The sequence below is a fragment of the Clostridium fallax genome (assembly GCF_900129365.1).
In the GTDB taxonomy this organism is placed as follows: Bacteria; Bacillota; Clostridia; order Clostridiales; family Clostridiaceae; genus Clostridium_AH; species Clostridium_AH fallax.
This window is the reverse complement of the sequence record NZ_FQVM01000017.1, coordinates 1-51,992: the sequence shown is the minus strand read 5'-3', so window position 1 is coordinate 51,992 and position 51,992 is coordinate 1. Positions and strand designations below refer to the sequence as shown.

Below are 51,992 nucleotides of genomic sequence, written 5' to 3'. Positions count from 1 at the left end.
GATACAAAATAAGTTGAGGTTGTTATAAAAATTATAATTATAAAGCAAATTAAGAAGGAAAAGTAAAAAAATTTATTTTCTATAGATTTAAATTTAGGAATAGACTTTAATTTAAAAATTAACTTTTTAAAATTAATAATAATTTTATTAAATAGTTTTTTTGATTTCATAAAACCTCCAAAAATAATACAATGATTCCAAATAAAATCCATTTAATGGTTATAATGGAAATGTTATCATAAAATTAACAAATTTAAAAGTGTAGGAGGTATTTATGAAGAAAAAATTATTAGCTAGTTTATTAGCAGTTGCTACAGTGGCTACTTTAAGTGGATGTGGGAATAAAGATAAAGCCTCGGAAAATGGTGGACAAGTAACCATAAACGTATTATCAAGATATAGTAGTGATCAAGGACCGGATGATAGAGTTATAAATCAAAGAATAGAAAAGTTTATGGAGGAAAATCCAGATATTAAAGTAGTTCATGAAGCTATAGGAGATGAATCTACATATAATAATATGTTTAAGACCGCTATAGCTACAGGAGATACTCCAGATGTATTTGTAAATTATGGAGGAGCACAATTTCAAGATTATGTTGAGAGTGGATTATTTTTAGATTTACAAAAGGTTATGGATGAAGATAAAGAATGGGGAGATAAATATATTCCTACAATGCTAGATGCTTGGAGATTTGAAGGAACAGAAGGAGTATATGGTGTTCCAATGGCTTGTTTTGCAACAGGATTATATTATAATAAAGAAATTTTTGAGAAAAATGGCCTTACACCACCAAAAACAGTAAAGGAATATGATGATGTTTCCAAGTCTTTAAAATCAAAGGGAATTATACCTATGGCTTTAGGAGATAAAGATAATTTTAAAGGGGCTCACTTATTTGCAAATTTAATACTAAAAAGAGCAGATTTTAAATATACAATGGATCTTGTAGAGGGAAAAACTAAATGGGATGATCCTATAGTTAAAGAAATATTTGAACTTATGTCAGATTGGCAAAAGAAAGGTTACTTTGGAGAAAATGTTACAACTATGGAAGGTACAGCAGAACAGTCAATGTTTTTAAATGGAGAAACTGCGATGCACTTAAATGGATCATGGTTTATGAATCAGATAAATGATAGTGATCTTGGTGAGAAAGCAGGATTTATACCATTCCCTTATTATGAAGATTATTCACAGTTTAAAGATAATTGGCATGCTGGTTCATCAGAAGGAATAAGTTTATCTGCCAATAATACTAAAGAGGAACAAGAAGCATCAATTAAACTATTAAAATATTTAACTGATGATGAGGCTTATAATGAGATTCAAGAATTAGCTAATGGTGGAATTTATCCAGTAACTTCAATGAAGCAATATGATAAATTAACTCCTGTAGGTAAAGACTTTAAAGCGGCTTTCGTAGACGTTAAAGATACTAAACTTGAACCAGGAGAATATGGAAGAAATCCTCAGTTAAGAGAAGAAATTAGAGATGCTATACAAGGTATGTTTGCAGGAACAAGTGTAGAAGATACTTTAAATAGAATTCAAAAGGTTGTTGATTCAGGCAATAAATAGGAAAGTATTAGATGGAAGGAAACTTCCATCTAATTACATAAATTTAAAGGGGGTATAGTATGGAGGTTTCAACAAAAAAAATAAAAAAGAATTCACCGAGGCTGAATTTTAATAAGAAGTTCTTTAAAGATAATGGAGGACCTATTCTTTTTATAATTCCAGCCTTTATTTTATACACATTTTTCTTTATAAATCCTGTTATAAAATCTGTTTATTTATCACTTGTAAAATGGAATGGAATACCTAATGTAGAAAAGAAATTTATTGGATTTGATAATTTTATTAAGTTTTTTAAAGATCCAGCTTTTTATAAAGCTTTATTCAATGTTAGTGTTTTTATTGTAGTTAGCTTTGTTATTATAATGCCAATTGCATACTTATTAGCATTATTAGTTAGTAGTAAAATTAGAGGAATAAGATTTTTTAAAACATCTTATTTTATTCCAGCAATATTACCAACTGCTGCTACAGGATTATTATGGACATTGATTTTATATAAATCTGGAGGAGCATTAAATGCTTTCTTAGAGGTTTTAGGGTTAGGATCTTTAACTCAAGATTGGCTTGGAGATCCTAAAATAGCTATTTTCACAGTAGCTTTAGTAAATGCATGGGTTTTTATAGGGTATAATATGTTAATTTTTGTTGCTGGACTAACTAATATTCCAGAAGAAATAGTAGAAGCTGCAAAGGTAGATGGAGCAACAGGATTCAAAGCGCAAATTTATATTGTATTACCATTAATGAAGGAAAGCTTTAAAATATTTGCCGTACTTGCTGTAGCAGGATCATTTAAAGTATTTGATATTATTTATGTAATGACTGGTGGAGGACCAGGTGGAGCTACAGATGTTCCAGCAACTATGCTTTATGATCAGGCCTTTAGATTTAATAATTTTGGATATGGTAGCTCTATAGGAATTTTTATATTAATGGCAGCATTAATATCAACAGTAATACTTAATAAAATATTAAATACTAAAGGAGAATAGAAAGGAGAGAATAAGTATATGAAAAAGAAAAAGTCACTTAAAATTTTTCTATATATTTGTGCTATAATTTGGGCAATAGTTAGTCTTGCACCTTTAGTGTTTTCTGTAATATCATCCTTTAAATCTACAAATGAAATATACGGACAAGCATTTGCCTTACCAAAAAGTTGGGAGTTTACAAATTATATAAATGCAATGGAAAAAGCAAATATAGGAAGAGCAGTAGCTAACTCTTTCTTCTTAGCTATAACATCAACATTATTAGTTATTTTACTAGCGTCCTTAGTTTCTTTTGCTATAACAAGAACAAAATATAGATTCAAAAATATAACTTTACTATATTTTTTAATGGGATTAACAATCCCAATGCACACTACGTTAATTCCATTGGCAGATCTTATAAATAGATATAATTTAAGAAATAAATTCATACCATTAATTTTCTTATATGCAACTTTTAATTTACCTTTTACAATTTTTATAATAACAGGATATATGAAAGGAATTAGCAAAGAAATAGATGAGGCAGCTACAATAGATGGATGTGGTCCTTTAAGATTGCTATTTCAAGTTTTATTTCCATTATGCAAACCAGCAGCAGCAACAGCAGCCATAGTAACATTTTTAGGCGTATATAATGAACTTATCTTTGCATTATTATTCTTAACTGATAAGAGTAAACACACTATATCAGTATCACTTATGAGTTTAACAGGAAGATATTCATCAGATAAAGGCGCTATATTTGCAGCAATATGTATGTTTATACTCCCAATAATTATAATTTATGTTTTATGTCAAGAGCATGTAGAAAAAGGTATTACAGCAGGTGCTACAAAGGGATAGAAAATTTTGCTTTTTAAGGAGGTAATTATGAAGTATAAAGTTAGAAGTAGACAAATTCATATGGATTTTCACACTAGTCCTTTAATAGATGGTATTGGGGAAAAATTTAATAAAGAAGAATTTGCAGAAACATTAAATAAGGCAAAGGTTAATTCTGTAACTTGCTTTGCAAGATGTCATCATGGATATTTATATTATGATTCTAAAATAAATAAAGAGAGAATCCATCCTAATCTTAAGAATATTAATTTATTAAAAGAACAAATAGAAGCTTGTCATAAAAGAGATATTAATGTTCCTGTTTATACTACAGTACAATGGGATAGATATACTTTTGATGAACATCCAGAATGGGCGTCAGTAGATATAGATGGGAATTTTATAAATGGACAAGGCGGTAAAGAAGGATTCTATGAATTTTTATGTGTGAATACTCCTTATAGAAAGTTTTTAAAAGAGCATATAAAGGAATTAATAGATACTTTTCAAAATATGGATGGATTATTTTTTGATATTTTAATTCCACATCCTTGTGCTTGCAAATACTGTGTAGAAAATATGAAAAATAGAGGAATAGATTATAAATCCGAAGGTGAAAGATTAAGATATTCGGTAATTATGTTAAATGAATTTAAAGAAGAAATGACTAAATTTATAAAGGAACTTAACCCTAAGATATCTATTTTTTATAATGGATCTCATATATCTCCAGACGTTAAAGATTCAGCAGAGGCTTACACCCATTTAGAGATTGAGTCTCTACCAAGTGGTGGATGGGGATATATGCACTTTCCTATAACTGTTAGGTATGCTAGAAACTTAGATAGAGATTGTCTCGGAATGACTGGTAAATTTCATACTTATTGGGGGGACTTTCATTCATTTAAGAATTTAGCTGCTCTCCAATATGAATGTTTTCATATGTTAGCACAAAATGCAAAATGTTCCATAGGAGATCAATTAGAACCAAATGGTAAAATTTCTAAAGAAGTATATGATTTAATTGGAAAAGTTTATAGCGAAGTAGAAGAAAAGGAACCTTGGTGTGAAGGTGGAAAAGCAGTTTGCGAAATAGGAGTATTTAATCCAGAAGAATTTATTGATTATAATAATGAAAATCCCTTTAAACTTCAGCCTTGTATTATAGGAGTAACAAGAATGCTTCAAGAGGCATCTTTACAGTTTGATATTATAGATAGTGAATTTGATTTTAAATCATATAAATTATTAATTTTACCAGAAAAAATATTAATTAATGATAAACTTAAAAGAAAATTAGAGGATTATGTAAATAATGGAGGAAAGGTAATCGCAGTATATGAATCTGGATTAGATGAGAATAAAAAAGATTTTAATCTTTCCTTCTTAAAGGTAAAATATGAAGGACTAGGAGAATATTCACCAACCTTTATAGTTCCAGAAGGCGAGATTTCAAAGGATTTATATAATACAGAATATACAATGTATTTAGATTCAACAAAAATTATAGAAAAAGAAGATGGAGAGATACTTAGTAGTTCAAAATCCCCATATTTTAATAGAACAAAAGAACATTATTGTTCTCATCAGCATGCTCCAAGTAGTGGGAATATTTATGGCCCAGCTATTGTGAAAGGTGAAAATGCAATTTATTTTTCTCATAAAATATTCTCTCAGTATCAAAGTTATGGATCTATATGGTGTAAAAAATTATTATTAAATGCTATAGATATGCTTTTAGATAAAAGATTAATTAGGCATAATGGTCCAAGCACCTTAATTACAACTTTAAATGAACAAAAACCATTAAAAAGATATGTGCTTCATATGCTTCACTATATTCCAGAGAGAAGATGTGAAAAAATTGATGTAATAGAGGATGTGATTCCTTTATACAATATAGATTTATCAGTAGCTTTAAATAAAGAACCTAAATCAATTAAACTAGTACCACAGAATGAAGAATTAAAATTTGATATAGAAAATAATACAATAAAATTTGTTGTTCCTAAGATAAATGGACATCAAATGGTTGAAATAGCTTATTAAAAAGTGAATATTATGGAGAATTTAATTGGAATTGATATAGGTGGTACTTATATTAAATATGGAATATTAGATAAATCAGGAAATATATTGAAAAAGGATAAGAAGGAAACTCCTAAAAAAGATATTAAAGATTTTATTGATTTTTTAACAAATATTATAAAAGAATATAAAAAAGAAGAAAATATTATAGGCGTTGGAATTAGTATCCCAGGGTTTATAGATTCTAAGAAAGGAATTCCTTTAGTATGCAGTAATCTAAGATTTATTGAGAATATAAGAATAAAGGATATATTAGAAGAAAAAATTAATTTGCCAGTAAAGTTGGAGAATGATGCTAATTGTGTTGCCTTAGCAGAGAAATTTAATGGAAATGCAATAAACTGTAGTGATTTTGTATGTATAACAGTTGGTACAGGAATAGGTGGAGGCATATATATAAATAATAAATTAGTTTCAGGAAAAACTTTTAAAGGTGGAGAATTCTGCTATATGATAACTAGAGAAGAAAAGGGATATGAAAGAGCAAATGAAAATTCATCTATGATGGCATTAATAAATATGTATAAAGATTATAAGGGTATAAATAAAGAGATTTCTGGATATGATATTTTTAAAGAAGCTGAATTTGATGAAAATGTAAGGTATATAATAGATAAATGGTATAGCAATTTAGCAAGATTAATATATAATATATCTTCAGTTTTAAATCCAGAAAAAGTTTTAATTGGTGGGGGAATTAGTGCAAGAGAAGATTTAGTATCTAATTTAGAAATCCAGTTAAATAAAATAGAATGTTGGCATTTTATAGAAGCTAAGATTGAAAAATGTAAGCATAGAAATGATTCTGGGTTAATAGGAGCTGCATATAATTTTTTAAATTCGTAAATATAAATTTATATAATAAAAAGGAGTAGTTTAGTGCTAAAAGCACTAAACTACTCCTTTTTTTAAGATTATATTACCATATAAAGCTTTTTCAGAGGTAGCTATAACTGCATAACATTTTTTTGCTTTTTCATAAAAATCAAATCTTTCTATTTCATAAAAATCTTTAAAACTAGGGAAGTTTTCTTTAATTATTTTTCTATAGTCATTCCAAATTATTGGATTTATAGAATCGTCATCTACAACTTTCATTAAAGTTACAGGACTATCACAGTAAGTATCTAAAGGCATTAAAGATAATATTGCATTTAAAAGATCTGGTATGTTATGCCCATCAGCACGAATTAAGTTTCTACTACAAGAAGCAGAGGGAAAGTTACCATCTCCAATAACTATCTCATCTCCATGTCCCATTTCCATTAAAATTTTTAAAAGTTCTGGTGAAATAATAGAAGGAATGTTTTTTAACATATATAACCTATCCTTTCTCTAAACAATACTTATATTAAAATATTAAAAATACATATAACAATATATTTTGTCTGATATAAAAAAATAACATAATTATTATAAATATAAAAAAATTTATAAATAAAACATAAATTTAATAAAATGAAAATAAAATAAAAATAATAAAAGAAAAATAGAAAAGAAAATATAAGCATATAAAGTGAGGGTAAGGAGATGAAAAATAAAATTCTATTAAGAATGGAAGGAATAAGTAAAAGTTTTTCTGGTGTTCAAGCTCTAAAGAATGTATCTCTTGAAGTTTTAAGTGGAGAAGTTCATGTTTTAATTGGAGAAAATGGAGCAGGCAAATCAACATTAATGAAGATATTAACCGGTGTTTATACAAAAGATAGTGGAAATATAGTATTAAAGGGTAAAAAGTTTTTAGCCTCTAATACTAAGGAAGCAGAGGATAAAGGAGTATGTATAATTCATCAAGAATTTAATTTAATTCCTCATTTAACAGTAGCCCAAAATATTTATATAGGTAGAGAACCTAAAAAATTAGGTGGATTATTGATAGATGATAAAAAGATGATAGAAGGTACAGAAAAATTATTAAAATTATTAAATTTAAAGGTTAATCCTAATACTTTAGTAAAAAACTTAACTGTTGCCCAACAGCAAATGGTTGAAATAGCCAAAGCTCTCTTAGTGAAATCAGAAATATTAGTTTTAGATGAACCAACTTCTGCCCTTACACAAAGTGAAATAGAAGATTTATTTAAAATAATTAAAAGATTAAGAAGTGAGGGAGTAGGAATAATCTATATATCTCATAGAATGGAAGAATTTAATGAAATAGCAGATAGAGTTACTATACTTAGAGACGGTACTTATGTAGGGACCAGAGTTTGGAAGGAAACAACTATAGATGAAATAATAAAAATGATGGTAGGAAGGGACTTAAAAGATAAGTATCCCAAAAGAAATCCTAAAATAGGAAATGTTATATTTGAAGCTAAAAATATAAATCGTGGAAAATATATAAAGGATGTAAGTTTTTCATTAAGAAAAGGAGAAATATTAGGCTTTGCAGGTCTTATGGGAGCAGGAAGAACAGAACTTGCAAGGGCAATATTTGGAGCAGATAAAATAGAATCTGGGGAATTTTACTTAGAAGGTGAAAAGCTAAATATAAAATCTCCAGGAGATGCTATTGATAAGGGAATAGTTTATTTATCAGAGGATAGAAAAAGAGATGGTCTCTTATTAAATTTAGATGTAGAAGCTAATACTGTATTAGCAAACATAAAGGAGTATTCAAAGTTAAATGTTGTAAACGATGACAGATGTAGAAATATAACTAATGAAAAAGTTAATGATTTAAAAATTAAAACTCCTTCAATTAAACAAAAAACAAAATTTTTAAGTGGAGGTAATCAACAAAAAGTTTTAATAGGAAGATGGCTTTGTAGAGATACTAAAATTTTAATATTTGATGAACCAACAAGAGGAATAGATGTAGGTGCAAAGTTTGAAGTCTATACATTAATTAAGGATTTAGCTGAAAGAGGAGTAGCTATAATAATGATATCCTCAGAACTTCCAGAAATTTTAGGTATGAGTGACAGAATATTAGTAATGCATGAAGGAAAAAAGACTGGGGAGTTAGATATTGAAGAGGCAACACAAGAGAGTATTATGCAATTAGCTTCTGGTGGAATTAATTAATTTTTAAGGAGAGAGGAAAATGGAAGAAATAAAGGTAAATAATAATACGAAAAAGAAAAGTTTATTAAAAAATAATAAAGACATAATACAAAAGTTAGCAGCAGGATTAAGCCTTCTAGTTATGTGCATATTTTTTTCCTTTGCAACTCCATATTTTTTAGATTTTGATAATATTATTACTATTGCTCTTCAAACATCAGTAATTGGAATAATGGCAATAGGTGTTACTTTTGTAATAGTAACATCAGGTATAGATCTTTCTTTAGGGGCAATTATTGCATTGAGTGGTGTTTCAGCAGGAATATTTATAAATAATGGAATTAATCTTGTTTTATCTATAATTTTGGCATTATTAGTTGGTATGATTTTTGGAGCTATAAACGGTTTTTTAATAGGAAAACTAAAATTACCACCATTTATAGCTACTTTAGGTTCTATGATGCTTGCAAGAGGAATAACATTAGTATTAACAGATGCAAAGCCAGTATATTTTGATATTGCACCAGCTTTTAAAAATATATCTCAAGGAAAATTATTTGGTACAATACCTTATCCAGTAATTTACCTTATAGTAATATCTGTTATTTCAGCTTTTATATTAAAGAAAACATTAATAGGAAGATATACCTATGCTATAGGAAGTAATGAAGAGGCAGCAAGACTTTCAGGAGTAAATATCTTTAAAACGAAAATGTTTGTATATATGTATTGCGGATTACTTTGTGCCGTATCAGGAATAATAATGGCTGCAAGAATAAACTCTGGACAACCTACAGCAGGACAAGGTTATGAACTTGATGCTATAGCAGCAGTTGTAATTGGAGGTACATCATTAAGTGGAGGAGAGGGATCTGTAGTTGGAACATTTTTAGGAGCTTTTATAATGGGTGTTTTAAAAAATGGATTAAATCTTATGAATGTATCACAAAACTGGCAAATGGTTGCTATGGGAATAGTTGTTATAGGAGCTGTATATCTTGATAAATTAAGAAAAGCTAAAAAATAATTAAATTTTTTATTTAATTATTTAAATTTTATAAATAAAATTGATAAATTTATAGGAGGATTAATTATGAGATTAAGAAAGTTAACTACTATAGTAGCAGGGGCTTTGCTAGTACCAGCAATTCTTTTTGGATGTGGTAAAAGTGGTGGTGCTGAAGAAGGAAAAGGAGGAGAACCTTCTGAAAAAGGTGAAAAATATGTAGCTGTTATTTCAAAGGGATACCAACATGAATTTTGGAAAACTGTAGAATCAGGGGCAAAAAAAGCTGGAGAAGAGTGTGGAATAAAAGTAACATTTGAAGGACCAGATAATGAAACAATGGTAGATAAACAAATAGAAATGGTAGAAAATGCTATAACTAAAAAAGCTAATGCTATACTTTTAGCTCCTCTTGATAGTAAGGCGTTAATTCCTGTAGTTGAAAAAGCTAAGGAAAAAGGAATAGAAGTATTAACTTTCGACTCAGATTTAGACTCAGATATTCAAAAAAGTTTTATAGCAACTGATAATAAGGCAGCAGGTGCAATAGCAGCAAAGGAAATGGCTGAATTAATAGGTAAAGAAGGGGAAGTTGCTATAGTTGCTCATAATGAAGGAACTTCAACTGCTCAAGATAGAAGAGATGGATTTAAGGAAGAAATAGAAAAAAATTATAAGGATATTAAAATAGTTTCAATTCAATATTCAGATGGAGATCATGCAAAGGCTCTTGCAAAGGCAACAGATATAATGACTTCTAATCCAAATCTTAAAGGACTATATGCTACTAATGAAGGTGCTGCAATAGGTGTTGCTACTGCAGTAAAAGAAAAAGGAAAAACTGGAGATCTTAAATTAGTAGGATTTGATTCATCAGATCAAGAAATTAAGTTTTTAGAAGAAGAGGTTATAACAGGATTCGTTGTACAAAATCCTTATAATATGGGTTATTTAGGAGTTAAGAGTGCTTTTGATATATTAGAAGGAAAATCAATAGATAAAAGAATTGATACTGGTGCAACTTATGTATCAAAGGACAACATGAATGATGAGTCTATACAAAAATTATTATATCCTTTTGGGAAAAAATAAAAAGTAAATACTATCTTTTAATGAAGGAAAGGTGAATTAAAGTTTTTAATTCGCCTTTCCTTTAATTTAGTAACAAAATATAATCAATAGGTATATAATTAAATTTCATATCTATATAAGTAAAATATTATATATATAATATAAATAATATATTTTTATTTATATATAAAAGATGTTAATATAAAAATGTAACAGATTTAATTAAATAAAATAATTTAAAATTTATTTCATATATTTTGAAAGGCGGTATTTTTATATGGCAAGTTTTATACAAAAGTTAGAAACATATCCAGTAGGAATATGTGGAGCATCATTAGCATTTATTACTTTATCAAATTGTTGGAGCATAAATGGTATAAGTTTTTTAAAGCCTTTAGCATTAATTGTTGCAATTATAGCTGTGCTAGTAAAGATATTGAGAATTATATCTCATCATGAGACTATATGGTCAGAGCTTAAGGATCCTATTTTAGGTAGTCTTTATCCTACAATAGATATGGTAGTTTTTTTAATTGCAGCTAGTTTATTAAAAAGTACACCTACTTTTGCTAAGATATTATGGTTAAGTTGTATTATTTTTCATGGAATTATATTTATTCTATTTATTTATCTTAGAAGTAAGGATTTTAACTTTAAAGATATGGTTCCAAGTTGGTTTGTAGTTTTCATAGGGGTAGCAGTAGGAACTGTAAGTAGTACTGGCATGGGATTCCCTAACATAGCAAAAGCACTGTTTTATTTTGGATTTTTTTGGTATACAGTAATGTGGCCACTAATGTTATATAGAATTATAAAGTATCCTTTAAATGATAATCAATTAACTTCTATAGGTATAATGGGTGCGCCAGCAAGTCTTTGCTTAGTAGCTTATTTAACAGCTTTTCAAAGTTATAACAGTGTTATAATTATATTTTTAACATTAACATCAATTTTTAATATATGTATTGTTTATAGTAAATTGCCAAATTTATTAAAGAAAGAATTTATACCAGGACATGCAGCATTAACATTTCCATTAGCTATTAGTATTTTAGCTATGTATAAGATGTATAATTATGCAAGAACTACTGGATTTGTATTTAGTGAAATCTTTAAAATAATTGGAGACATTCAAATAATTGTAGGTACTTATGTTATATTATATGTACTATATAATTTTGGAAAAAGATTTTTCTTTAGATTAAGGGAAATTTAAAATTTTAATTTAATGATATATAAATAAGTTATTAGAAATAGTTTAGAGTATTACTCTAAACTATTTCTATTTTTAAAATAAAAATAGTTAATTTTAAATTATATTTAAAATAATATATAGAAATTCTTAAAAAATTAATAGGAATTGATGATAGAACTTTATATGTAATTTATACCTTTGTTAAAAATTACTAGTACTTTATAAATATAAAATTATTAAGATGGTATAATTAAGTTTATAAAAATAGGTATTTTTTTATTTAGGGAATAGGGTAAGGAGTATTAAAAATGGGAGAATTTAATAAAATTAGAATTGTTGATTTTAATAATATTTGGTTAGATCAATATGGGAATTATAAAGATATTTTTAAAAGGAAAAAATATATAATTATTAAAAAAAATAAGTGTATAAAATATTATATAGATAAATTTTTCCTTTATAATAACTTTATAATAGATACAATTAACTTAAAAAATATATATGAGTATGAAGATTTTTTTAAGATAAATAATAGTAATAGCAATAATATATTAATCTTTGTAGTAAAAATAACAAATAAGGAAGAATTTAATAAAATTTTCTCTGTAATAAAATCTTTTTTTTATGAAAAAGATTTAGTTATAATAGCTTATGCCAGTTTAAATTACGTAAATTTGTTAAAAAATACAAAGAAAAATATATTTTTTATTAAGGATAAAGATGATAAAGAGTTAGTGAATTTAAGTATAGATTGTACCTTAAAAATAATAATAAAACTTATTATTGATAAAAGACAGATATATAATAGCTTAAAATCTAAGGATATACTAAATATTTATACCATAAAAATAAAAGATGAAAATTCTATTGGAAGAGCCGTAATAAAGGTGTTAAATGAATTTAAAGAATTTCAATATTGTAATGAATTTATAATAGGAATTTTTATAAAGGATTATTTAAAGGTTCAGGATTTTTCGTATTTTATAGATCCTTTAGAAGAATATATGCCCTTTGATGCTAAAATAAACTTTGTAAAAATTTATGATGAAAATATAAATGAACTTTTTATTATAAATATTATAGGTGCTAAAAAATATTAATAAAAACATTAAATCGTTTATTTTATTAAATTTAAGACATATTATTACATTGATTTTATAGTAATAATATGAAAAAAATTTATAAAAATAGGCGATTTTTTAATTTGCTTAACCTTTACATATGAAATTTTAGGTTAAATAACTTAATTAATTATTTAGATAATTCAATAATATTGTTATAAATTTAATATTGTTATAAATTAAACAAGTAGTTAAGAGGACAAGTTCCCCTAGCAATGTTAAAAAAAATACAAAATAAAAGAAAAAATGAGGAGGAAATATTTTGAGTATCGGTGAAATAATTTTAAAAACATTAACTGATAATGCAATAATAGGAGCAATAATTTCATCACTTGCAATAATAGGATTAGGATTTTATTTAAGAAAGAAAAATATAATAAATGAAACTGCTTCTAAAACATTAAGTACAATAGTACTTTCAATTGCCATTCCAGCATTAGCTTTTACATCATTTATGAAAGATATAAATGAAAAGAGCTTAAAGGAAGGACTAAATCTTCTTATTTGGGGATTTGTAATTTATATATTACTTATAGTATTAACTAAATTAATATTTGCAAAATATAAAGGCGAAAAACAAGATGTATTAAGAGTACTTACTATATTTGGATCAACAACATTTTTTGGAACTCCAATAGTACAAGCTGTTTATGGAGCAGTTGGAGTAATGTATTCTTCAATATTTAATATAGCATATAGAGTTTTCTTATATTCTTATGGATATATAAAAATGTCTGGAGTTAAAATGGATAAAAAGAATATTAAAAAAATGTTCTTAAATCCAGTAATAATAGCTACATTCTTAGGATTATTTATATGGTTATTCCAAAGTCATCTACCACAGGTTGGAGTAGCTACTAAAGATGGAATAAAAAATTATGCATTTTTAAGAATAGACCATACAGTTCCATGGTTATATACACCACTTACTTACTTATCAAAGATTTGTTCACCTCTTGCTTGGTTATCAATAGGTGCAAAACTTGCAGAGATTTCATTTAAAGATGCAATGTCATCAAAAGATTCATGGATATATAGTGCTATAAAAATAGTTTTAGTACCTGCAATAAATATAGTTATATTATTTGTATTAAATATAACAGGAATATTACCAGTATCCTTTGTAGGTATGGCAACAACTGTAATAATGATGGCAGCTCCAACAGCTACTGTTGCTGCAGCTTATGCTATAAGCTTTGATAAAGAGGCATTATTAACATCAAACTGTTCATTATTATCAACAATATTTGCTGTAGTTGCAATGCCAATTTGGATAATAATTCTTGAAATAATAAAACAATTACATTTATTTGTTTAATAATAAGTAATTTTGGAGGCGAAGGGTTTTGTTAAAATTAGTTTGTTATGGTGTTAGAGACACTGAGGTTGAATATTTTAATAAATTAAATACTTTTAATTATGATTTAAAATTAATTAAAGGTAATCTTAATTATGAAAATGTAGTAGAGGCAGAAGGTGCTGATGCTATAATGGTTAGAGGAAACTGTAAAGCAGATAGAAGAAACCTAGAATTATTAAAGAAAAGTGGATTAAAGTTTGTTTTAACTAGAACTGTAGGATTTGATCACGTAGATTTAAATGCAGCTAAAGATTTAGAATTAAAGGTCGCAAGAGTTCCAGGTTATTCACCAAATGCTATATCAGAATTAGCAGTAACATTAGCTATGATGCTTCTAAGACATACTGCATATACAGTTAATAGAACTAAAGATAAAAACTTTATAGTTGATGCAAATATGTTTAGTAAAGAAATAAGAAACTGTACAGTAGGAATACTTGGTGCAGGAAGAATAGGATTAACAACTGCTAAATTATTTAAGGGATTAGGGGCTAAAGTAGTAGCTTATGATGTATTCCAAAGTGATGCAGCTAAAGAAGTTGTTGAGTTTATGGATCTTGATGAAGTTTTAAAGGTATCAGATGTAATATCTGTACATATGCCATATATAAAGGGAGAAAACTATCATCTAATAAATGAAGAGTTTATTAGCAAGATGAAAGATGGAGCTATTATAGTAAATACAGCAAGAGGAGAACTTCAAGATATAGAAGCTGTAGCAAAAGCTATTGAGAGCAATAAACTTGGTGGATTTGCAACAGATGTAATTGAGGGAGAATCAGCAGTATTTTTCAAAGATTTAAATGGACAAGAGATAGAGAATAAAGTAGTTGAAAAACTAATAAATATGTATCCAAGAGTTTTAATAACTCCACATATGGGATCATACACTGATGAAGCTTTAACTAATATGATAAGTATATCATATGAAAATATGGATGAATTTTTAAAAGAAGGAAAATGTAAAAATCAAATAGCCTAATTTTATAGATATAAAGCACCCTTAATTTTTAAGGGTGCTTTATTTTTTTAGGAAATATAATATTAGTTTAAATAATATTATGAAATGTTAATCAAACTAATATTATATTAAATATTCATTAAGAAAATATATTGATAAAGGTAGGAAATTATAAAATAATGTTTTATTATGATATAATTACATTGGTGATTTTATGAAAAGGAATTTTGAAAAGAAAATAACTAGATTAACTATATTAATAGCTTTAATTCCGCTATTAGTTTCTTATATAGTTTCTTTAAATTTTAAATTAGAATCCATGGATAGTGATATAAGGAGGGAATTAAAAGAAACAGCGTATATAGTAAGTAATACTCCTTTTATTAAGCTTCAATTAGATGAAAGAAAAATGAATAATAGAATCCAAGATTATACTAATGGTCTAGTTAACCATTTAAGTAATGTAGATATTATTGTCGTAGCAGATATGAGGGGGGTTAAATACTCTCATTTAGATACAAAGCAAATAGGCCAAGTTTTTATTAATGAAGATAAGGCAAAGGTTTTAAAAGAAGGAACAGGATATTATTCATTAATGAAAGGATCTATGGGAAAAACTTTAAGGTGGTTTGAGCCTATATTCTATAATGGAAAACAAGTAGGTTTTGTAATGGTAGGAAGATATTACAAAGATTTAGAACTTTTAAATTACAAAACAGTAGCAGTTTACTTAGGATTATTTTTTATAGTAGTAATAATAACAATAATTACGTCAAAATGTTTCGCAAAAAAAATAAAAAAAGAAATTTTAGGAATGGAACCGGAAGAGATAGCAAGAGTTTATATGGAAAAAAATATAATAATTAATACAATAAATGAAGGTGTAATTGCATTAAATGAAAAAAACCAAGTGATTCAGATTAATGAAAGTTGCTATAAGATATTTAATGATTTTTCATCAGATAAGATAATTGAAAAATTAAAACCCTATATAGAAAGAAGAGAAAATTTTGAGATGAAAGAATTTATACTTCTTGGGAAAAAGACTTTTGTTACATTAAATTTAATGCAGATAAATAAAAATAATAAATATATAGGTGCAGTTATAACTATAATAGATAGAAAAGATATTAATAAGATAGCTAAAGAAATTACTGGGGTAGATCAAACAGTAAAAAATTTAAGAGCTACAGTTCATGAATTTAAAAATAAGCTTCATGTTATATTAGGACTTATAAAGTTAGAAGAATATGAAGAAGCTAAAAAATATATATTATCAATTCAAAAATCTCAAGAGGCTAACTCCCAAAAGTTTTCTAGTATAGGAGACTATTATGTTAGAGGAATGTTAATAAGCCGAGAACTTATGGCTAATGAAAAAAAAATAAATTTAAAGTTAACAAAGAATTCTTTCTTATACGAAGAACATAAATATATTAATTCAGAAGACTTAATAACTATAATTGGAAATTTAATAGAAAATGCTTTTGAGGCTTGTTCTAATAGCGAAAAAAATAATAAAATAGTAGAAGTGTCATTATATGAGGATAAATCTTTAATAAAAATATCTGTAAAAGATAATGGAGTACCTATAAAAGAGGAAATAAAGGAGATTATATTTAAAAATGGAGTATCCTCAAAAGGAGAAGGAAGAGGTGTAGGATTATCTATTATTAAAAATAAAATCGATCTTTATCAGGGGAATATTGATATTAAAAATACTGATGATGAAAAGATATTTAATATAACTATTTATAAGGGAGAGTAATTATGAAAAACGTATTAATAGTAGAAGACGATCCAATGGTAGCTTTAATAAATAGAAAATATGTTGAGCTTATTGAAGGTTTTAAAGTTTTAGCAACTGTTGATACTGAAAAAAAGATAATTTCTTTATTAGATAAAGAAAAAATTGATTTAATATTATTGGATGTATATCTTCCAAAGGAAAGTGGAATTGAAATTTTAAAAAATTTAAGAGATAAGGGTTATTTAGTAGATATAATTATGATAACCGCAGCTAATAAAGTTGAAGAGATTAAAAAAGCTTTTGCCTATGGGGTTATAGATTATTTAATTAAACCCTTTGAATTCGATAGGTTTAAAGAGGCTATAGATAAATATTTAGTTAAAAATAGTATATTAACTAAAGAAAAAAAACTAGATCAAAAAGAATTGGATATTATTTCAAGAAAAAATAAAAAGGAAGAATTTATAGAAATACCAAAAGGATTAAGTGAAAAAACCTTACGAAAGGTTATAAGTTTGATTGAAACAGATAAGTTAAGACAATGGACTATAAGAGAAATAGCAGCAGATTTAGGTATTAGTAATGTTAGTATAAAAAAATATATGGATTATTTAGAAAAAATAAAAAAAGTCAACGTAACATCTCAATATGGTAATGTAGGAAGACCAGAGTATAAATATACTGTTAATATTAACTATTAATAGTAATTAAAGAAGAGTCATCCATAATAATACAAAAAGTATTTATTTTGTCATATAATTTAATAAAGAGTATAAATGGGAGATGGTTTATATGGAATATGACAAACATAAATATTGGGGATTATTAGGATTATTATCTCTTATTGGAATTAAGGGATATACAGCGGGAAATGCTCTATATTATATTTTCTTTATCAATTTTTTATGGTTCACTCTTTTTTATGAAAATAGTTATGTATATAAAAAATTTAAAAAAGAAAAATTTAAATAATAATTATATTTAAAAATAAGAATATAATTATTGAAAATAAAATGTGATTTATAAGGATGTATCTTTAATTATAGATTTATATTAAAAATACATCCTTATTTTTAAAATTTTTAATATTTCTTTAAAGTATTTATTTTAAGTTTTAAGAAATATTTTTATAAATTACTTATATAAAGGACCAAAGTTTTTACAAGCTCTAAAATCAGAACCTTCTAAATCCTTTGTTCCAAACATGGACCAAGCACTTGGTCTAAATATTTTCTCCTCTGAAACATTATGCATACTTACAGGAATTCTTAAAATTGAGGCTAAGGTTATTAAATCTGCTCCAATATGGCCATAGGATATAGCACCATGATTTGCACCCCAATTATTCATAACAGAGTATACATCTTTAAATGAACCTTCTCCAGTTAAATTTGGAACAAACCAAGTAGTTGGCCAAGATGAGTCGGTTCTATTATCAATTAATTTTGTAGTTTCTTCATCTAACTCTATAGAGTAACCTTCAGCAATTTGTAATACTGGACCAATTCCATCTACTATACATATTCTTGACATTGTTAAAGGCATATCCGCTTTTGATATGAATTTTGATGAATAGCCACCACCTCTAAAATATTCACTGACTGCAGGGCACCAAAGAGTTGCATCTAAACAATCTTTAACTTCATTTTCATTAATATCCCAATAAGGTTTCATAATAGGATTTCCATTTTCATCTTTTTGCCTTCCAGTTGCATCTAAAGTAGCAGCACCAGAGTTTATTAAATGAATAAAGCCATGTTTACAGTTTTCAGGTAAATTTTTTCTAGTTAAATTTTTAATCGCATCAGGAGACCAATAGGTTCTAACATCTGCAAAAATTTGAGCTGTATTTGTTAATAGATGACCAAATAGCATAGGAACTGCATTTAAGGAGTCATTTTCTGTAGCAAAAACAAAGGCTTCTCTTATTCCATTCCAGTCAAAAGAAGAGTTGAGAATTGCTTCCATAAAGTCTCCGTTTGGAAGATGATCAGTCCAATGACGTTGTCCTTGGAATCCGGCAGCAATGGCATTGTGCCCCTCAGACTCTTCTTTATATCCTAATTTTTCAAGGTTTGGATTACCAATCATTAAATCTTTTGCAATTAAAGTCATTTTAACAACATCTTCCCAAAGCTTATCTTTTTCTTCTCTAGTTTTTTGATTTTTAGGCGAGTTTCTATCAAAGCCTTCTTTACAATTTTTCTTAACCCATTTTAAAGCTTTTTCATATTCATTAGGGTCATAAATACCTTCATTCATTCTCCTAAGTATTTCAGTCATATCTACATATTCATTTCTCATACCTAAATATTTTTGGAAGAATTTTTGATCCACAATAGAGCCAGCTATACCCATAGATACAGAGCCCAAAGAAAGATATGATTTTCCTCTCATAGTAGCTGCAGCTATTCCAGCCTTAGTAAATCTTAAAAGTTTTTCTTTAACATCTTCTGGGATTTCTGTACAGTTAGCCTCTTGAACATCTCTACCATATATACCGAAAGCAGGTAAACCTAATTGGCTATGGCCAGCAAGAGCTGCAGCTAAATAAACTGCTCCAGGTCTTTCAGTTCCATTAAATCCCCAAATAGCTTTAGGCATAGTAGGATCCATATCTATAGTTTCACTTCCATAGCACCAACAAGGAGTAACAGTTATTGTTAAGCCAACATTTTCTTTTTTAAATTTATCGGCACATCTTGAAGCTTCAGCTACACCCCCAATAGTAGTATCTGATATAACACATTGAACATTTTCACCATTAGAATATTTAAGAGAAGAAGAGATTAATTCACTAACAGAAATAGCCATTTGCATAGTTTGTTTTTCTAAAGATTCTCTAACACCTTTTCTTCTGCCGTCAATAGTAGGTCTAATACCAACTTTAGGAAAATTACAGTTATTCATTTAAAACCCTCCCATATAAAAAATAGAAAAAATTTCCATATGATTAAAGTTTATACTGTATAATATTTCATGTCAATAAGAAACAGTAACACTTAATAATTTTAAATATTGTTTATATTTTTTGCATATTGTATTATATTTGTATAGGAAAAAAATTACAATTAGAGAGGTGTTATATGGGGGTATATTTAGCTTTTGATTTTGGAGCATCATCTGGTAGAGCTATTATAGTAAATGTTAATAATGAAAAAATAGATATGAAGGAAATACACAGATTTTCTAATGAGCCTGTATATTTAAACAATAAATATCTTTGGGATTTTCAAAAGCTATTTAATGAAATGAAAAAAGCTTTAAAAAAAGTCTCATTATTAGATGAAAAAATACAAGCTATTGGTATTGATACTTGGGGAGTAGATTATGGACTTTTAGATAATGAAGATAATTTAATAGGAATTCCAATGCACTATAGAGATGAGAGAAATTATTTTGGAATAGATGAAGTTGAAAAATCTATTTCGATAAAAAATCTATATAAAAAAACAGGAATAGCTTCAATGGCTTTTAATACAGTGTTTCAATTAGTGGCAGATAAAAAGTTTCGTAAATCAATATTAGAAAATAGTAATGCAATGCTATTTATGCCAGATTTATTTGCATATTATTTAACAGGAGAGAAAAGAACAGAATTTACCATAGCGTCAACATCTGGACTTTTAGATTTAACTACTAGACAGTGGAACTATAAATTAATTGAAAGTTTAAACCTACCTAAAAATATTTTTCAAAAAATAATAGAACCGGGAAATTTTTATGGATATCTAAGTGATAGTCTTATAGAAGAACTTGATCTTTATAAAATACCTGTAATTGCTGTTGGAGGTCATGATACTGCATCAGCAGTAGTAGCTACACCTTTTGTAAATTCTAATTATGCCTTTTTAAGTTCTGGAACTTGGTCTTTATTAGGAAAAGAGATAGATTCTCCTATAATAAACGAAAAATCATATGATTATGGATTTACAAATGAAGGAGGAGTAGCAAATAAGATTAGGTTATTAAAGAATATAAATGGTTTATGGCTTATACAACAGTTAAAAAAGAACTGGTGTGAAAATTATGAAGAAATAGGTTTTAAAGATATAATAAAAGCAGCTAGGAAGACCAATAATACTAAATTTCAGGTAGATACTAATGATAAGGAATTTATGAATTCTAAAAATATGATAGAGTCTATTAAAAAATATTGTATAAAGAGAAATCAAGGGGAGCCTAAAACTTTAGGAGAATTAGCTATAGCTATATATAATGGATTATCAAAAGAATATTTAAAAGGGATAGAAGAATTAGAAGATATTTTAGGGTATAAAATTGAAGGCATTAATGTTGTTGGTGGTGGAATACAAGATGATTTTTTATGTGAATTAACAGCAAAAAATACTTGTAAAAAGGTAGTTACAGGACCAGTAGAAGCTGCTGTTTTAGGAAATGTTTTAATGCAAATGATTGCTTTAAAAGAAATAAAATCAATAGAAGAAGGTAGAAAAATTATTAGTAAATCCTTTGATTTTAAGATATATTTTTAATTTTTATATTTAAGATAATATATAAATAAAATAGAAGAATAAAAATAGATTAAAAGATACTAACTAAATCTCTAAAAATAAAAGGCTAAAAGTAAGTAATAAACTTAACTTTTAGCCATTTTTTATTAGATGGTTAAAATAATATTATTTCTAATTTTAGCAAATTATAATTTTTTTATATATAAGTATAAAATCTTGTTAAGATTAATATTAAATAACATATAAATATAAATTATATAAAACTAATAATTATATTTTAAAGTTTAAATACAAAATAGGCTTTATAAAGGAATACAATATAAAAAGTATTATGCATAATAATAGTGAATAATTATATAAATAAAATAAAAGCATAAAAGCTTTAATTCGTTGACCCAAAAACCATAAAATGGTAAAATTAATATAAATATACAAATAAATTAAATAAAAGGGGGAAGTATATGTTTTCAGAATATGAAGTGAAAAAGCAAATCTGTGAAATTGGAAAAAGAATATATATGAAGGGCTTTGTAGCTGCTAATGATGGTAATATTTCTGTAAAAATAAATGATAAAGAGGTTCTTTGTACACCAACAGGCATTTCAAAGGGATATATGACTCCAGATATGATATGTAAAGTTGATTTAGATGGAAAGATAATCTCTTCTAACGGAAATTATAAGCCTTCATCAGAAATCAAAATGCATTTAAGAGTTTATAAGGAAAGATCAGATGTTAAATCTGTAGTACATGCACACCCACCTTATGGTACAAGTTTTGCTATAGCAGGAATACCTTTAACAAAGGCAATAATGCCAGAAGCTGTTATTGCCTTAGGCTGTGTTCCTATTGCTGAATACGGAACTCCCTCTACTGATGAAATTCCAGATGCTGTATCAAAATATTTAAGCAATTATGATGCAGTACTTTTAGAAAATCATGGAGCATTAACCTATGGGCCAGATTTAATGAGTGCTTATTTTAAAATGGAATCCTTAGAATTTTATGCAAAACTAACTTATCTTTCAAGTCAAATCGGAGAGCCACAAATTTTAGATAAAAATCAAATAGAAAAGCTTTTAGATATAAGAAAAAATATGAACGTAATAGGAAAGCATCCTGGACATCGTTGTAGTGATGAACTTTGTTCCTTAGATAAATCTAATAATAAAAAAGATTTAATTAAAGAAAATGAAATAGAAACTATGGTAAGGGAAATAACAAAAAGAGTTTTAGGTGAATTAAAATGATCAAATCTAAAAGATTTGAAGCTCTTTCTAAAAGACCTATAAATAAAGATGTATTTATGGAGGAGTGGGCAGAAAAGGGCTTTATTGCAATGAAAAGTCCTTATGACCCATCACCTTCTATAAAAATTATAGATGATAAAATAGTTGAAATTGATGGTAAAAAAAGAGAAGATTTCGATTTTATAGACTTTTTTATTGCAGATCATAGCATAAATAAAAAAATCTGCGATGATGCAATGAAAATAAATTCCCTAGAATTTTCAAAGCTTATGGTAGATATAAATACACCAAGAGATGTTTTAATAGAAATTGCAAAAGGTTTTACTCCAGCTAAAATTATAGAAGTAATAGATAATTTAAATGTAGTAGAAATGATGATGGCAATGCAAAAATTAAGGGCAAGAAAAATTCCTGCAAATCAAGCTCATATAACTAATATAAAAGATAATCCTATTTTAATAGCAGCAGATGCAGCAGAGGGGGCTTTAAGAGGATTTAGGGAAGAAGAAACTACTGTAGGAGTTGTAAGATATGCTCCATTTAATGCTATTGCACTCTTAATAGGATCTCAAATAGGTAGAAAGGGCGTTTTAACTCAATGTGCTGTTGAGGAAGCTACTGAGTTAGAACTTGCTATGAGAGGATTTACTACCTATGCAGAAACTATGTCTGTTTATGGAACAGAGAATGTTTTTATAGATGGAGATGATACACCTTATTCTAAAGCCTTTTTAAATGCAGCTTATGGATCAAGGGGACTAAAAACTAGATTCACATCTGGTACTGGATCAGAAGTTTTAATGGGAAGTACAGAAAAAAAGTCTATGTTATATTTAGAAACTAGATGCCTTATGGTTACTAAAGGAGCAGGTGCACAAGGTGTACAAAATGGAGCTGTTTCAACTATTGGAATAACTTCTTCAGTACCATCAGGAATTAGAGCTGTTTTAGGAGAAAATTTAATAGCTGCTTTATTAGATTTAGAAGTGGCATCATCTAATGATCAGAGTTTTTCCCATAGTGATATCAGAAGAACTGCTAGGCTTTTAATGCAGTTTTTACCAGGGACAGATTTTATTTTTTCAGGATATAGTGGGACTCCAAACTATGACAATATGTTTGCAGGTTCTAATTTTGATGCAGAAGATTTTGATGATTATAATGTCCTTCAAAGAGATTTAAAAATTGATGGTGGGCTAAGACCTGTAAAAGAAGAAGAGGTTATAAAGGTTAGATATAAGGCAGCAAAAGTTATAAAGGATTTATTTAATGAATTAGAACTTTCTTCTATAAGCTATGAGGAAATCATAAAAGTAACTTACGCAAATGGAAGTAAAGATGTTTTAGATAGAAATATAATAAAGGATTTTGAGGCTATTGATAAAATTATGAAAGAGGATATTACAGGAGTAGATATAGTAAAGGCTTTAATAAAAACAGGTCATAAAGATGTAGCGGAAGATGTTTTAGAAATGTTAAAACAAAGAATATCAGGAGATTATCTTCAGACATCCTCAATTTTAGATGAAGAATTTAATGTAATATCTGCTATAAATAATAAAAATGATTATCTTGGACCAGGTAGTGGATATAGGGTTTCTAATGAAACTTGGAATCGAATAAAAAATATAGGAAATCTTATAAATAAAGACTCCTTTTAGCTAGGAGGTAATGTATTTGGAAGATAAATTATTAGTTGAAGAAATAACTAAAAAAGTTTTAGAAAAAATTGAAAATATTTTAGAAGAAAATAAAAGAAATAAAAATAAAGAAAATGAAATCGTTATAGGTGTTGGTCCAACCTTTAATAGTGAAGTGAAAATAACATTAAATGGATTAAAACATAATGAAGTTATAAGAGAAATTATAGCAGGAATTGAAGAAGAAGGATTCACAGCTAGAATTATTAAAGTGTATAAAACTGCTGATGTAGCTTTTATTGGTAAGGAAGCAGCAAATATAAGTGGATCAGGAATAGGGATAGGGCTTCAATCTAAAGGAACAGCATTAATTCACCATAGAGATCTATATCCCTTAAGTAATTTAGAGTTATTTCCTCAAGCTCCCCTTATAGATTTAAAGACTTATAGAAATATAGGTAAAAATGCAGCTAAGTATGGAAAAAAGGAGAATCCAATTCCAATAACAGTAAAAAATGATTCTATGATTAGGCCTAAATATCAAGTAAAAGCAGCTCTTTTTCATATAAAAGATACAGAAAAAGTAATTAAAGATGGTAAATCTATAGAAATAATAGTGGAGGATTAAATTATGAAATATCCATTATCAAAGAATAATTTATCCTTAAAAAGTAAAAGTGGTAAGAGATTAGATGACATTACTATTGAAGGTGTAATTAATGGGGAAATTACAGGAGAAGATATAAAAATATCAAAGGAAACCTTAATTATGCAAAGTAATATTGCTAGAGAAAATAAAAGAGATCAGTTAGGAGATAACTTAGAAAGAGCATCAGAATTAGTAGAAGTTCCAGATGATGAATTATTAAACATTTATAATATGTTAAGACCTAATAGAAGTACAGAAACTGAGTTATTAAAAAAAGCTGAAGAAATAGAAAAAAGGTATAAAGCAGTAAATTGTAGCAAGTTAATAAGAGAAGCAGTAGAAGTATATAAAAGAAGAGGAATATTAAAATAATGAAGCTGATTTGTGCAGTGGATATAGGAAATTCTACTACAGAGGTATCTATAGCTAAGGTTTATGAAAATAAAGAAGTGAAATTTCTTAGTTCATCTAGAGTAAAAACTACAGGATTAAAAGGAACTAAGGATAATATAATAGGAATAATTCAAGCTATAAACAAAGCATGTGAAAAATCAGAAATAAGTATTGTTAATATAGATTTAATAAAGATAAATGAAGCAGCTCCTGTTATTGGAGAAAATTCTATGGAAACAATAACGGAAACTATAATAACTAATTCAGCTATGATAGGCCATAATCCAGATACTCCAGGTGGAAATGGATTAGCTTTTGGGGAAACTATAATGCTTAAAAATTATAGTTTAATGGACAAGTGTAAAGATTATATAGTTATAGTTTCTTCAAATTATACCTTTAAAGAAGCTGCCAATTTAATAAATAATTTATTAGAAAACAAAATAAAGATAACTGGGGCAATAGTAAAAGAAGATGAAGGGGTGCTAATTCATAATAGATTAATAAAAAAAATTCCTATTATTGATGAGGTAAAGTTTATTGAAAAAATTCCATTAGGAAAATTAGCAGCAATAGAAGTAGCTGATATAGGGAAAACCTTAACAGAATTATCTAATCCTTTTAAAATTGCTAATTTATTTGATTTAAATCCCTACGAAACGGAGAAAATAATACCTTTAGCAAAAGGGCTTATAGGTCTTAGATCAGGGGTTATAATAAAAACTCCTGAAGGAGATGTTAAGGAGAAAAAAATAAAAGTTGGAAAATTAACTTTACTAGGGAATAAAGAGGAGAAAGTAGTAGATGTAAATTTAGGTGCCGAAGAAATTATGAAAGCAGTAAATAATATTAAAGAAATTAATGATGTTTTTGGGGAAGAAGAGACTAATGTGTCCTTTGTAATAAATAATATTAAAGATAAAATGTGTAAAATATCAAAAATACCTATAGAAGATATAAAAGTAAAGGATATTTTTGCTGTTGATACTTTGGTATCTAAAAAAATTAAGGGGGGTATTGCAAAGGAAAGTTATAAAGAAAAAGCCGTAGCTATAGGTATTATGGTTAAAACCCATAAGCTTCCTTTAGAGGAGATTAAAAAAGAACTTGAACAAATATTATCTATAAATGTAGAAGTTAATGGAGTGGAAGGGGTAATGGCATCTATAGGAGCTTTAACAACAAAGGGCACTAAATTACCTATTGTAGTAGTTGATATAGGTGGAGGATCTACTGATGTAGCTATTCTTTATGAAAGTGGAGAGGTAAAAACAGTTCATCTAGCTGGTGCTGGTGAAATGGTTACTATGCTTATAAATAATAAGCTTTCTATAGATGATAAGGATATAGCAGAGGAAATAAAAAAGAATATAGTAGGAAAAGTTGAAAGCTTATATACTTTAAGACTTGAAAATGGACAACTTCAATTTTTTGAAAATCCTATAGACTCAAAGCTTTATGGGAGAGTAGTTATAGTTAAAGAAGATATTTTAATTCCGATAATGAAAGACATTACAATAGAAGAAGTTGTTTCAGTAAGAAGAGATTGTAAAAGAAAGGTTTTTATAAAAAATATTACAAGAGGATTAGAAAAAATAGCTCCTATGGGAAATCTTCATCTAATATCTAGTGTTGTATTAGTTGGAGGATCTGCTTTAGATTTTGAAATATCAGATATGATTTTAAAGGAATTAGCTAACTATGGAATAGCTTCAGGGTGTGGGAATATAAGAAACAGGGAAGGCCCTAGACAAGCTGTTTCAACAGGACTTATTTTCCACTATATAGAAAGATTGAAGGAAAATAATTAATAATTATTATTTTTCAAGTGATTTTCTATTGAACAGAAATATTAAAGTAAAATAACTTATAAATTATAAAAAATAAAAGTTTTATAATTTAAATTTTATTATATAGAAGGGCTAAAATATGGGCAACAAATATCTTTTGAAAATATTTATAGACTATGAAAGTGAATTTTCTTTTGAATTTTTATCAGGAATAGAGGAAGAAGGCATTAGATATGAAATAAAAAATTTAGAAAGCTTTTATCTATATGAATTAAGTAATTTGCCTTTTCAGCTAGGAGTAGTAATAAAAAATAATAAGGTTTTAGTTAAAAGTTTTGATAAAAATATAGAAAAACTATTTTATATAAGAAATTATGAAAATTTTAGATTAAGTAAATTTTCAAGGGATATAGGTAGATTTATAAAAAAGCTTCCATTAAAGGGAGAGTGGAATGATTAGGTATTTAAATTTAAAAATAAGCAAAATAATATTAGAAGAAGTTGAAAAAAAGGCTAAAAGTGAAAAGATACCTGTAGTTATTTCTATTGTAAATAGTTGGGGATATCCTATTGCAATACACTTTATGGATGGAGCTCTTCCAGCTAGTTATGATATTTCATTAAGTAAAGCTTTTACAGCAGCTACAGTTAGAATGTCAACAAAAGAATTAAAGGATTTATCTTGTGATAGAGGAGAACTTTATGGAATAAATAATACAAATAATAACAAGATAGTTGTATTTCCAGGTGGATATCCTTTAAAAAATTACGAAGGCATAGTAGTAGGTGGCATAGGGGTAAGTGGTAGTACCGCCTATTATGATGATTATTTAGCTGATTATGGTAGAAAGCTTTATGAGGAGGTAGCTAGGTGTTTAGAAAAGAAGCAGTAATTGAAGAGATTATAAAAAAAGTTTTAGGTGAATTAAAAGAAAAAGAATTAATAGAAAAAAATATTAATAATATTTCTAGTTCTAATGAATTATATATCTTTGAAAATATGGAAATTGCAATAAGTAAAGCGAAAGAAGCTTTTAAAAAACTAAGGAAATTATCCATAGGTAAAAGAGAAGAGATAGTTAATAATATAAGAAAAAAATGTGTGGAAAATGCAGAATATTTATCGAATTTAGCAGTAGAAGAAACTGGAATGGGAAGAGTAGAAGATAAGATAATAAAACATAAATTAATTGCAGAAAAAACACCAGGGACAGAAGATTTAAAAACTACAGCTTGGAGTGGAGATGGTGGATTAACATTAATAGAACAAGGGCCTTTTGGGATTATTGCAGCTATAACACCATCAACTAATCCTACTGCAACTGTTTTATGTAATTCTATAGGAATGATAGCAGCAGGAAATACAGTAGTGTTTGCTCCACATCCTAATTCAGTAAATTGCTCTAATTTAGCAGTTAAATTAGTAAATGAAGCTTCTGTAGAAGTAGGTGGACCAGAAAATATAGTGGTATCCATAAAAAAACCATCTATAGAAGGTACAAAGGCTTTAATGGAGCATAAGGATATAGCACTTATTTCAGCAACAGGTGGTCCTTCTGTTGTTAAAGAAGCATTATCTTCAGGAAAAAGAGCTTTAGGTGCTGGGGCAGGTAATCCTCCAGTAATCGTAGATGAAACTGCAAACATAAAAAAGGCAGCAATAGATATTATTAAGGGAGCTACTTTTGATAATAATCTTCCTTGTATAGCTGAAAAAGAAGTTATTGCAGTAAGTGAAATTTGTGATGATTTAATAGGAGAAATGATTAAAAACGGTGCCTATTATATAAATGATAAAAAAATCATTAAAAAGTTAGAGGATACTGTGCTTATAAAGAGTAATGGAAAAATAATTTTAAATAGAAAATTTGTTGGAAAAGATGCAAAAGTAATATTAAAGGCAATAGGAATAGAAGTTTGTGATTCTAAAAGATGTATTATATTTGAAGGATCTAAGGATAATATCTTAATAAAAGAAGAACTTATGATGCCAATTTTAGGTATAGTAAGAGCAGAAAATTTTAATGAGGCTATGGAATATGCTATTGAACTAGAAAATGGCAATAGACATTCAGCTCATATGCACTCTAAAAATATTGATAATTTAACTAAATTTGCAAGAGCTATAGATACAGCTATATTTGTTAAAAATGCACCTTCTTATTCTGCTTTAGGAGTAGATTCAGAAGGATATGTAACATTTACTATAGCAAGTAAAACTGGAGAGGGACTTACATCAGCAAAAACTTTCACTAAAAACAGAAGATGCGTATTATCTGATGGATTATCAATAAGATAGGAGGGCTTTTATGGAAGTTAATAATATAAATATTGAAGAAATAGTAAAAAGCATAATAAAAGAAATGACATCTTCTGAAAAAAATTCTGTCGAAAAAGTAGAAAAGAAAGAAATAAATATATCTAAGGTAGCAATGTTAAAGGAAGCTAAAAAAATAGAAATAAAAGAATTTAAAATACCAGAAATAAATGATGACGAGATTTTAGTTAAGGTAGAGGGATGTGGAATATGTGGAACTGATATTCATGAATATAAAGGAGACCCTTTTAACTTAGCACCTTTAGTTTTAGGTCATGAAGGAACTGGAGAGATTATAAAACTTGGAAAAAATGTAACTAAAGATTCAGCAGGAAAATCTTTAAAAGTAGGAGATAAAGTAGTTACCTGTGTAATACCTTGTGGAGAGTGTGATATATGCTTAAATCATCCTAATAGAACTAATTTATGTGAAAACTCAGGAATATATGGCCTTATAAGTGATGATGAAAAACATTTAAATGGATGGTTTAGTGAATATATAGTTATAAGAAAAAATTCAACAATTTTTAATGTTTCTCATATGGATTTAGATTTAAGAATTTTAATTGAGCCTAGTGCTGTAGTTGTTCACGCAGTTGAAAGAGCAAAAAGCACAGGACTTTTAAAATTTAATTCTAAGGTTTTAGTACAAGGGTGTGGACCAATAGGATTACTTTTAATATCAGTTATAAGAAGTTTAGGAATAGAAAATATAATTGCAGTAGATGGAAATGAATGTAGATTAAAAATGGCTAAAAAATTAGGAGCAAATACTACTATAAATATAATGGAGAGTTCAAGCTTTGATGAAACTTTAGGTAAGGTTAAAGAAGTTACTGAAGGGTTAGGAGTTGATTTTGCATTCCAATGTACAGGAGTTCCTAAGGCAGCATCAGGTATTTTAAAATTTATAAAAAGAGGTGGAGGACTTTGTGAAGTAGGATTTTTTGTAGATAATGGTGATGCAACAATAAATCCTCACTTTGATATATGTAATAAAGAAATAACTATTGTAGGATCTTGGGTATATACTCCACAGGATTATTTAGAAACCTTTGACTTTTTAAAGAGAGCTATAGGAATTGGACTTCCTATAAAAGAATTAATTACTCATAAATTACCTTTAGAAAATTTAGAAGAGGGCATTGAATTAAATATAAAACAAAAAGGACTTAAAATTGCAATAGTGAACAAATAAAGAGGTATTACTATGAATGCAGTAGGCATAATTGAAGTTTTTGGGTTAACAGCAGCTATAGTAGCAGCAGATGCAGCCTGTAAAGCTGCCAACGTAACTATTGAGGCTATTGATAATAATAAGCCAGCTAATGCAGATAAGCTTTTAGTTCCTGTACTTATAATGGTAAAGCTTAAAGGAAGTATTTCTGATATAGAAGTAGCTATAAAAGCAGCTGAAAAAGCTGCAAATAAGATTACATCAGTAAACTCTAAAACAATAATACCAAAAATTGATAATTCGATAGATTTTTTAATTAAAAAAAGTTGTATTAATAAATAAATTTTAGGAGGATGGGTTTTATGAAACAAGAGGCTTTAGGAATGGTAGAAACAAGAGGTTTAGTAGCTGCAATAGAGGCAGCAGATGCTATGGTTAAAGCGGCGGATGTAACTTTAATAGGAACAGAAAAAATAGGTTCAGGTTTAGTAACAATAATGGTAAGAGGAGATGTTGGAGCTGTGAAAGCTGCAACGGAGGTTGGAGCAAGTTCCGCATCAAGATTAGGAGAGGTAGTTGCTGTTCATGTAATTCCAAGACCTAATGGAGATGTTGAAACAATTCTTCCTAAAACAGAATAAATTAAAATGAAAAAAATAGAGGCATTAGGAATTATTGAGGTAGTCGGAGTTGTTGCATCTTTAAAGGCTTTAGATTCAATGATTAAAACTTCTAATGTATCCTTTGTAACAATGGAAAAGAAACTAGGTGGAAGGTTAGTTACTGTAGTTGTTCAAGGGAAAGTTGATAGTGTTATTTTAGCGATAGAAAGTGGATCTAAAGCTGCCAATAATATAACTAAGGCAGTTGCTAAAGCAGTAATTCCAAAACCTCATGAAGAAATAATTAAGTTATTACAAAAAAGTTCTTTAAAATTTAATAGGATCTCATAATAAAATAAAAAAATTTTATCTTAATAATTAAAGGTTATAAAATCTATGAAAATGGAGGATGATTTTATGGGGCAACAATCATTAGGAATGATAGAGACAAGAGGGTTAGTAGCAGCAATAGAAGCAGCAGATGCAATGGTTAAAGCTGCAAATGTAGAACTAATAGGAACAGAAAAAATAGGATCAGGATTAGTTACTGTTATAGTAAGAGGAGATGTTGGAGCGGTAAAGGCTGCAACAGAAGCTGGAACTAATGTAGCAAGTACACTAGGAGAGATTGTAGCAGTGCATGTGATTCCAAGACCTCATCAAACCGTTGAAGGAATACTACCTAAAAAAGAGTAATAGGTGATTTTTATGAATAATGAATGCATTATAAATTTAATAAAAGATGCAGTTTTAAATGAGATAAAAGAAAAAAATAATAATTTTAATAATATAAAAGTTGGAGTTTCCGGAAGGCATGTTCATTTAAGCAAAGAAGATTTAGAAATTTTATTTGGAGAAAATTATAAATTAAATATAAAAAAAGAATTGATGGCTGGAGATTTTGCTGCAGAGGAAACTGTTACAATAGTAGGTGATAAGTTAAAGGCTATAGAAAAGGTTAGAGTTTTAGGACCTACTAGAAAAGATACTCAGGTTGAGATTTCTTCTACTGATGCAGTTTTTTTAGGAGTAAAAGCACCTATAAGAATCTCTGGTGATATAAGAAATTCAGCAGCTATAACTATTATAGGACCTAAAGGAGTAGTAAGAAAAAAAGAAGGATGTATAATTGCGAAAAGGCATATTCATATGAGTCCTAATGATAGAAAGATTTTAGGTATAGAAAATAGTAGAATTTCTGTAAGAGTAAAAGGAGAAAGAGCTGGGGTTTTAGAGGATATAGAGGTAAGAGTTAATGAAAATTATAATTTAGAAATTCATATAGACACTGATGAAGCTAATGCTTTAAATATAAAAAGTGGAGACTTTGTTCAGTTATTAACTTAATGGTGATGGATGGTTAATCCATCACCATTATAATAAGAAAGGTGTAATAAAAATGATTTTAGGTACTGTTATAGGAAATATTGTAAGTACAAGAAAAGAAGATTCTTTAATGGGATACAAGCTTTTAATAGTAAAGCCTTTAGATGAATATAATTTAGGAAAAAATATAGTAGCTATTGATAGAGTAGGGGCAGGAATTGAAAGTTTAGTAGTAGTTACTTTAGGATCAAATGCTAAAGTTGGTTTAAAAAAACAAGATATGCCTATTGATGCAGCTATAGTAGGAATAGTAGATGAATAATATAAAAAGGATGGATTAAGATGCTATTAAAGGAATTAAGAAATCTTTTAAAAAAAATGGGTATAGTAGGAGCTGGTGGAGCAGGTTTTCCTACCTATGGGAAACTTAGTGATGGAGTAAAAAAAATTATATTAAATGGAGCTGAATGTGAACCTTTATTTAAAGTAGATAGAAATATATTAAAAAATAAAGCTTATGAAGTTTTAAAAGGATTAGAGTTTCTTTTAGAAACACTAGAAGCAGAAGAGGGCATTATTGCCATAAAAGAAAATTATAAAGAGGCAAATGAAGCTATAGATTTTTTTATAGATAATTTTAAGAATTTAAAAAAGGTAACTTTAAAAGATGGGTATCCTATTGGAGATGAAGTTGTTTTAATTTATGAAAGCACAGGACTATTAGTACCTCAGGGAGGAATTCCATTAGAAGTAGGAGTTATAGTTATAAATGTAGAAACAGCCTTAAATATTTATAACGGAGTTTTCCAAAATAGACCTGTTATAGAGAAATATATAACTATCGGAGGAGAAGTTAAAAATCCACTTATCTTAAAGGTTCCTATAGGAATTAGTTTTAATGATTTAATTAAAGAAGCTGGAGGAGCTACAATAAAGGATTTTAAATTATTAGTTGGTGGTCCTATGACAGGAAGATTAGGAAATATTAATGAAACAGTAACTAAAACTGTAAAGGGAATATTTTTATTGCCTAAGGATAATAAGGCAATTGAATTAAGAGAAAAGGAATTAAGTATTGATATAAAAAGAACCATGTCTATTTGTTCTCAATGCAGAGTTTGTACAGATTTATGCCCTAGAAATTTATTAGGACATTCTATTGAGCCTCACAGGATAATGAATTCTTTAGCCTTTAAAGATGAAAACAATATAAATGTTTTTGTTAATGCTTTAGCTTGCTCTGAATGTAATTTATGTTCTGTTTATGCTTGTCATCAAAGCTTAGATCCAAAGAGAATAATATCATCCCTAAAAGCAAAACTTAGAGAAAATGGAGTAAAGTTAAATAAAAATAAAAATCTTAAGGTTAATGAAAGTAGAGAATATAAAAGAGTACCAGTAAGTAGAGTATTAAATAGATTAGATTTAATTAACTATGATAAAAACTTAGATATAATAGAAAAAAATATTGATTTTAAAATTTTAAAAATAGCTTTAAATCAATCTTTAGGGCAAAAGCCAAAGGCGAAAGTAAAGCCTTTAGAGAAGGTGAAAAAGTATCAAGTTATAGCAGCTTCTCATGAAAAAGAATTAGGAGTAGACTTACATTCACCTATTGATGGAACTGTTTTAGAAATAAATGAAAAATCAATAGTAATTAAGAAAGGAGATGTAGAACTTGAATAATGCATTAGGATTAGTAGAATATTTAAAAATACCTACAGGAATGGTAGCTTTAGATAAAATGTGTAAAACATCTGATATAAAGGTAGTTTATGCAGCTACACTTTGCCCTGGAAAGTATGTTGTTTTATTTAAGGGGACTTTAGCCTCTGTTAAGGCAGCTTTAGAATTAAGTGAAAAAGAATTCTTAAGCAATACTATTGACACTATGATTTTAGGAAATCCAAAAGAAGAAATATATAATGCTATTTCAGGAACTACATCAGCTAAAATAGAAGGAGCCTTAGGAATTGTTGAAAGTTATTCTGTGGCATCTATAGTAGAAGCTTCTGATATAGCAGCAAAAAGTAATGAGATATCTTTAATAGAATTAAGATTAGCAAGAGGAATGTGTGGCAAAAGTTTCTTTACTATTACAGGAGATTTAGCTTCAGTAGAAAGTGCAATAGAAATAAGCAGTAAATATTTAAAAGAAAAAGGAATGTATTTAGATAGTGGAGTTATAGCTAATCCAGATAAAGATATTAAAATTAATTTTTATTAATTTATATCAAAGTTTTTAAAAGATAATTATATTTGAATTTATTTAAGTATATATGTTAAGTTAATCATAGAGGTAATATTAAGGATAGATAAAAATATTTAGTATATAATATATTTTTATCTATTTTTAATAAAAATTATTGCAAATGTTTTCAATAAGAGTTATAATGAATTTGGAAAAGATACCGATAATGTTTCCGAAATCTTTGAAATAATAAATAAAAGTATTGAGATTTCGTAAAAAAACGAAATTTAAAATAAAATTATAAATTATTTATGGGAGGATTTTGGTATGATAAGTAAACGTACAAAACTATTTGCAATGGTAATGGCTTCCACTTTTATGGTAGGAGCACTATATGGTTGTGGAAGTAGTGATAAGAAGGCTACTGAAGACAAAAAATTACTTGTTTGGTCTCACTTAACTCAACAAGAGGTTGATAAAATTAAACCTTTAGCAGAAAAATGGGGCAAGGAAAATAATGTAGATGTAGAACTTGTTATAGATAAAGGAGAGATGCAAGCATATATACAAGCAGCTAATAGTTCAAAGGGTCCTGATGTTATGTTTGGTATGCCACATGATAATTTAGGAACTTATGAGAAAGCTGGATTATTAGCAGAAGTTCCAAGTGGAACTATAAATAAAGATGATTATGTTTCAAATCAAGTAGTAGATTCAGTTACAATTGGTGAAAAGCAATATGCAGTACCTTTAGCACAAGAAACTACAGCATTATTCTATAACAAAGAAAAAGTTAAAGAAGTTCCAAAAACAATGGAAAATCTAATTGAAGAAGCAAAAAATGTAGGCTTTAAGTATGATATAAACAACTTTTATAATTCATTCTCATTTATAGCTGCTGACGGAGGATATGTATATAAAAATAATAATGGAACATTAGATCCTAATGATATAGGATTAAATAATGAAGGGGCTATAAAAGGATTTCAATTTATTCAAGATTTAGTAACAAAATATAAATTTATGCCAGCAGATATTAATGGAGATTTAGCTAAGGGGGAATTTAGTTCAGGAAAAGATGGATTCTACATTTCAGGACCTTGGGATATATCAACATTTAAAGAAACAGGTATAGATTTTGGAGTTTCTCCATTACCAAAAATGAACGGAAAAGAAACACCATCATTTATGGGAGTTCAAACTGCTTTTGTAAGTTCTAAGAGTAAGAAACAAGATTTAGGATGGAAATTTATAAAGGATATGGCTAAAGAGAGCTCAGATGTATTAATAAATGTAGGTAGTAGAATTCCAGTATTAAAATCAGCTTTAGAAAGCGATGCATATAAAGAAAATCCATATATGCAAGCCTTTGTAGAACAAGCTAAACATGCAATACCAATGCCAAACATTCCAGAAGTACAAGCTATGTGGCAACCGGCAGCCGATAACTTAAAGCTATTAACTTCAGGACAAATAGATGCTAAACAATGTGCAGATAATATAGTTGAACAAATTAAACAAGGTATAGCACAACAAAAATAATATAATTCATATAAGGAGTCTAAAGACTCCTTATATTTCAATAAGTATTCAGGAGGGCAGGAATGATGCAAAGAATTAAAAAAAGCAGTAAATTTAGTGGAAAACCAATGTCATATCTAATGCCTGCATTAATTTCTATTTTCATATTATTAATTATACCAATAATATATACAATATATATATCTTTTACAGATTATACAATGTATACACAAGATAATTTTAAGGTGATAGGATTACAAAACTATAAAGACGTTTTAGCAGGACCTTTTAAAGAAATATTTTTACCAGTATTCATATGGACAATTGTTTTTGCTTTATGTATTACTATAGGTAGTTTTTTTGTAGGACTAATTTTAGCATTAGTTTTAAATAATAAAAATATGAAGGAATCTTCAATATATAAGGGATTCTTAATTATACCATGGGCTTTACCAGTAACTGTTGCAATACTTTCATGGCAAGGTCTTTTAAACACAACTTATGGTGCTTTAAATACAGTATTGATGAAATTTCATATAATAGGAGAACCAATTCCATGGCTTACTGATCCTAATTGGGCAAGATTGGCAATTATTATAGCTAGTATTTGGCTTGGCTTCCCTTATATGATGAATGTTTGTATGGGTGCTATAGCTGCAATTCCTAAAACATATTATGAAGCAGCAGATGTTGATGGTGCTACTAAATTTCAACAATTTTATAAGATAACATTGCCGTCAATAGCTAAAACAGCATATCCATTATTAATATCATCTTTTGCATTTAATTTTAATAACTTCGGTTCAGTATATTTAATTACAACTGGTGGTCCTGCAAGAATAGGACAACAATATGCTGGATATACAGATATACTAGCATCAGTTAACTATAAGTTATCAACACAATTTGGAAGATATGATATAGGTGCAGCATTAAGTATTCTTATATTCATATTAATAGGTACAATTTCATACCTTCAAATGAGAGCATCAGGACAATTTAAGGAGGTAGATTAAAATGCAAGCTATACAAGCTAAAATTAATAAAAAAGCTTTTAAAAGCTCAGGTGAATATAAAAAGAAATTGTCACCGGCAGATAAGAGAAATCTTTGGTTTGGAAGAATATTTATATGGATAATGATAGTACTAACAATATTTCCTGTAATAGCAGTTGTTAGTGCATCAATGGCTAAAGGACAAGCTTTTAATCAAACCACACTTTTTCCAAAAGAATGGACATTAGATAACTATGTAAAGGTATTAACTGAAACAGACTTTTTAATATGGCTTAAAAATTCACTAATTTTATGTACTTGTGTTTCAGTTATACAATTATTGCTTACATTACCAGCATCCTTTGCTTTTTCTAAATTAAAATTTAGAGGAAGAAAAAGTGGATTAATGTTTTTATTAATTCTACAAATGTTTCCAACTATGATGGCATTACCAGCAATATTAGGTATAGCTTATAGATTAGAAGCAATGGATAATATGTTTGCACTTATATTAATACTTTGTGGAGGTAGTGCTTATAATATATGGCTTCTTAAAGGATATATGGATGGAGTTCCTAATGATTTAATGGAAGCTGCATATGTAGATGGAGCTACAACTTGGCAAGTATTTACTAGAATTACAGTACCTTTAACAAGAAACATGCTAATAGTAATATTTTTATTCACATTTATAGGAACATATAGTGAATTCGTATTTACATCAGCATTAATGAAGGCACCTGAAAATCAAACAATTGCTACAGGATTAAAATCATTTATAACAAATAACTTTTCAGCTAACTGGACTCAATATTCAGCAGCTGCAATAATGGCATCATTCCCATTAGTAATATTATTTGTTTGTTCTCAAAAATATATAGCTGAAGGATTAGTTGCGGGATCAGTTAAAGGTTAACTTGTATGGAGGAATTTTTTATGAATAAACATGGGATATTTCATATTCCAGAAGCTCCTTTTGCTTATGGAATAAATGAAAATACACTTTATATAAAAATAAGGGTAGCAGCAAAGGATATAAAATCAGTAAAGTTATATTGTAAAGATAGATATAATTGGGATGGAAGTTTTCCTTGTTATGAAATGGAGAAAATAATTTCTTCAGAGTTATTTGATTATTTTAAAGCAGAAGTAAAGGTTAGAGAAAAAAGATTTAGATACTTTTTTAAAATAATTGATAATAATAATGAAGAAGTCTATTTAAATGAGAAGGGATTACAAAAAGAGATTCCTAATGAAGGAGGAGCCTTTCAATTTCCTTATATAGCATTAGGAGATTTATATAGAGAAGTAAAATGGCCTCAAGAAGGTATAGCTTATCAAATTTTTCCGGATAGGTTTTTTAATGGAAATAAAAGCAATGATCCAAAGGATGTTATGAAGTGGGGAGAAGAAGTTACAACTAGAAATTTCTTCGGTGGAGATATTAAAGGTATAACTGAAAAGCTTGATTATATAAAGGATTTAGGTGTTACATTTATATATATGACACCAATATTTAAATCATCATCTAACCATAAATATAATACCTGTGATTATTATGAAATAGATGAGATGTTTGGAACTAAGGAAGAGTTTAGAGAACTTATAAAAGAAGCTCATAAAAGAGAAATAAAGATAATTTTAGATGGAGTATTTAATCATACTGGAGCAGATTTCTTTGCCTTTAAAGATTTAATAGAAAAGGGAGAAAAGTCTAAATATAAAGATTGGTTTTTTGTTGAGGATTATCCAGTAGATTTAGAAAAAATAAACTATGTAACTTTTGCAAATAAAGTGAAATACATGCCTAAAATTAATATGAATAATAAAGATACAAGAAATTACTTTTTAAATGTTGCAAAGTATTGGATTGAAGAATTGGATATAGATGGTTGGAGATTGGATGTTTGTGATGAGGTAGATCACTTATTTTGGAGAGAATTTAGAGAGGCTGTAAAATCAGTAAAAGAAGATGCTTTTATTATTGGAGAAATAATGCATCAAGGTAGAAACTTTCTAAAGGGGGAAGAATTAGACTCAATTATGAATTATCCATTTAGGGAAGCTTCTTTAGACTTTTTTGCAAAAAGAACAATTGATGCTAAAAAGTTAAATGATATATTAATGGAAAAGAAAGCTTGGTCAATGGAAAGTATTAATAGACAAATGCTTAACCTTTTAGACTCTCACGATACTGCAAGATTTTTAACAGATAGTGATGGTAATATAGATAGACTTAAACTTGCAGTGGTGTTCCAATATACTTTTGAAGGAATTCCATATATATATTATGGAGATGAAATTGGAATGAAGGGAGAAACTGATCCATATTGTAGAAGATGTATGGTTTGGGATGAGGAAAAACAAAATATTGATTTAAAAAATCATTTTAAAAAATTAGGAAAAATAAGAAAAGAAAATAAGGAGTTAATATATGGAAAATATAATTCCTTGATAAAAGATAAATTCTTATTAGTTTATGAGAGAGTTTTAGGTGATGAGAAATCTTTAATTATTATAAATAATGATTTAACTTCTAAAGAAGTTGAAATTTGTGGTAAATTTAAAGATTTATATGAGAATAAACATTTAGAGATAAATAATAAAATTTTAATAAATCCTATGGATTTTAAAATCTTAAAGGCTAAATAATATAATGATGATGAAAATAATTTAAGAATAATTATAAAAATACCTGTAAACGTGTTGCAAATGTTTACAGGTAGGATTATAATTAATATTGGAAACGATACCGATAAGGTTACCAAAAATATTTTGTGACTATGGTTTGGGGGAATTGTATGAATATTAAGGATGTAGCAAAAATTGCAAAGGTTGGTGTGAGCACAGTTTCAAGAGTTATAAATAATCATCCAGATGTGAAGGAAGAAACAAGGGAAAAAGTTTTAAAAATAATAAAAGAAGTAAATTATATACCAAATAATAGTGCAAGAATACTTAAAAAGCATAATACGAATAATATAGGAATTTTATTAAAAGGTGTTTTTAATCCTTTCTTCTCTGAAATGCTAAAGATTATATCTGGAAAAATTGAAAAAGCTGGATACACTATGATTCTTCGCCATTATGATCATACAACAAGCCAAGACGTAGACACAGTAGCAGCTTTTGCTAAGGAAAAGAGACTTCAAGGAATTATATGTTTAGGTGGTAACTTTTTAAATATAAATGAAAATAGTTTTGATGATATTAATATACCTATAGTTCTTACTTCAGCAAATATCATAAGTGAAAATATTGGAAGTAAAGTTTCCTTTATAGGAATTGATAATGAGAAAGCAGCTTTTGAGGCTACAGAATATCTTATAAGAAATGGTCATAAAAATATAGCTTTAATATTAGGAACTAGTGATGATGTAGGAGTAGGTAATTTAAGGCTTAAAGGATATAAAAAAGCATTAATAAAAAACAATATACCTTTTAAAAAAGAACTTATTTTATACGGAGGCTATGAGTGCAAAAAGTCTTATAGTTCAGTAAAAAAACTTTTAAATAATAAAAAATTTTTTACGGCTATTTTTGCAATATCGGATCTTATGGCTATTGGAGCCTGTAAAGCAGTATTTGATGAAAATCTTAAAGTTTGCCGTGACATTTCTATTATAGGATTTGATGGTATGGAAATAGGAGAGTTTTATGAACCATCAATAACAACTATAAAGCAGCCAAGAGATGAAATGGCTAAAAAAAGTGTAGATTTATTATTAAAATTAATATATGGAAAAGAAAATAATAAGCATTTAATTTTAAATACTAATTTAGTTGAGAGAGATTCTTGCAGAAAAATTTAAAATACATAGGTAGTTTAAAAACTACAGAAGGGGGTAAATCATGAGAGTTTATGAAATTAATGATCATATTAAAAAATACTCTTTTGGTGAAGTGTTTCAAACTGATACTGTTGTAATTAAAGGAAAAGAAATAAAAGAACAACCTTTAGAATTCTTAAAGAAAACTTTAAATAATCAGTTTTTATATATTTTAGATGATGAAGATATAGTTTATGGACTAGGTGAAAATGTTAGAGGAATAAATAAAAGAGGATGGATATATGAAAGTTTTTGTACTGATGAGTTCAGTCACTTACCTAATAAAAAATCCTTATATGGAGCTCATAACTTTTTAATAGTATATGGAAAAGAAACCTTTGGGATATTTTTAGATTATCCAGGTAGAGCTATCTTTGATGTAGATTATTCTAAGAGAAATGAACTAAAAATAACTACAGAAGATGATAATTTAGATATTTATATTATAAAAGGTAAGAACTTAAATAATATAGTTCAAAATTTTAGAAACTTAATAGGAGAAAGTTATGTACCACCAAAGTGGGCTTTTGGATATCAACAATGTAGATGGAGTTATAAAAACGAAGAGGAAGTTGAGGAAGTTTTAGATAATTTTAAAGCAAATAATATTCCAATAGATTGTATATATTTAGATATTGATTATATGGAAGATTTTAAAGACTTTACTGTTAATAAAAAGAACTTTCCAAACTTTAAGAGTTTTATAGAAAAAATGAAGAAAAAAGGTGTTAGATTAATTCCTATAATTGATGCAGGAGTAAAGATAGAAGAAGGATATGATGTATACGAAGAAGGCATAAAAAACAAATATTTTTGTGTAGATGAAAATAATAATCCTTTTGTAGCAGCAGTATGGCCAGGAGTAGTACATTTTCCAGATTTTTTAAATAAAGATGCAAGACTTTGGTTTGGAAAAAAGTATAAGTATTTGATAGATCAAGGTATAGAGGGATTTTGGAATGATATGAATGAACCTGCTATTTTCTATTCTAAAAAAGGATTAGAAAAAGCATTTAAAAAAATAGAAGAAGCTAAAGGAAAAAATTTAGGAATATATGATTTTTTTGATATAAAAGATACTTTTCCAAGGCTAGCAAATAGTATGGAAGATTACAGAAGCTTTTACCATAATGTAGATGGTACTTTAGTAAGACATGATAAGGTTCATAATCTTTATGGATATAACATGACAAGAGCTGCATCAGAAGGTTTTGATTATATAGATGACAATAAAAGATTTTTATTATTTTCAAGGGCTTCAATGATAGGTATGCATAGATATGGAGGAATTTGGACAGGAGATAATACTTCTTCCTTTGAGCATTTAGAGTTAAATATGAAAATGATGCCAAGTTTAAATATGTGTGGATTTATGTATATAGGAGCGGATACTGCAGGTTTTGGAGATAATACTACAGATGATTTAGCTATAAGATGGAGTCAATTTAGTATATTCACACCTTTATTTAGAAATCATTCAGCTTTAGGTACGAGAAGACAAGAACCTTATGCTTTTGATGGAAAGGCAACAGAAATTATTAAAAATTCTATAGAGATAAGATATGCATTAATACCTTATATATATAGTGAATTTATGAAGGCAACTATAAATAATGATATGTATTTTAAACCAATGACTTTTGAATATAATGATTCTTTTGTTAATAGAATAGAGGATCAATTAATAGTTGGAGATTCTATTATGATAGCTCCAATATATAAGCAAAATGCTAAAGGTAGATATATATATCTACCAGAGGAAATGTTATTGTGGAAAGCTAAAAAATATCATAGTGAAGAATTTGAAATAATTAATAAAGGGCACTCATATATAGATGTAGCTATTGATGAAATTCCTATTTTTATTAGAAAAGATAAGATTCTTGTTTTAGAAAAACCAGCAGAAAATATTGATTCTATGAAAAATAATGAAATAAATATAGTGGCCTTTTTAGATAAGGAATCAGAATATAAATTATATGATGATGATGGTAAATCAAAGGATTATAAAAAAGGAAAATATAATGAAATAAATATAAAAGTAATAAATAAAAATAATGATATAGAAGTAAAAATAGATGTTAAAGGAAATACATCAATAAACAAAATAAATGTTACAGCAATAACTTTAGATGGAAAAAGGATATTAAAAGAAGTTATTTTAAACTAAGTTTACAAAAAGGATGGTATAAAAATGAAGAGAAGTAGTGGTGTGATTATGCACATATCTTCTTTACCAGGAGATTATGGTATAGGAACCTTTGGAAAAGAAGCGTATGATTTTGCAGATTTTTTAAAAAAATCAGGATTAGGATACTGGCAGATATTGCCTTTGGGTCAAACAAGTTATGGGGATTCTCCTTACCAATCTTTTTCAGCCTTTGCAGGAAATCCGTATTTTATAGATTTTGATATATTAGAAAAAGATGGATTATTACAAAAATCTGATTATGAAAATATAAATTTTGGAGATAATCAATTATATGTAGATTATGAAAAGTTATTTAATGAGAAATTTAAAGTATTAAAAATAGCTTATAAAAATGGAAAAGAAAAATATAGAGAAGAAATAGAGAACTTTAAAAAGGAAAATTCACTTTGGATTGAAGATTATGCATCTTATATGGCTATTAAAAGTGAATTTAATTTAAAAAGTTGGCAAAGTTGGGATGAAGATATAAAAGTTAGAGAAGAAAAAACTTTAAATAAATACAAAGAAAAACTAAAAGATGAAATAGAGTATTGGATATTTATTCAATATATATTCTTTAAGCAGTGGAATAACTTAAAAAATTATGTTAATTCATTAGGTATTAAGATTATAGGAGATATTCCAATATATGTATCAGAAGATAGTGCAGATGCTTGGGCTAACCCTGAAATATTTTTATTAGATGAAAAGAAGGTACCAATTAAAGTAGCTGGATGTCCTCCAGATGCTTTCTCTGCTACAGGGCAGCTTTGGGGAAATCCTATTTATAGGTGGGACTATTTAGAAAATACTGGATATAGATGGTGGATTAATAGGATCAAGGAAAGTTTAAAGCTTTATGATGTAATAAGAATAGACCACTTTAGAGGTTTTGAATCTTATTGGCAAATTCCTTATGGAGAAGAAACGGCTGTAAATGGAGAATGGGTTAAAGGACCGGGAATGAAACTATTTAATGCAATAGAAAAGGAGTTGGGAAAAGTTAATATAATAGCGGAAGACTTAGGATTTTTAACTTCAGAGGTTATTAAATTTAGAAAAGATAGTGGATTTCCTGGAATGAAGGTATTACAATTTGCCTTTGATGAAAGAGAGGAAAGTGACTATTTACCTCATAATTATGATAAGGATTGTATTGTATATACAGGTACTCATGACAATGATACTTTTAGAGGTTGGTTTGAAAAAACAGGCTCTAAAAATGATATAGAGTTCTGTAAAAAATATTTAAAGTTAACAGAAGAAGAAGGATATAATTGGGGCTTTATTAGAGGAGCTTGGAGCAGCGTTGGAATGTTATCAGTTACTCTTATGCAAGATTTTTTAAATCTAGGAAATGAAGCAAGAATGAATTTACCCTCTACTATAGGTGAAAATTGGAAGTGGAGAATGGATAAAAGTAGTTTAAATGAAGAATTATCTAAAAAAATATATGAGTTAAATAAGCTGTATGGAAGGTGTGAATAATAAAATGACAAGAGAAGAATTAAAGAAAGACATATTAAGATATTTAAAGGTGAAGTATGGTAAAGAGAATATAGATAATGCTAAAGATTTTGAAGTTTTTAATGCTGTATCTATGGCTTTATTAGAAAATATAGTACATGATTGGAACACAACTACTAAATTATATAATAAAGAAAAAAATGCTTATTATTTTTCAGCAGAATATTTAATGGGAAGAGCTTTAGGAAATAATTTAATAAGTTTAGGGCTTTATGATGAAGTTAAAGAAGTACTTAAAGAATTTAATATAGATATTAATAAAATTGAAGAAATTGAAGAAGATGCAGGCCTTGGAAATGGTGGGTTAGGTAGACTTGCAGCTTGTTTTATGGATTCAGCAGCATCAATGGAAGTTCCATTAATGGGATATGGAATAAGATATAGTAATGGCCTTTTTAATCAAAAATTCCAAAATGGTTTTCAAGTTGAAGATGCAGATAATTGGCTAAAATATGGTGATCCTTGGAGCATAAGAAAAACAGATGAAGAGGTAGTTATTAACTTTAAAGATGAAAAGGTTAAAGCTATTCCTTATGATACTCCAATAATAGGTTATAAATCAAAAAATATAAATACATTAAGACTTTGGAAATGTGAACCAGTAGTAGAATTCGATTTTAATCTTTTCAATGATCAAAAATATGATGAAGCTTTAGAAGAAAAAAATAGGGCAGAAGATATATCAAGAGTTTTATATCCAAATGATTCAAATGAGGAAGGAAAACTTTTAAGACTTAAACAGCAATACTTCTTAGTATCAGCTTCACTTCAAGATATAATAAGAACTCATAAAAAAATGTGGAATAATGATTTGTTAAATTTTTCAGTTATGCATTCTGTTCAATTAAATGACACTCATCCAGTTCTTGCAATTCCAGAGCTTATAAGAATCTTAGTAGATGAGGAAGGAATGGACTTTAATAAAGCTTTAGAAATTTCTAAGGGAGTTTTTGGTTACACTAACCATACTATTTTAGCAGAAGCTTTAGAAAAATGGGATGTAGAATTAATAAGAAAATTATTCCCAAGAATTTTAGAAATAATAGAAAATATAGATTCAATATTTGTAAAAGAGCTAGAAGAAAAGGGATATAGTGAAGAAGCTATAGAAGAATTTAGAATAATTAATGATGATTTAGTAAGAATGGCTAATTTAGCTATATATGTATCCTTTGCAGTAAATGGTGTTGCAAAGTTACATACTGATATTTTAAAGAATACTGAACTTCACAATTGGTATGAATTATATCCTGAAAAATTTCAAAATAAAACTAACGGAATAACTCCAAGAAGATGGTTAAGACTATGTAATCAAGAATTATCAGCTTTAATTACAGAACTCTTAGGTAGTGAGGATTGGGTTAAAGATTTATCTAAATTAAAAGAATTAGAAAAGTATGCTAATGATGAAAAAATTTTAAAAAAATTTATGGATATTAAACATATAAAAAAGAGTGAGCTTGCAGAATATATAAAAGAAAAAGAAGGAATTGAAATAGATCCAGATTCTTTATTTGATATACAAATAAAGAGATTACATGAATATAAAAGACAATTATTAAATGGATTATATATTTTAGATTTATATTATAGATTAAAAGAAAATCCAAATATGAATATACCAAAGGTTACATTTATATTTGGAGCTAAGGCTTTCCCCGGTTATGAAAGGGCTAAAGCTATAGTTAAGTTTATAAATGAAATAGCAAAACTTATAAATAATGATGAAGAAGTAAATAAGAAAATGAAAGTTGTATTTGTGCAAAACTATAGAGTATCTTATGCAGAAAAATTATTTCCAGCAGCAGATATTTCAAAACAAATCTCTACAGCAGGAAAAGAGGCTTCAGGTACAGGAAATATGAAGTTTATGTTAAATGGAACACCAACCTTTGGAACATATGATGGAGCTAATGTAGAGATAGTTAGGGAAAGTAAAGATGAAAATAACTTTATATTTGGATTAAGAGTTGAAGATATTGAAAAAATCAAAGATGATTATGATCCAGAAAAATATTATGAAAGTGAAGAAGCTTTAAAGAGAGTTATAAATACTTTAATAGATGGAACTTTTGATGATGGAGAAACAGGAATGTTTGAAGATTTATATAATTCATTATTAAAAGAGGGAGATCAATATTTTCTACTAGCAGATTTTCATGGATTTAGAGAAGAGGAAGATAAGGTATTTAAAGCTTATCAAGATAAACTTTTATGGGCTAAAAAGTGCTTCTTAAATACTTGTAATGCAGGTATATTCTCTAGTGATCGAACTATAATGGAATATAGTAATGATATTTGGGGAATAAAACCTTGCAAAAATAAATAATCACAATAAATAGGATTATGATCTTAAATTTAAAAGTCATACTTATAAAAATACAAATTAAAAAATAGAATTAAAAATAGCATCCTTTATTAACTAATTGTTAAAAGGATGCTTTTCTTTTGTAATAAATGAATTATTTAACTTAAAAGTATTAAAAAACTATTATTTTAACTTAAAATATTAATAATATTATGTAGAATTTAATATAAATAGGTATTTTGTTGAAAAAAACAATGAGAATTTATAAATTTTATAGAGGAAAATATTATAAAATAATATTTATGTACAAATTTTAAGAGGTGATTTTTTGAATAATTGGGCAATTAAATTTCTTTTTTATTCTTTAGGTGGAATAGTTTTAAATAAAATTACTAATAATGAATGCAATAATAAACCGGCTTTAAATTTACCTAATTTTAGAGGAACTTTAGAGGTTAAACATTATATAGAAGGTAGGTTAAGATTAAAAATTCCTTCTTTAATAGAAAATGAAGAGCAAGGCTATGGAGTTTTAGAACAACTAAATAAAATAGATGAAATAAATACTGTAGAAATAAACTTTAAAATAGGAACAATTTTGATTAAATATAATGAGGAAAAAATAAAGCCTATTCTACTAATAGGTATAATAATAAGACTTTTAGGTTTAGAAAATGAAATACAAAAAGAAATAGAACCTATAGTTACAAAGGAAGTAAAAAATATAAAGGATTCTTTAAATTTAGCTGTATATGATAAAACTAAAGGAATTTTAGATATGAAAAATATAATTATGATTTCTTTAATAGGATTAGGGATTTATAGGCTAAAAATAAGTCCACAGCTTAATATAAGTGGTATAACTTGTTTGTGGTGGGCATATTCTTTTATATAATTTATATTTTGAGGTGAAAAAGATGTTAGATTTTAAGTCATACATAATAAAACATTTTGCAAAGGTTAAGGTAATTCATAAAATTCCAGGAAGAATAAGACTAAAGGTACCAACTTCAGTAAATATTCCAGAAGAATTTAGACATTATGATAAGTTTGTAGTTAAAGGTATAAAAATATTAGATGGAATAGAAGATGTAACTTTTAATTATGTAATAGGAACAATACTTGTAAACTATGATACAAACAAAGTATATGAAGAAAAAGTCTTAAAATGGATAAACACAGTAATAGATGTGGTAATTAAAAATTTAAAATTAATACAACAATATGGAGAGACTAATCTAGAATACGTTATAAACACTTTAGAGCAAAAGTTAAAGGAAGAGGTTACTAAATTATAAGGAGGTTTTAAAGAATGCTATTTACTAAAAAAGTTCCTTTGCTTAAGGGACATATAATACATACCATACAAGGAAGAATACGTATAGGATGTAGAGCTTTAAAATATTTAAAACCTTTTAAAAATCAAATAGAAAATAAATTAATAAAGATAGATTTTATAAAAAGTGCAAGGCTAAATATAATAACTGAAAATATTTTAATTTATTATGATAATAATGCTGTTACTCAAGAAGAAATTTTGAAGATTTTTGAAGAGTTATTATCCTACTATGCATTAGTCGCTTATAAAGAGGAGAGAAAAGAAGAAGGAAAACTTTTAAATATTGAAAGATCTCCCCAGGAGGAAACTGTAGGTGATATAGTAAAAAGACTTTTATTAACTACAGTAGTTATTGGCTATTCTATTATAAAAAATAATAAAGAAAGTCTTATGGAGAAGTCACTTCCTATACATAAAAGATTTTTAACCTTACCTGCAGTAGCTTCAATGTATTTAACTAAGCCTCTGTTTAAAACTGGAATTGGAGGTTTAAGAAAAACTTTAAAGCCTAATGCAGATACATTAACTATAACTTCTATTATAGCTAGTATTTTAACAGGAAAAGGAACATCCGCTTTAACTATAATACTTCTTTCGGATATAGCAGAATTTATGACAAGCTATACTATGAAGAAAACAAGGGATTCTATAAAAAATTTATTAAGCTTAAATGAAGAATTCGTTTGGAAACAGTTAAAAGGCGGCGTTATAAAAAAGGTTAGAATAAATGAAATTAAAAAAGGAGATTTAGTTGTAATTCACACAGGGGAAAAGATATGTGTTGATGGTTTAGTAGTTTCTGGAGAAGCTGTTGTTGATCAAGCAGCAGTTACAGGAGAATTTATGCCTGATATAAAGAGAAAAGATAGTAAAGTTTTTGCAGGTACTGTTGTGAAAAATGGAAATATAACTGTTTATACGGAAAAGGCTGGAGATGATACAGTAGTTTCTAGAATAATTAATTTAGTTGAAGACGCATCTTATCAAAAAGCTCATATACAGGATTATGCAGATAAGTTTTCATCTTACTTAATACCATTTAACTTTGTATTTTCAGCTATAACTTATGTAGTAACTAAAAGCCCTATAAGAGCTTTAAATATGCTTGTTATAGATTATTCCTGTGGTATTAAACTATCAACAGCAACAGCTTTTTCCGCAGCTATAAATACAGCTGTAAGAAGTGGTGTACTTATTAAAGGTGGAAATTACATAGAAGCTTTAGCAGAATCAGATACTTTAATGCTTGATAAGACAGGTACTTTAACAGAAGGAAAGCCAGAAGTAACTAATATTATAACTGCTAACAATATAAATGAAGAAGATATTATTAAATATTCAGCAGCAGCAGAGGAAACATCAAGTCACCCTATGGCAGTAGCTATATTATCTAAAGCTAAATTAGAAGGATTATCTATTCCTACTCATGGAGAAGTTAAAACGTATATTGCAAGAGGAGTAGAGACAACTATAAAGGATGACATAATAAGAGTAGGAAATAAAGTCTTTATGGCAGAAAATAATATAGATATTAAAGAATTAGAACTTGAAGCTGAAAAACTTAAGTCTAAAGGACTTAGTGTTATATACGTTTCTAAGAACTTAAAGATTATAGGACTTTTAACTATACAAGATAGAATGAGAGATAATATGAAAAAATCCTTAAATAACTTAAGATATCAAGGAATTGATGAAATCATGTTATTAACAGGAGATTTAAAAGAACAGGCTGAAATAGTAGCTAATAAAATGGGAGTTGATAGTTATGCAGCAGAATTACTTCCAGAGGATAAGGCTAAAACAGTTTTAAAATTACAATCAAATGGTTCTAAGGTAATAATGGTTGGAGATGGAATTAATGATGCTCCAGCACTAGCTTATTCTGATGTAGGAGTTGCATTAGGAAGAGGAATTACAGATGTAGCTATGGAAACAGCAGATGTTACTGTTCAAAGTGATGATCCTATGATGCTTCCAACAACAGTAGATCTTTCAAAAAGAACAATGAATATTGTAAAAGAAAATTTTGGACTAGTTATAAGTATAAATACATTAGGACTTATACTTAGTGCAGCAGGAGTTTTACCTGTTTTTTGGGGTGCTGTACTTCATAATTCAAGTACCATATTTGTAGTATCAAACTCATTAAGATTACTTTTCTTTAATATGGAGAGGAGGAAATAATATGAAAAATCCAACTATGGTGATTGTTCATAGGCTAACAAATAGGTTAAGGGTAAAATTATCTCATCCTTTAAAAAATATCTTAGAAAGTAAAGATATGATAAAGGAACATAAGGGTATAAAGTTTGTAAAATATAATTCTATAACAAAAAGTTTGCTTATTAATTTTGATGAATTTGAAATAAAGTCAGAGGAAGTGCTTATAAGAATAGCCATAGTATATTCTAAAAGTTATGGATATAATCCAATTAATATAGTTTCAAATTGTCCTAAAAGAGAAATGCCTATGCTTTCTTATTATTCTATAGCGGCAATTTTAGGTGCTACTTTATCAAAATTTATATTATGGCCTAAAAATGTACAAGAATTTTTAAATTGGATAGCAGTGGGAACTACTATTGGTGCTATTGGAGAACATGCTTATTCAGAAATAAATGAAAAAGGAACTGTAGATCCTGAGGTTATGTCTGTTATGTATCTTGTAAATTCTATTAGAAAAGGTAACTTTATAGCACCATCTGCAGTAACATGGCTTACTACCTTTGGACGACATATTTTAAATACATCTTATGATGAAATAATATTAAAGGTAGATGAAATTAGAAATGTTTGTAGTGGAGAAACCTATTATAATGTTTCTGTTTTTCCGGCAATTGATAACAATGAAAAAATAGGATTTTTAAAAACTTTTATATCAAGATTTATAGAAAGTGAAAAAATTAATATGGGAAAATCAATTTTAGTAACTAAAACTGGCATAAATAATAATGGAAGAGCATATTTTGGATTTTCTAATGGATATAATGCAATAAGAATGAAAGATGGCTCTGAACACATCATAGGGAATGTAATTAGTTAATTATATATTATTAATATAAATTTTAAAATTTTAAGGAGGAGTTTTTATGCTTCAATCAATTAATAAAGATCATATAAAAGGTGCTTTAGTAGGAGTTGGCGTATGTGCTGTAGGTTATTATGTTTATAAAAAAAATCAAACACAGGTAGATAGTTTCTTAAGAAAACAAGGAATTAATGTTTCAAATAATATTTCAAAGGATTATAGAAATATGAATTTAGAAGAATTAATGGAAACAAAAGAGTTAATAGAAGATATAATAGCAGAAAAAGAATTAGTTACTCCAGAAGTTAATTGCTGTACTGAAGAGCAAGTTTAAAAACTTAAATATTATACATAATATATATAAGAAATATTTTCATAAAAATAATATTACATATTAAGTTTTAATCTAAATTATAATATAAAATTTATTTTAAAATAATTTTTAAAAGAATAAGTGATTATATAAAAACTAAAAGCATCCTT

Annotated in this window: 47 protein-coding genes; 45 read left to right on the top strand and 2 right to left on the bottom strand. The window is 27.4% G+C overall.

Going from position 1 to position 51,992, the window contains the following annotated elements:
• The first annotated feature begins 274 nt into the window (after positions 1–274).
• Genes BUA70_RS09140 through BUA70_RS09120 form a run of 5 tightly spaced genes read left to right on the top strand, consistent with a single transcriptional unit; the run spans position 275 to position 6,333 of the window.
• Entirely contained in the window at positions 275–1,582 is a 1,308-nt protein-coding gene (locus BUA70_RS09140; RefSeq protein ID WP_072896559.1) for an ABC transporter substrate-binding protein, read from the top strand.
• A gap of 59 nt (positions 1,583–1,641) precedes the next feature.
• The gene (locus tag BUA70_RS09135; RefSeq protein WP_083573496.1) at positions 1,642–2,574 is read left to right on the top strand and encodes a carbohydrate ABC transporter permease; all 933 of its coding nucleotides are present in this window, start codon (positions 1,642–1,644) and stop codon (positions 2,572–2,574) included.
• A gap of 18 nt (positions 2,575–2,592) precedes the next feature.
• Complete coding sequence (locus BUA70_RS09130; protein ID WP_072896557.1) at positions 2,593–3,420, top strand: carbohydrate ABC transporter permease; 828 nt, start codon at positions 2,593–2,595, stop codon at positions 3,418–3,420.
• 27 nt (positions 3,421–3,447) lie between these two features.
• Entirely contained in the window at positions 3,448–5,448 is a 2,001-nt protein-coding gene (locus BUA70_RS09125) for a beta-galactosidase trimerization domain-containing protein (RefSeq protein ID WP_072896554.1), read from the top strand.
• Positions 5,449–5,460: 12 nt separating this feature from the next.
• Positions 5,461–6,333 carry an ROK family protein gene (locus tag BUA70_RS09120; protein ID WP_072896552.1) on the top strand — a complete coding sequence of 291 codons (873 nt, stop codon included), beginning with the start codon at positions 5,461–5,463 and terminating at the stop codon, positions 6,331–6,333.
• Positions 6,334–6,378: 45 nt separating this feature from the next.
• On the opposite strand, the gene fucU is transcribed toward BUA70_RS09120, so the two are convergent.
• Positions 6,379–6,804, bottom strand: a complete 426-nt coding sequence (gene fucU / locus BUA70_RS09115) for an L-fucose mutarotase (RefSeq protein ID WP_072896550.1) — start codon at positions 6,802–6,804, stop codon at positions 6,379–6,381.
• A gap of 213 nt (positions 6,805–7,017) precedes the next feature.
• Here fucU and BUA70_RS09110 point away from each other — a divergent pair, with 213 nt between their 5' ends.
• The 9 genes from BUA70_RS09110 (at position 7,018) to BUA70_RS09070 (ending at position 17,661) form a co-directional block, all read left to right on the top strand.
• A complete protein-coding gene (locus tag BUA70_RS09110) occupies positions 7,018–8,517 on the top strand; it encodes a sugar ABC transporter ATP-binding protein (RefSeq protein WP_278337200.1) in 1,500 nt (499 codons plus the stop codon).
• Between the two features lie 19 nt (positions 8,518–8,536).
• A complete protein-coding gene (locus tag BUA70_RS09105) occupies positions 8,537–9,523 on the top strand; it encodes an ABC transporter permease (RefSeq protein ID WP_072896548.1) in 987 nt (328 codons plus the stop codon).
• A gap of 66 nt (positions 9,524–9,589) precedes the next feature.
• Entirely contained in the window at positions 9,590–10,594 is a 1,005-nt protein-coding gene (locus BUA70_RS09100) for an ABC transporter substrate-binding protein (protein WP_072896545.1), read from the top strand.
• 256 nt (positions 10,595–10,850) lie between these two features.
• Positions 10,851–11,789, top strand: a complete 939-nt coding sequence (locus BUA70_RS09095) for a TDT family transporter (protein ID WP_072896543.1) — start codon at positions 10,851–10,853, stop codon at positions 11,787–11,789.
• Between the two features lie 287 nt (positions 11,790–12,076).
• Positions 12,077–12,868: a hypothetical protein gene (locus BUA70_RS09090; protein WP_072896541.1), complete on the top strand. Its 792-nt coding sequence runs from the start codon at positions 12,077–12,079 to the stop codon at positions 12,866–12,868.
• Positions 12,869–13,151: 283 nt separating this feature from the next.
• A complete protein-coding gene (locus BUA70_RS09085; protein ID WP_072896539.1) occupies positions 13,152–14,207 on the top strand; it encodes an AEC family transporter in 1,056 nt (351 codons plus the stop codon).
• Positions 14,208–14,235: 28 nt separating this feature from the next.
• Complete coding sequence (locus tag BUA70_RS09080; RefSeq protein ID WP_072896536.1) at positions 14,236–15,231, top strand: 2-hydroxyacid dehydrogenase; 996 nt, start codon at positions 14,236–14,238, stop codon at positions 15,229–15,231.
• Positions 15,232–15,424: 193 nt separating this feature from the next.
• Positions 15,425–16,978: a GHKL domain-containing protein gene (locus BUA70_RS09075; RefSeq protein WP_072896534.1), complete on the top strand. Its 1,554-nt coding sequence runs from the start codon at positions 15,425–15,427 to the stop codon at positions 16,976–16,978.
• Positions 16,979–16,980: 2 nt separating this feature from the next.
• Positions 16,981–17,661 carry a response regulator gene (locus BUA70_RS09070; RefSeq protein WP_072896532.1) on the top strand — a complete coding sequence of 227 codons (681 nt, stop codon included), beginning with the start codon at positions 16,981–16,983 and terminating at the stop codon, positions 17,659–17,661.
• A 433-nt stretch (positions 17,662–18,094) separates the two neighbouring features.
• Here the strand turns inward: BUA70_RS09070 and BUA70_RS09060 are convergent, their stop codons facing one another.
• Entirely contained in the window at positions 18,095–19,870 is a 1,776-nt protein-coding gene (locus BUA70_RS09060; protein ID WP_072896528.1) for an L-fucose isomerase, read from the bottom strand.
• A 176-nt stretch (positions 19,871–20,046) separates the two neighbouring features.
• Between BUA70_RS09060 and BUA70_RS09055 the strand changes: the two genes are divergently transcribed.
• The 31 genes from BUA70_RS09055 to BUA70_RS08905 all read left to right on the top strand — a co-directional run bounded on the left by BUA70_RS09055 (position 20,047) and on the right by BUA70_RS08905 (position 51,843).
• The gene (locus tag BUA70_RS09055; RefSeq protein WP_072896526.1) at positions 20,047–21,456 is read left to right on the top strand and encodes a rhamnulokinase; all 1,410 of its coding nucleotides are present in this window, start codon (positions 20,047–20,049) and stop codon (positions 21,454–21,456) included.
• A 440-nt stretch (positions 21,457–21,896) separates the two neighbouring features.
• Entirely contained in the window at positions 21,897–22,685 is a 789-nt protein-coding gene (locus BUA70_RS09050; RefSeq protein WP_072896524.1) for a class II aldolase/adducin family protein, read from the top strand.
• Positions 22,682–24,346, top strand: coding sequence for a propanediol/glycerol family dehydratase large subunit (locus BUA70_RS09045; RefSeq protein WP_072896521.1), 1,665 nt, complete (start codon positions 22,682–22,684; stop codon positions 24,344–24,346). Before BUA70_RS09050 ends, BUA70_RS09045 begins: the two co-directional genes overlap by 4 nt.
• 10 nt (positions 24,347–24,356) lie before the next feature.
• Positions 24,357–24,953: a propanediol/glycerol family dehydratase medium subunit gene (locus BUA70_RS09040; RefSeq protein ID WP_072896519.1), complete on the top strand. Its 597-nt coding sequence runs from the start codon at positions 24,357–24,359 to the stop codon at positions 24,951–24,953.
• Between the two features lie 3 nt (positions 24,954–24,956).
• The gene (locus tag BUA70_RS09035) at positions 24,957–25,346 is read left to right on the top strand and encodes a diol dehydratase small subunit (RefSeq protein ID WP_072896516.1); all 390 of its coding nucleotides are present in this window, start codon (positions 24,957–24,959) and stop codon (positions 25,344–25,346) included.
• Positions 25,346–27,178 (top strand): diol dehydratase reactivase subunit alpha, encoded by a 1,833-nt coding sequence (locus tag BUA70_RS09030; RefSeq protein WP_072896514.1) that lies wholly within the window; start codon positions 25,346–25,348, stop codon positions 27,176–27,178. Before BUA70_RS09035 ends, BUA70_RS09030 begins: the two co-directional genes overlap by 1 nt.
• A 118-nt stretch (positions 27,179–27,296) precedes the next feature.
• Positions 27,297–27,617: a hypothetical protein gene (locus BUA70_RS09025; RefSeq protein ID WP_072896511.1), complete on the top strand. Its 321-nt coding sequence runs from the start codon at positions 27,297–27,299 to the stop codon at positions 27,615–27,617.
• Positions 27,610–28,050, top strand: coding sequence for a GlcG/HbpS family heme-binding protein (locus tag BUA70_RS09020; RefSeq protein ID WP_072896509.1), 441 nt, complete (start codon positions 27,610–27,612; stop codon positions 28,048–28,050). The genes BUA70_RS09025 and BUA70_RS09020 overlap by 8 nt, the downstream gene beginning before the upstream one ends.
• Positions 28,029–29,456, top strand: coding sequence for an aldehyde dehydrogenase family protein (locus tag BUA70_RS09015; protein ID WP_072896506.1), 1,428 nt, complete (start codon positions 28,029–28,031; stop codon positions 29,454–29,456). The genes BUA70_RS09020 and BUA70_RS09015 overlap by 22 nt, the downstream gene beginning before the upstream one ends.
• Before the next feature lie 10 nt (positions 29,457–29,466).
• Positions 29,467–30,672, top strand: a complete 1,206-nt coding sequence (locus BUA70_RS09010; RefSeq protein ID WP_072896504.1) for a zinc-dependent alcohol dehydrogenase — start codon at positions 29,467–29,469, stop codon at positions 30,670–30,672.
• A 12-nt stretch (positions 30,673–30,684) separates the two neighbouring features.
• Positions 30,685–30,993 (top strand): BMC domain-containing protein, encoded by a 309-nt coding sequence (locus BUA70_RS09005; protein WP_072896502.1) that lies wholly within the window; start codon positions 30,685–30,687, stop codon positions 30,991–30,993.
• A 20-nt stretch (positions 30,994–31,013) separates the two neighbouring features.
• Complete coding sequence (locus BUA70_RS09000) at positions 31,014–31,292, top strand: BMC domain-containing protein (RefSeq protein ID WP_072896499.1); 279 nt, start codon at positions 31,014–31,016, stop codon at positions 31,290–31,292.
• Positions 31,293–31,298: 6 nt separating this feature from the next.
• Positions 31,299–31,604 (top strand): BMC domain-containing protein, encoded by a 306-nt coding sequence (locus tag BUA70_RS08995; RefSeq protein ID WP_072896496.1) that lies wholly within the window; start codon positions 31,299–31,301, stop codon positions 31,602–31,604.
• Positions 31,605–31,670: 66 nt separating this feature from the next.
• Entirely contained in the window at positions 31,671–31,949 is a 279-nt protein-coding gene (locus tag BUA70_RS08990) for a BMC domain-containing protein (protein WP_072896494.1), read from the top strand.
• A gap of 12 nt (positions 31,950–31,961) precedes the next feature.
• Positions 31,962–32,600 carry a phosphate propanoyltransferase gene (pduL, locus tag BUA70_RS08985; RefSeq protein WP_072896492.1) on the top strand — a complete coding sequence of 213 codons (639 nt, stop codon included), beginning with the start codon at positions 31,962–31,964 and terminating at the stop codon, positions 32,598–32,600.
• Between the two features lie 52 nt (positions 32,601–32,652).
• Positions 32,653–32,901, top strand: coding sequence for a EutN/CcmL family microcompartment protein (locus BUA70_RS08980; protein ID WP_072896490.1), 249 nt, complete (start codon positions 32,653–32,655; stop codon positions 32,899–32,901).
• Positions 32,902–32,921: 20 nt separating this feature from the next.
• Positions 32,922–34,265 (top strand): 4Fe-4S dicluster domain-containing protein, encoded by a 1,344-nt coding sequence (locus tag BUA70_RS08975; protein ID WP_072896487.1) that lies wholly within the window; start codon positions 32,922–32,924, stop codon positions 34,263–34,265.
• Positions 34,258–34,806, top strand: a complete 549-nt coding sequence (locus BUA70_RS08970) for a BMC domain-containing protein (RefSeq protein WP_072896485.1) — start codon at positions 34,258–34,260, stop codon at positions 34,804–34,806. The genes BUA70_RS08975 and BUA70_RS08970 overlap by 8 nt, the downstream gene beginning before the upstream one ends.
• A 294-nt stretch (positions 34,807–35,100) precedes the next feature.
• Positions 35,101–36,312: an extracellular solute-binding protein gene (locus tag BUA70_RS08965; protein ID WP_072896564.1), complete on the top strand. Its 1,212-nt coding sequence runs from the start codon at positions 35,101–35,103 to the stop codon at positions 36,310–36,312.
• 62 nt (positions 36,313–36,374) lie between these two features.
• Entirely contained in the window at positions 36,375–37,307 is a 933-nt protein-coding gene (locus BUA70_RS08960) for an ABC transporter permease subunit (RefSeq protein ID WP_072896482.1), read from the top strand.
• Positions 37,308–37,317: 10 nt separating this feature from the next.
• Positions 37,318–38,202, top strand: a complete 885-nt coding sequence (locus BUA70_RS08955) for a sugar ABC transporter permease (RefSeq protein WP_072896562.1) — start codon at positions 37,318–37,320, stop codon at positions 38,200–38,202.
• Positions 38,203–38,222: 20 nt separating this feature from the next.
• Positions 38,223–39,938, top strand: a complete 1,716-nt coding sequence (locus tag BUA70_RS08950) for a glycoside hydrolase family 13 protein (protein WP_072896480.1) — start codon at positions 38,223–38,225, stop codon at positions 39,936–39,938.
• A gap of 149 nt (positions 39,939–40,087) precedes the next feature.
• Positions 40,088–41,098: a LacI family DNA-binding transcriptional regulator gene (locus tag BUA70_RS08945; protein WP_072896478.1), complete on the top strand. Its 1,011-nt coding sequence runs from the start codon at positions 40,088–40,090 to the stop codon at positions 41,096–41,098.
• A gap of 40 nt (positions 41,099–41,138) precedes the next feature.
• Positions 41,139–43,286, top strand: coding sequence for a TIM-barrel domain-containing protein (locus tag BUA70_RS08940; protein WP_072896475.1), 2,148 nt, complete (start codon positions 41,139–41,141; stop codon positions 43,284–43,286).
• Positions 43,287–43,310: 24 nt separating this feature from the next.
• A complete protein-coding gene (gene malQ, locus BUA70_RS08935) occupies positions 43,311–44,795 on the top strand; it encodes a 4-alpha-glucanotransferase (RefSeq protein ID WP_072896472.1) in 1,485 nt (494 codons plus the stop codon).
• Positions 44,796–44,799: 4 nt separating this feature from the next.
• Positions 44,800–47,163 (top strand): glycogen/starch/alpha-glucan phosphorylase, encoded by a 2,364-nt coding sequence (locus tag BUA70_RS08930; RefSeq protein ID WP_072896469.1) that lies wholly within the window; start codon positions 44,800–44,802, stop codon positions 47,161–47,163.
• Positions 47,164–47,470: 307 nt separating this feature from the next.
• Positions 47,471–48,037, top strand: coding sequence for an HMA2 domain-containing protein (locus BUA70_RS08925; RefSeq protein ID WP_072896467.1), 567 nt, complete (start codon positions 47,471–47,473; stop codon positions 48,035–48,037).
• Positions 48,038–48,059: 22 nt separating this feature from the next.
• Complete coding sequence (locus BUA70_RS08920; protein WP_072896464.1) at positions 48,060–48,440, top strand: HMA2 domain-containing protein; 381 nt, start codon at positions 48,060–48,062, stop codon at positions 48,438–48,440.
• Positions 48,441–48,454: 14 nt separating this feature from the next.
• Positions 48,455–50,665: a heavy metal translocating P-type ATPase gene (locus BUA70_RS08915; RefSeq protein ID WP_072896461.1), complete on the top strand. Its 2,211-nt coding sequence runs from the start codon at positions 48,455–48,457 to the stop codon at positions 50,663–50,665.
• Between the two features lies 1 nt (position 50,666).
• Positions 50,667–51,524 carry a hypothetical protein gene (locus BUA70_RS08910; protein WP_072896459.1) on the top strand — a complete coding sequence of 286 codons (858 nt, stop codon included), beginning with the start codon at positions 50,667–50,669 and terminating at the stop codon, positions 51,522–51,524.
• A 46-nt stretch (positions 51,525–51,570) separates the two neighbouring features.
• A complete protein-coding gene (locus BUA70_RS08905; RefSeq protein WP_072896456.1) occupies positions 51,571–51,843 on the top strand; it encodes a hypothetical protein in 273 nt (90 codons plus the stop codon).
• Positions 51,844–51,992 lie beyond the last annotated feature (149 nt).

Bases quoted from the DNA above. Each gene is read 5' to 3' on its own strand.
- BUA70_RS09055 (WP_072896526.1), top strand. From the start codon at position 20,047: ATGGGGGTATATTTAGCTTTTGATTTTGGAGCATCATCTGGTAGAGCT.
- BUA70_RS08980 (WP_072896490.1), top strand. From the start codon at position 32,653: ATGATTTTAGGTACTGTTATAGGAAATATTGTAAGTACAAGAAAAGAA.
- BUA70_RS09005 (WP_072896502.1), top strand. From the start codon at position 30,685: ATGAATGCAGTAGGCATAATTGAAGTTTTTGGGTTAACAGCAGCTATA.
- BUA70_RS09020 (WP_072896509.1), top strand. From the start codon at position 27,610: ATGATTAGGTATTTAAATTTAAAAATAAGCAAAATAATATTAGAAGAA.
- BUA70_RS08940 (WP_072896475.1), top strand. From the start codon at position 41,139: ATGAGAGTTTATGAAATTAATGATCATATTAAAAAATACTCTTTTGGT.
- BUA70_RS09000 (WP_072896499.1), top strand. From the start codon at position 31,014: ATGAAACAAGAGGCTTTAGGAATGGTAGAAACAAGAGGTTTAGTAGCT.
- malQ (WP_072896472.1), top strand. From the start codon at position 43,311: ATGAAGAGAAGTAGTGGTGTGATTATGCACATATCTTCTTTACCAGGA.
- BUA70_RS09090 (WP_072896541.1), top strand. From the start codon at position 12,077: ATGGGAGAATTTAATAAAATTAGAATTGTTGATTTTAATAATATTTGG.
- BUA70_RS09030 (WP_072896514.1), top strand. From the start codon at position 25,346: ATGAAGCTGATTTGTGCAGTGGATATAGGAAATTCTACTACAGAGGTA.
- pduL (WP_072896492.1), top strand. From the start codon at position 31,962: ATGAATAATGAATGCATTATAAATTTAATAAAAGATGCAGTTTTAAAT.
- BUA70_RS09095 (WP_072896543.1), top strand. From the start codon at position 10,851: ATGGCAAGTTTTATACAAAAGTTAGAAACATATCCAGTAGGAATATGT.
- BUA70_RS08950 (WP_072896480.1), top strand. From the start codon at position 38,223: ATGAATAAACATGGGATATTTCATATTCCAGAAGCTCCTTTTGCTTAT.
- BUA70_RS09135 (WP_083573496.1), top strand. From the start codon at position 1,642: ATGGAGGTTTCAACAAAAAAAATAAAAAAGAATTCACCGAGGCTGAAT.
- BUA70_RS09130 (WP_072896557.1), top strand. From the start codon at position 2,593: ATGAAAAAGAAAAAGTCACTTAAAATTTTTCTATATATTTGTGCTATA.
- BUA70_RS08920 (WP_072896464.1), top strand. From the start codon at position 48,060: ATGTTAGATTTTAAGTCATACATAATAAAACATTTTGCAAAGGTTAAG.
- BUA70_RS09060 (WP_072896528.1), bottom strand. From the start codon at position 19,870: ATGAATAACTGTAATTTTCCTAAAGTTGGTATTAGACCTACTATTGAC.
- BUA70_RS09075 (WP_072896534.1), top strand. From the start codon at position 15,425: ATGAAAAGGAATTTTGAAAAGAAAATAACTAGATTAACTATATTAATA.
- BUA70_RS08990 (WP_072896494.1), top strand. From the start codon at position 31,671: ATGGGGCAACAATCATTAGGAATGATAGAGACAAGAGGGTTAGTAGCA.
- BUA70_RS08960 (WP_072896482.1), top strand. From the start codon at position 36,375: ATGATGCAAAGAATTAAAAAAAGCAGTAAATTTAGTGGAAAACCAATG.
- BUA70_RS08915 (WP_072896461.1), top strand. From the start codon at position 48,455: ATGCTATTTACTAAAAAAGTTCCTTTGCTTAAGGGACATATAATACAT.
- BUA70_RS08975 (WP_072896487.1), top strand. From the start codon at position 32,922: ATGCTATTAAAGGAATTAAGAAATCTTTTAAAAAAAATGGGTATAGTA.
- BUA70_RS08910 (WP_072896459.1), top strand. From the start codon at position 50,667: ATGAAAAATCCAACTATGGTGATTGTTCATAGGCTAACAAATAGGTTA.
- BUA70_RS08930 (WP_072896469.1), top strand. From the start codon at position 44,800: ATGACAAGAGAAGAATTAAAGAAAGACATATTAAGATATTTAAAGGTG.
- BUA70_RS08905 (WP_072896456.1), top strand. From the start codon at position 51,571: ATGCTTCAATCAATTAATAAAGATCATATAAAAGGTGCTTTAGTAGGA.
- BUA70_RS09035 (WP_072896516.1), top strand. From the start codon at position 24,957: ATGAAATATCCATTATCAAAGAATAATTTATCCTTAAAAAGTAAAAGT.
- BUA70_RS09070 (WP_072896532.1), top strand. From the start codon at position 16,981: ATGAAAAACGTATTAATAGTAGAAGACGATCCAATGGTAGCTTTAATA.
- BUA70_RS09010 (WP_072896504.1), top strand. From the start codon at position 29,467: ATGGAAGTTAATAATATAAATATTGAAGAAATAGTAAAAAGCATAATA.
- BUA70_RS09050 (WP_072896524.1), top strand. From the start codon at position 21,897: ATGTTTTCAGAATATGAAGTGAAAAAGCAAATCTGTGAAATTGGAAAA.
- fucU (WP_072896550.1), bottom strand. From the start codon at position 6,804: ATGTTAAAAAACATTCCTTCTATTATTTCACCAGAACTTTTAAAAATT.
- BUA70_RS09025 (WP_072896511.1), top strand. From the start codon at position 27,297: ATGGGCAACAAATATCTTTTGAAAATATTTATAGACTATGAAAGTGAA.
- BUA70_RS09045 (WP_072896521.1), top strand. From the start codon at position 22,682: ATGATCAAATCTAAAAGATTTGAAGCTCTTTCTAAAAGACCTATAAAT.
- BUA70_RS08995 (WP_072896496.1), top strand. From the start codon at position 31,299: ATGAAAAAAATAGAGGCATTAGGAATTATTGAGGTAGTCGGAGTTGTT.
- BUA70_RS09120 (WP_072896552.1), top strand. From the start codon at position 5,461: ATGGAGAATTTAATTGGAATTGATATAGGTGGTACTTATATTAAATAT.
- BUA70_RS09110 (WP_278337200.1), top strand. From the start codon at position 7,018: ATGAAAAATAAAATTCTATTAAGAATGGAAGGAATAAGTAAAAGTTTT.
- BUA70_RS09040 (WP_072896519.1), top strand. From the start codon at position 24,357: ATGTATTTGGAAGATAAATTATTAGTTGAAGAAATAACTAAAAAAGTT.
- BUA70_RS09125 (WP_072896554.1), top strand. From the start codon at position 3,448: ATGAAGTATAAAGTTAGAAGTAGACAAATTCATATGGATTTTCACACT.
- BUA70_RS09100 (WP_072896545.1), top strand. From the start codon at position 9,590: ATGAGATTAAGAAAGTTAACTACTATAGTAGCAGGGGCTTTGCTAGTA.
- BUA70_RS09140 (WP_072896559.1), top strand. From the start codon at position 275: ATGAAGAAAAAATTATTAGCTAGTTTATTAGCAGTTGCTACAGTGGCT.
- BUA70_RS09105 (WP_072896548.1), top strand. From the start codon at position 8,537: ATGGAAGAAATAAAGGTAAATAATAATACGAAAAAGAAAAGTTTATTA.
- BUA70_RS08945 (WP_072896478.1), top strand. From the start codon at position 40,088: ATGAATATTAAGGATGTAGCAAAAATTGCAAAGGTTGGTGTGAGCACA.